The 56,027-nt window shown below is 60.4% G+C and carries 53 protein-coding genes, 3 tRNA genes and 1 riboswitch (1 of these 57 cut by a window edge); of the genes, 27 read left to right on the forward strand and 29 right to left on the reverse strand.

Features of this window, described 5'->3' with window-relative positions:
- Positions 1-2,958, reverse strand: the 5' portion of a protein-coding gene (hrpA, locus tag LHAB_RS13100; protein WP_228763474.1) for an ATP-dependent RNA helicase HrpA. The gene continues 939 nt to the left of window position 1, outside the view; 2,958 of the gene's 3,897 nt are visible here — the first part of the coding sequence; its start codon is at positions 2,956-2,958; its stop codon lies off the left edge, out of view.
- A 153-nt stretch (positions 2,959-3,111) separates the two neighbouring features.
- On the opposite strand from hrpA, the gene LHAB_RS13105 reads away from it, so the two are divergent.
- From LHAB_RS13105 to argA, 3 genes are read left to right on the forward strand one after another with little or no spacing between them, the layout of a single operon-like run.
- On the forward strand, positions 3,112-3,372 hold the full coding sequence (locus LHAB_RS13105; protein WP_090047019.1) for a DUF6364 family protein: 261 nt from the start codon (positions 3,112-3,114) through the stop codon (positions 3,370-3,372).
- Positions 3,369-3,812: a TA system VapC family ribonuclease toxin gene (locus LHAB_RS13110; protein ID WP_090047022.1), complete on the forward strand. Its 444-nt coding sequence runs from the start codon at positions 3,369-3,371 to the stop codon at positions 3,810-3,812. Before LHAB_RS13105 ends, LHAB_RS13110 begins: the two co-directional genes overlap by 4 nt.
- Positions 3,813-3,814: 2 nt before the next feature.
- On the forward strand, positions 3,815-5,161 hold the full coding sequence (gene argA, locus LHAB_RS13115; RefSeq protein WP_090047025.1) for an amino-acid N-acetyltransferase: 1,347 nt from the start codon (positions 3,815-3,817) through the stop codon (positions 5,159-5,161).
- A gap of 1 nt (position 5,162) precedes the next feature.
- On the opposite strand, the gene LHAB_RS13120 is transcribed toward argA, so the two are convergent.
- Both LHAB_RS13120 and LHAB_RS13125 read right to left on the reverse strand, forming a co-directional pair.
- Positions 5,163-5,669, reverse strand: a complete 507-nt coding sequence (locus LHAB_RS13120; RefSeq protein WP_090047027.1) for a disulfide bond formation protein B — start codon at positions 5,667-5,669, stop codon at positions 5,163-5,165.
- 2 nt (positions 5,670-5,671) lie between these two features.
- Positions 5,672-6,448 (reverse strand): ferredoxin--NADP reductase, encoded by a 777-nt coding sequence (locus LHAB_RS13125; RefSeq protein ID WP_090047030.1) that lies wholly within the window; start codon positions 6,446-6,448, stop codon positions 5,672-5,674.
- A 199-nt stretch (positions 6,449-6,647) separates the two neighbouring features.
- On the opposite strand from LHAB_RS13125, the gene LHAB_RS13130 reads away from it, so the two are divergent.
- The 3 genes from LHAB_RS13130 to LHAB_RS13140 all read left to right on the forward strand — a co-directional run bounded on the left by LHAB_RS13130 (position 6,648) and on the right by LHAB_RS13140 (position 9,818).
- Positions 6,648-6,923 (forward strand): oxidative damage protection protein, encoded by a 276-nt coding sequence (locus tag LHAB_RS13130; protein WP_090047033.1) that lies wholly within the window; start codon positions 6,648-6,650, stop codon positions 6,921-6,923.
- Positions 6,924-6,959: 36 nt separating this feature from the next.
- Positions 6,960-8,108, forward strand: coding sequence for an FAD-dependent 5-carboxymethylaminomethyl-2-thiouridine(34) oxidoreductase MnmC1 (gene mnmC / locus LHAB_RS13135; protein WP_090047036.1), 1,149 nt, complete (start codon positions 6,960-6,962; stop codon positions 8,106-8,108).
- A 93-nt stretch (positions 8,109-8,201) separates the two neighbouring features.
- Positions 8,202-9,818: an FMN-binding glutamate synthase family protein gene (locus LHAB_RS13140; RefSeq protein ID WP_090047039.1), complete on the forward strand. Its 1,617-nt coding sequence runs from the start codon at positions 8,202-8,204 to the stop codon at positions 9,816-9,818.
- Here the strand turns inward: LHAB_RS13140 and LHAB_RS13145 are convergent.
- Positions 9,797-10,771 (reverse strand): HD-GYP domain-containing protein, encoded by a 975-nt coding sequence (locus LHAB_RS13145; RefSeq protein ID WP_090047042.1) that lies wholly within the window; start codon positions 10,769-10,771, stop codon positions 9,797-9,799. The genes LHAB_RS13140 and LHAB_RS13145 overlap by 22 nt on opposite strands.
- 72 nt (positions 10,772-10,843) lie before the next feature.
- Positions 10,844-12,043, reverse strand: coding sequence for an ABC transporter substrate-binding protein (locus LHAB_RS13150; protein WP_090047045.1), 1,200 nt, complete (start codon positions 12,041-12,043; stop codon positions 10,844-10,846).
- Positions 12,044-12,293: 250 nt separating this feature from the next.
- Here LHAB_RS13150 and LHAB_RS13155 point away from each other — a divergent pair, with 250 nt between their 5' ends.
- The 13 genes from LHAB_RS13155 (at position 12,294) to LHAB_RS13215 (ending at position 24,389) form a co-directional block, all read left to right on the forward strand.
- Positions 12,294-13,085 carry a sulfite exporter TauE/SafE family protein gene (locus LHAB_RS13155; RefSeq protein ID WP_090047048.1) on the forward strand — a complete coding sequence of 264 codons (792 nt, stop codon included), beginning with the start codon at positions 12,294-12,296 and terminating at the stop codon, positions 13,083-13,085.
- A gap of 12 nt (positions 13,086-13,097) precedes the next feature.
- Positions 13,098-14,903: a nitrite/sulfite reductase gene (locus tag LHAB_RS13160; RefSeq protein ID WP_090047051.1), complete on the forward strand. Its 1,806-nt coding sequence runs from the start codon at positions 13,098-13,100 to the stop codon at positions 14,901-14,903.
- A gap of 91 nt (positions 14,904-14,994) precedes the next feature.
- On the forward strand, positions 14,995-15,372 hold the full coding sequence (locus LHAB_RS13165; RefSeq protein WP_090047053.1) for a DUF934 domain-containing protein: 378 nt from the start codon (positions 14,995-14,997) through the stop codon (positions 15,370-15,372).
- A 132-nt stretch (positions 15,373-15,504) separates the two neighbouring features.
- Positions 15,505-16,260, forward strand: coding sequence for a phosphoadenylyl-sulfate reductase (locus tag LHAB_RS13170; protein WP_090047056.1), 756 nt, complete (start codon positions 15,505-15,507; stop codon positions 16,258-16,260).
- Between the two features lie 45 nt (positions 16,261-16,305).
- Complete coding sequence (gene cysD, locus LHAB_RS13175; RefSeq protein ID WP_090047059.1) at positions 16,306-17,256, forward strand: sulfate adenylyltransferase subunit CysD; 951 nt, start codon at positions 16,306-16,308, stop codon at positions 17,254-17,256.
- 92 nt (positions 17,257-17,348) lie between these two features.
- Entirely contained in the window at positions 17,349-18,629 is a 1,281-nt protein-coding gene (locus LHAB_RS13180) for a sulfate adenylyltransferase subunit 1 (protein ID WP_090047062.1), read from the forward strand.
- A 165-nt stretch (positions 18,630-18,794) separates the two neighbouring features.
- Positions 18,795-19,124 (forward strand): ferredoxin FdxA, encoded by a 330-nt coding sequence (fdxA, locus tag LHAB_RS13185; protein WP_090047065.1) that lies wholly within the window; start codon positions 18,795-18,797, stop codon positions 19,122-19,124.
- 64 nt (positions 19,125-19,188) lie between these two features.
- Positions 19,189-20,226 (forward strand): NAD(P)/FAD-dependent oxidoreductase, encoded by a 1,038-nt coding sequence (locus LHAB_RS13190; RefSeq protein ID WP_090047068.1) that lies wholly within the window; start codon positions 19,189-19,191, stop codon positions 20,224-20,226.
- A gap of 26 nt (positions 20,227-20,252) precedes the next feature.
- Positions 20,253-20,355: riboswitch (TPP riboswitch) on the forward strand.
- Positions 20,356-20,417: 62 nt separating this feature from the next.
- Positions 20,418-21,257, forward strand: a complete 840-nt coding sequence (gene thiM / locus LHAB_RS13195; protein ID WP_090047071.1) for a hydroxyethylthiazole kinase — start codon at positions 20,418-20,420, stop codon at positions 21,255-21,257.
- A 7-nt stretch (positions 21,258-21,264) separates the two neighbouring features.
- Positions 21,265-21,918 carry a thiamine phosphate synthase gene (gene thiE, locus LHAB_RS13200; protein ID WP_090047073.1) on the forward strand — a complete coding sequence of 218 codons (654 nt, stop codon included), beginning with the start codon at positions 21,265-21,267 and terminating at the stop codon, positions 21,916-21,918.
- 10 nt (positions 21,919-21,928) lie between these two features.
- The gene (gene thiD, locus LHAB_RS13205) at positions 21,929-22,768 is read left to right on the forward strand and encodes a bifunctional hydroxymethylpyrimidine kinase/phosphomethylpyrimidine kinase (protein ID WP_090047076.1); all 840 of its coding nucleotides are present in this window, start codon (positions 21,929-21,931) and stop codon (positions 22,766-22,768) included.
- A 38-nt stretch (positions 22,769-22,806) separates the two neighbouring features.
- Positions 22,807-24,198: an SLC5/6 family protein gene (locus tag LHAB_RS13210; RefSeq protein ID WP_090047079.1), complete on the forward strand. Its 1,392-nt coding sequence runs from the start codon at positions 22,807-22,809 to the stop codon at positions 24,196-24,198.
- Between the two features lie 115 nt (positions 24,199-24,313).
- Positions 24,314-24,389: transfer RNA gene (locus tag LHAB_RS13215), tRNA-Asn, on the forward strand.
- A 97-nt stretch (positions 24,390-24,486) separates the two neighbouring features.
- Here the strand turns inward: LHAB_RS13215 and LHAB_RS13220 are convergent.
- The 14 genes from LHAB_RS13220 to uvrB all read right to left on the reverse strand — a co-directional run bounded on the left by LHAB_RS13220 (position 24,487) and on the right by uvrB (position 34,797).
- A complete protein-coding gene (locus LHAB_RS13220) occupies positions 24,487-24,735 on the reverse strand; it encodes a hypothetical protein (RefSeq protein WP_090047081.1) in 249 nt (82 codons plus the stop codon).
- Positions 24,732-25,361 carry a response regulator transcription factor gene (locus LHAB_RS13225; RefSeq protein WP_090047084.1) on the reverse strand — a complete coding sequence of 210 codons (630 nt, stop codon included), beginning with the start codon at positions 25,359-25,361 and terminating at the stop codon, positions 24,732-24,734. Before LHAB_RS13225 ends, LHAB_RS13220 begins: the two co-directional genes overlap by 4 nt.
- 261 nt (positions 25,362-25,622) lie before the next feature.
- Positions 25,623-25,699: transfer RNA gene (locus LHAB_RS13230), tRNA-Pro, on the reverse strand.
- 27 nt (positions 25,700-25,726) lie between these two features.
- The gene (locus LHAB_RS13235) at positions 25,727-26,182 is read right to left on the reverse strand and encodes a MerR family transcriptional regulator (RefSeq protein WP_090047087.1); all 456 of its coding nucleotides are present in this window, start codon (positions 26,180-26,182) and stop codon (positions 25,727-25,729) included.
- Between the two features lie 146 nt (positions 26,183-26,328).
- Positions 26,329-26,403 (reverse strand) — tRNA-Val (locus LHAB_RS13240).
- 87 nt (positions 26,404-26,490) lie between these two features.
- A complete protein-coding gene (dnaQ, locus tag LHAB_RS13245) occupies positions 26,491-27,201 on the reverse strand; it encodes a DNA polymerase III subunit epsilon (RefSeq protein WP_090047090.1) in 711 nt (236 codons plus the stop codon).
- Between the two features lie 17 nt (positions 27,202-27,218).
- Complete coding sequence (gene fdx / locus LHAB_RS13250; RefSeq protein ID WP_090047093.1) at positions 27,219-27,557, reverse strand: ISC system 2Fe-2S type ferredoxin; 339 nt, start codon at positions 27,555-27,557, stop codon at positions 27,219-27,221.
- Positions 27,558-27,587: 30 nt separating this feature from the next.
- Entirely contained in the window at positions 27,588-29,453 is a 1,866-nt protein-coding gene (gene hscA / locus LHAB_RS13255) for a Fe-S protein assembly chaperone HscA (protein WP_090047974.1), read from the reverse strand.
- 58 nt (positions 29,454-29,511) lie between these two features.
- Positions 29,512-30,027, reverse strand: a complete 516-nt coding sequence (gene hscB / locus LHAB_RS13260) for a Fe-S protein assembly co-chaperone HscB (RefSeq protein ID WP_194943223.1) — start codon at positions 30,025-30,027, stop codon at positions 29,512-29,514.
- A complete protein-coding gene (gene iscA, locus LHAB_RS13265) occupies positions 30,027-30,350 on the reverse strand; it encodes an iron-sulfur cluster assembly protein IscA (protein ID WP_019425275.1) in 324 nt (107 codons plus the stop codon). Before iscA ends, hscB begins: the two co-directional genes overlap by 1 nt.
- 1 nt (position 30,351) lies before the next feature.
- The gene (iscU, locus tag LHAB_RS13270; protein WP_019429402.1) at positions 30,352-30,738 is read right to left on the reverse strand and encodes a Fe-S cluster assembly scaffold IscU; all 387 of its coding nucleotides are present in this window, start codon (positions 30,736-30,738) and stop codon (positions 30,352-30,354) included.
- A 44-nt stretch (positions 30,739-30,782) separates the two neighbouring features.
- A complete protein-coding gene (locus tag LHAB_RS13275) occupies positions 30,783-32,000 on the reverse strand; it encodes an IscS subfamily cysteine desulfurase (protein ID WP_090047099.1) in 1,218 nt (405 codons plus the stop codon).
- Positions 32,001-32,019: 19 nt separating this feature from the next.
- Positions 32,020-32,556: a Fe-S cluster assembly transcriptional regulator IscR gene (gene iscR / locus LHAB_RS13280; protein WP_090047102.1), complete on the reverse strand. Its 537-nt coding sequence runs from the start codon at positions 32,554-32,556 to the stop codon at positions 32,020-32,022.
- Positions 32,557-32,670: 114 nt separating this feature from the next.
- Positions 32,671-34,797 (reverse strand): excinuclease ABC subunit UvrB, encoded by a 2,127-nt coding sequence (gene uvrB, locus LHAB_RS13285; protein WP_090047104.1) that lies wholly within the window; start codon positions 34,795-34,797, stop codon positions 32,671-32,673.
- Positions 34,798-34,920: 123 nt separating this feature from the next.
- Between uvrB and LHAB_RS13290 the strand changes: the two genes are divergently transcribed.
- The 3 genes from LHAB_RS13290 (at position 34,921) to rsxB (ending at position 38,512) form a co-directional block, all read left to right on the forward strand.
- Positions 34,921-36,117, forward strand: a complete 1,197-nt coding sequence (locus tag LHAB_RS13290) for an amino acid aminotransferase (RefSeq protein ID WP_090047106.1) — start codon at positions 34,921-34,923, stop codon at positions 36,115-36,117.
- A gap of 158 nt (positions 36,118-36,275) precedes the next feature.
- Positions 36,276-37,817, forward strand: a complete 1,542-nt coding sequence (locus LHAB_RS13295) for a polyhydroxyalkanoate depolymerase (RefSeq protein WP_090047109.1) — start codon at positions 36,276-36,278, stop codon at positions 37,815-37,817.
- Positions 37,818-37,822: 5 nt separating this feature from the next.
- A complete protein-coding gene (gene rsxB / locus LHAB_RS13300; protein WP_090047112.1) occupies positions 37,823-38,512 on the forward strand; it encodes an electron transport complex subunit RsxB in 690 nt (229 codons plus the stop codon).
- 164 nt (positions 38,513-38,676) lie between these two features.
- On the opposite strand, the gene LHAB_RS13305 is transcribed toward rsxB, so the two are convergent.
- The 5 genes from LHAB_RS13305 to scpA form a co-directional block, all read right to left on the reverse strand.
- Entirely contained in the window at positions 38,677-39,159 is a 483-nt protein-coding gene (locus LHAB_RS13305) for a VOC family protein (RefSeq protein WP_090047115.1), read from the reverse strand.
- Complete coding sequence (locus LHAB_RS13310) at positions 39,160-41,208, reverse strand: acetyl-CoA carboxylase biotin carboxylase subunit (protein WP_090047118.1); 2,049 nt, start codon at positions 41,206-41,208, stop codon at positions 39,160-39,162.
- Between the two features lie 123 nt (positions 41,209-41,331).
- On the reverse strand, positions 41,332-42,864 hold the full coding sequence (locus LHAB_RS13315; protein WP_090047121.1) for an acyl-CoA carboxylase subunit beta: 1,533 nt from the start codon (positions 42,862-42,864) through the stop codon (positions 41,332-41,334).
- An 18-nt stretch (positions 42,865-42,882) separates the two neighbouring features.
- A complete protein-coding gene (meaB, locus tag LHAB_RS13320) occupies positions 42,883-43,911 on the reverse strand; it encodes a methylmalonyl Co-A mutase-associated GTPase MeaB (protein WP_090047124.1) in 1,029 nt (342 codons plus the stop codon).
- The gene (gene scpA / locus LHAB_RS13325; RefSeq protein WP_090047127.1) at positions 43,908-46,085 is read right to left on the reverse strand and encodes a methylmalonyl-CoA mutase; all 2,178 of its coding nucleotides are present in this window, start codon (positions 46,083-46,085) and stop codon (positions 43,908-43,910) included. Before scpA ends, meaB begins: the two co-directional genes overlap by 4 nt.
- 187 nt (positions 46,086-46,272) lie before the next feature.
- Between scpA and LHAB_RS13330 the strand changes: the two genes are divergently transcribed.
- Positions 46,273-46,908: a GntR family transcriptional regulator gene (locus LHAB_RS13330; protein WP_090047975.1), complete on the forward strand. Its 636-nt coding sequence runs from the start codon at positions 46,273-46,275 to the stop codon at positions 46,906-46,908.
- A 12-nt stretch (positions 46,909-46,920) separates the two neighbouring features.
- Here LHAB_RS13330 and dusA read toward each other — a convergent pair whose 3' ends face one another.
- Positions 46,921-47,922: a tRNA dihydrouridine(20/20a) synthase DusA gene (dusA, locus tag LHAB_RS13335; RefSeq protein ID WP_090047130.1), complete on the reverse strand. Its 1,002-nt coding sequence runs from the start codon at positions 47,920-47,922 to the stop codon at positions 46,921-46,923.
- Positions 47,923-48,034: 112 nt separating this feature from the next.
- Here dusA and LHAB_RS13340 point away from each other — a divergent pair, with 112 nt between their 5' ends.
- The gene (locus tag LHAB_RS13340) at positions 48,035-48,454 is read left to right on the forward strand and encodes an NfeD family protein (RefSeq protein WP_090047977.1); all 420 of its coding nucleotides are present in this window, start codon (positions 48,035-48,037) and stop codon (positions 48,452-48,454) included.
- Between the two features lie 36 nt (positions 48,455-48,490).
- A complete protein-coding gene (locus LHAB_RS13345) occupies positions 48,491-49,408 on the forward strand; it encodes an SPFH domain-containing protein (RefSeq protein WP_090047133.1) in 918 nt (305 codons plus the stop codon).
- 63 nt (positions 49,409-49,471) lie between these two features.
- On the opposite strand, the gene phbB is transcribed toward LHAB_RS13345, so the two are convergent.
- The 4 genes from phbB to pgeF all read right to left on the reverse strand — a co-directional run bounded on the left by phbB (position 49,472) and on the right by pgeF (position 54,354).
- Complete coding sequence (gene phbB, locus LHAB_RS13350) at positions 49,472-50,209, reverse strand: acetoacetyl-CoA reductase (protein WP_090047135.1); 738 nt, start codon at positions 50,207-50,209, stop codon at positions 49,472-49,474.
- Between the two features lie 120 nt (positions 50,210-50,329).
- A complete protein-coding gene (locus tag LHAB_RS13355; RefSeq protein ID WP_090047138.1) occupies positions 50,330-51,511 on the reverse strand; it encodes an acetyl-CoA C-acetyltransferase in 1,182 nt (393 codons plus the stop codon).
- Positions 51,512-51,534: 23 nt separating this feature from the next.
- Complete coding sequence (locus LHAB_RS13360) at positions 51,535-53,253, reverse strand: PHA/PHB synthase family protein (RefSeq protein WP_090047141.1); 1,719 nt, start codon at positions 53,251-53,253, stop codon at positions 51,535-51,537.
- Positions 53,254-53,565: 312 nt separating this feature from the next.
- On the reverse strand, positions 53,566-54,354 hold the full coding sequence (gene pgeF / locus LHAB_RS13370; RefSeq protein WP_090047978.1) for a peptidoglycan editing factor PgeF: 789 nt from the start codon (positions 54,352-54,354) through the stop codon (positions 53,566-53,568).
- Positions 54,355-54,496: 142 nt separating this feature from the next.
- Here pgeF and aat point away from each other — a divergent pair, with 142 nt between their 5' ends.
- Positions 54,497-55,246, forward strand: a complete 750-nt coding sequence (gene aat / locus LHAB_RS13375) for a leucyl/phenylalanyl-tRNA--protein transferase (RefSeq protein WP_228763430.1) — start codon at positions 54,497-54,499, stop codon at positions 55,244-55,246.
- Positions 55,243-55,980, forward strand: coding sequence for an arginyltransferase (locus LHAB_RS13380; RefSeq protein ID WP_090047149.1), 738 nt, complete (start codon positions 55,243-55,245; stop codon positions 55,978-55,980). The genes aat and LHAB_RS13380 overlap by 4 nt, the downstream gene beginning before the upstream one ends.
- The last annotated feature ends 47 nt before the right edge of the window (positions 55,981-56,027 follow it).

The raw sequence follows: 56,027 nt of genomic DNA on the forward strand, positions 1-56,027 counted from the left end.
GCTGGATTGCTGCCCCCCTCGCTGGCTCGCGGTCGCAATGACGGGAGAGTCGCTCACGTTGTTGGGAGGGGTGTTGGCAGGTGACGGACTGGCGGCGACTTTGAGTTGCGCCAGCGCCTGGAAAGCGCCACGCGCTTTGGCCCCCAGCTCGCCTTTGAGTGCGCCCAGGTTGCGGCCCATGCCCAGCTGGCGACCATGCTCGTCCACCACCAGCAGGTTCATGAACAGGTGCGGGCTGAGCATCTCGTGCTTGAAGTCACCTCGCTTGACGTCCAGACTGGTTTCGTCACGCACTTTTTTGAGCAGCACGTCGGTGAGCGAGCCAGCGCCAAACAACTCGGGCGCTGACAACTCGGCCGCCAGACGTGTGGCCGATTCGGGCAAGGGCACAAAGCGGCTGCGCGGACGCTGCGGCAGGCTTTTGAGCAGGGCCTGAATCTTGTCTTTTAGCAGGCCGGGCACCAGCCATTCACAGCGGTCTTCGCTCACCTGATTGAGCACAAACAAGGGCACGGTGACCGTGACCCCGTCGCGGGCGTCGCCCGGCTCGTGCAGGTAAGTGGCCTGGCAGTCGGTGCCGCCCAAGCGGATCTGTTTGGGAAACGCCTGCGTGGTGATGCCGGCGGCTTCGTGGCGCATCAGCTCTTCGCGGGTCAACATCAACAGGCGCGGTTGCTTGGCGCTTTCGGCGCGATACCAGTTCTCCAGCAAGCGGCCGCTGCACACCTCAGGGGGAATTTGCTGGTCGTAAAAAGCGTAAATCAGCTCTTCATGAACCAGCACGTCTTGGCGGCGCGATTTGTGCTCCAACTCTTCGACCTTGGCGATCATCTTGTGGTTGGCGGCCAAGAACGGCAGCTGGGTTTCCCACTGGTCGCCCACCAGTGCTTCGCGGATGAAAATCTCGCGGGCGCCGTGCAAGTCCACCCGGCTGTAGGCGGTGCGCCGCCCACTGTAGACCACCAGCCCATAGAGGGTGGCCCGCTCCAGCGCCACCACTTCGGCCGATTTCTTTTCCCAATGCGGGTCGAGCACTTGTTTGCGCAGCAGGTGCGCGCCGACTTGTTCCAGCCACTGCGGCTCAATCGCCGCAATGCCCCGGCCAAACAGGCGCGTGGTCTCCACCAGTTCGGCCACCACGATCCAGCGACCCGGTTTTTTGGAGAGGTGCGCCCCGGGGTGTTTGTGGAACTTGATGCCGCGTGCGCCCAGGTATTCGCCCGAAGCCTGTCCCGCGCCAGACGCGGGATCTTCGAGCTTGTAGCCCACGTTGCCCAGCAGGCCCGCCAGCATGGACATGTGCAGCTGCTCATACGTGGCAGGCTGCGTGTTGATGCGCCACTTGTGCTCGGCCACCACGGTGAGCAGCTGGGTGTGCGTGTCGCGCCACTCCCGCACGCGGCGGATATTGATGAAGTTCTGGCGCAGCAGCTGCTCGTATTGGCGGTTGCTGAGCTTGTGCTCGGTACCTTGCCCGCCTCGGGCGGCGTGGACCCACTTCCACAGCTTCAGGTAACCCGTGAACTCGCTTTTGTCGTCGTCGAACTTGGCGTGAGCTTGGTCGGCCTGGGGTTGCGCGTCCATGGGGCGGTCGCGCACATCCTGCACGCTCATGGCGCTGGCGATCACCAGCACCTCGTCCAGCGCTTCGCGGCCACGGGCCTCCAAAATCATGCGGCCCACACGCGGGTCCAGCGGCAGGCGGGCCAGCTCTTTGCCAATGGGCGTGAGTTCGTTGTCGTCATCCACCGCGCCCAACTCGGCCAGCAGTTGGTAGCCATCGGTGATGGCGCGCTTGGACGGCGCTTCGATGAAGGGGAAGTCTTCCACCACACCCAAGTGCAGCGACTTCATGCGCAAGATCACACCCGCCAAAGAGGAGCGCAAAATTTCCGGGTCGGTGAAGCGCGGGCGGCCCGCAAAGTCTTTGTCGTCGTACAGGCGGATGCAGATGCCGTTGGCCACGCGGCCGCAGCGGCCAGCGCGTTGGTTGGCCGCGGCCTGGCTGATGGGCTCGACCATCAGCTGCTCGACCTTGCTGCGCAGGCTGTAGCGCTTGACCCGCGCCGTGCCCGCGTCGATCACGTAGCGGATGCCGGGCACGGTGAGCGAGGTTTCGGCCACGTTGGTGGCCAGCACAATGCGTCGGCCGTTGGACGCCTCAAAGATCCGGTCTTGCTCGGCCTGCGACAGGCGGGCAAACAGCGGCAGCACCTCGGCGTTGCGGGTCAGGGGCTGGTGCGCCAGGTGCTTGCGCAGGTGGTCGGCAGCCTCGCGGATCTCGCGCTCACCGGGCAAGAAAATCAGGATGTCGCCCCCTGCCCCGCCCTGCCAAAGTTCGTCCACACCGTCGGCGATCGCGTCGTTCAAGCCGTAGTCGCGCGTCTCTTCAAACGGCCGCCAGCGTTGCTCCACCGGAAAGGTGCGGCCCGAGACCATGATGACGGGGGCTGGGCCTTGGCGTGAGGCAAAGTGTTTGGCAAAGCGGTCGGCATCGATGGTGGCCGAAGTGACCACGATCTTGAGGTCCGGGCGGCGCGGCAGAATCTGGCGCAGGTAACCGAGCAGAAAGTCGATGTTCAGGCTGCGCTCGTGCGCCTCGTCGATGATGATGGTGTCGTAGGCCTGCAGCAGCGGGTCGGTCTGCGTTTCGGCCAGCAAAATGCCGTCGGTCATGAGCTTGACCGAGGCGTTTTTGGAGAGTCGGTCTTGAAACCGCACCTTGAAACCCACCACCTCGCCCAGCGGGGTCTTGAGCTCTTCGGCAATGCGCTTGGCCACCGAACTGGCGGCAATGCGCCTTGGCTGGGTGTGGCCGATCATGCGGGCGCGCTCGCCCGGCTTGGCATTGAGCTTGCCGCGCCCCAGCGCCAGCGCAATTTTGGGCAGCTGCGTGGTTTTGCCCGAGCCGGTTTCACCGCACACGATGATGACCTGGTGCTGGTCCATGGCGGCCATGATTTCGTCGCGGCGGGCCGAGACGGGCAGGCCTTCGGGGAACTCGATGCGCAGGGGGATGGGGGGGGCTGACTCGGTCACGGACTGAATTATCCCACGACACATATTCGCGTGCTACACTTGTTTACGTGAACTTTCCAGGCAAAGGTTTTCATGACCAATCTCACCATTTCCCTTGACGAAAACCTCGTCAAACAAGCGCGCATCAAGGCGATCCAAGAGGGCACTTCCTTGAGCGCCAAAGTTCGCGAACTACTGTCCATTTATGTGCGGCAAGACATGCAAAGTGCCCCGCTGGTCATCCCCAAGCTGCCCACCGGTGGAAGCGGCGGTTTGCTTCCAGGAATCGACCCATGCAGCAATCGGTCCATGTTTGATGCCATGGACGCCGCCGAGTACAAATTTCCAATATGACCCCAGATGTCAATCTGCTGGTAGCGGCCATGCGGCTGGATCACCCGCACCATGCTCTGGCGTTTGCTCATTTACAAGGACAACTGGAACAGGCGACCAAACGTCCAATTCATCCAAATGTCGTCTTGTTGAGCACAGTGGTCTCAGGCTTCATCAGAATAGTGACCAACGCACAAATCTTTTTGAAACCCAGCTCTTTGCAGCAAGCCATGGACTTTGTGGATGCGCTCCTGATTTCACCCGGTGTGGTGTTCCAATCCGCTGGTAGCCAATGGCCAGGCTTCAGAAACTTATGCCTACAAGCAAATGTGACCCCCAACTTGGTTTCCGATGCGTGGATTGCAGCATCTGCTTTGCAGCTCGGAGAAGTTGTTCACACGTTTGATCGCGATTTCAAAAAACTACTTCCTGCTGAGAACCTTTATTTGTTGAGTCGCTAGCCATGTCCACAGTATTCAATTTCACCTTCGTGCCCTGGTTCCGGTCGGTGGCGCCCTACATCCACATGCACCGGGGCAAGACCTTTGTGGTCGGCATCGCGGGCGAGGCGATTGCAGCGGGCAAGTTGCAAAACCTGGCGCAAGACCTGGCACTGATCCAAAGCATGGGCGTCAAGATCGTGCTGGTTCACGGCTTTCGGCCCCAAGTGAACGAGCAACTGGCCGCCAAGGGCCACACCCCCAAATACGCACAAGGCATTCGCATCACCGACAGCGTGGCACTCGACTGCGCCCAAGAGGCTGCGGGCCAGCTGCGTTACGAGATCGAAGCGGCTTTCAGCCAAGGCCTGCCCAACACGCCCATGGCGGGCTCCACGGTGCGGGTGATTTCGGGCAACTTCATCACCGCACGGCCGGTGGGCATTGTGGACGGCGTGGATTTCCAGCACTCGGGCTTGGTGCGCAAGGTCGATGTCGACGGGATCATGCGCACACTCGACATGGGCGCGATGGTGCTGCTCTCGCCCTTTGGCTTCTCGCCCACGGGCGAGGCCTTCAACCTGGCCATGGAAGAAGTGGCCACCAGCGTGGCCGCCGAATTGCAAGCCGACAAGCTGATTTTTGTGACCGAAATTGCGGGCATCCGCATGCAGCCGGCTGAGCCCGCCAGCGACGACAACCCGATTGACACCGAGCTGCCGCTGGCCGCGGCCAAGCAGTTGCTGGCCTCGCTGCCCCGGCCGACCGAGCCGACCGACATTGGCTTTTACCTGCAGCATTGCGTGAAGGCCTGCGAAGAAGGCGTGGAGCGCTCGCACATCCTGCCCTTTGCGGTGGACGGCTCGCTGCTGCTGGAGGTGTATGTGCACGACGGCATCGGCACCATGGTGGTCGATGAAAAACTCGAAGAGCTGCGCGAGGCCACAGCCGACGATGTGGGCGGCATCTTGCAGCTGATCGAGCCCTTCGAGAAAGACGGCACCCTGGTCAAGCGTGACCGCAACGAGATCGAGCGCGATGTGGACCACTACACCATCATCGACCATGATGGTGTGATCTTTGCCTGCGCGGCGCTCTACCCCTACCCCGAGGCCAAAACGGCCGAGATGGCGGCGCTGACCGTGTCACCCCAGTCGCAAGGACAAGGCGACGGTGAAAAAGTGCTCAAGCGCGTGGAGCAACGGGCCCGTGCCATGGGCCTCAAAAGCATCTTCGTGCTGACCACCCGGACCATGCACTGGTTCATCAAACGCGGCTTTGTTCAGCAAGACCCCGATTGGTTGCCCGAAGCGCGCAAGCGCAAGTACAACTGGGACCGCAAGAGCCAGGTTTTGGTGAAAAAGCTCTGAGTCAGCGGCTGCGAACCGCTTTGAAGGCGACCAGCAAGCCCACCAAGCCAAAGACGACAAACGCCACAAACGACCAGTTGGCGATCGAGCCGCCTAAAAAAGTCCAGTCGATCTTGCTGCAGTCGCCGCTGCCTTTGAAGATCATGGGGATGGCGCGGTTGAGGGGGAAATTTTCGACCATGCCGTAAAAGTCACGCCCGCAAGTGACGACCTCGGGCGGGTACCACTGCAGCCAGCTTTGGCGGGCGGCGGTGAATGCACCAAAACCTGCCACCAGCACCAGAAGCGCAGCAGACCCGGCCAGCCCCCGGCCAGTCAAGCGCCAACCGATGGCCCCACAAAGCACAACCCCAATGAGGGCATAGCGCTGCACGATGCACATCGGGCACGGGTTGAGCCCCACCACGTGCTGCAAATACAGGCCAAAAATCAGCATGCCGATTCCCGATGAAGCAATCAGGGCCATCCAGCGTGAGGGCGTGGCCGAGGCCACCAAGGAGAGGTTCATGGTCAAGCTTCGGCAAATGCGCGTTCGATGACGAAGGCGCCGGGGGTGCTGGTGTTGCCTTCTACCAGGCCACGTTCTTCGCAGATGCGCTTGAGGTCTTTGAGCATCCCGGGGCTGCCGCAGATCATGACGCGGTCGGTTTCCGGGTTGAGCTTGGACAGGCCCAGATCTGCAAACAGCTGGCCGTTTTCGATCAGATCGGTCAGGCGCCCCTGGTTTTTGTAGGGCTCGCGCGTCACCGTGGGGTAGTACAGGAGCTGCTGGCTCACCATCTCGCCCAAGAACTCGTTGGCGGGCAGCTCTTGGGTGATGTAGTCGTGGTAGGCCAGCTCGTTGACCTGGCGCACGCCGTGCACCAGGATCACTTTCTCAAAGCGCTCGTAGGTTTCGGGGTCGCGGATGATGCTCATGAACGGGGCCAAGCCTGTGCCGGTGGCCATGAGGTACAGGTTTTTGCCAGGCAACAAATAGTCAATGAGCAAAGTGCCTGTGGGCTTGCGGCCCACCACGATGGTGTCGCCCACCTGAATGTGCTGCAGCTTGGAGGTCAGCGGGCCATCGGGCACCTTGATGCTCAAAAACTCCAAGTGCTCTTCGTAATTGGCGCTGGCGATCGAATAGGCACGCAACAGCGGTTTGCCGTTGTCGCCGCGCAGCCCGATCATGGTGAAGTGGCCATTCGAAAAGCGCAGGGCCTGGTCTCGTGTGGTGGTGAAGCTGAACAGGCGATCGGTCCAGTGGTGAACGCTCAAAACGCGTTCTTCAAGAAATGCACTCATTTGGTATTGCTATTTGTTGGGAGACAAGAGACCCAAAGCCCTGGGGGGATGCTGAAAGCTTGCTACAGTTACGGCCTGCAAGACCACACGAAAACGGGTCAACCCGCATTGTCGTGTGAACCGCTCCCAACTGGAAATACGGAAATTCTATATCCGTATAACCAGCGCTTCTTAAGATACATCAAGGCAAGACACCACCATGGCACGCACCGTTCAATGCATCAAACTCGGCAAAGAAGCAGAGGGTCTGGATTTTCCGCCCTACCCCGGCGAGCTGGGCAAGCGCATCTGGGAGAGCGTGAGCAAGCAGGCTTGGGCCGACTGGCTCAAGCACCAAACCATGCTGGTCAATGAAAACCGCCTGAACCTGGCCGACCTGCGCGCCCGCCAGTACCTGGCCCGTCAGATGGAAAACCACTTCTTCGGCGATGGCGCCGATGCCGCACAAGGCTATGTGCCGCCTGCAGCGGGTTGAAGCCCGGCTGCAACGGTCCCGCTGCCGATTGACCCCTTGAGCCCGCCACCCGACACGCGCCAGGCGCTGGTGATCGGTGCCGGCCTGTCAGGCTCGGCCGTGGCGCACAGCTTGGCCGTGCGGGGTTGGACGGTCACGGTTTTGGACCGCGCCCCCGGGGTGGGGGCTGGCGCATCCGGCTTGCCTGCAGGTTTGGCCGCACCCCACGTTTCACCCGACGACAACGTGCTCTCGCGCATCACGCGGGCCGGCGTGCAAGCCACGCTGCAACGCGCCCAAGCACTCCTGCACAGAGGCACCGATTGGGCGCTGACCGGTGTTCTGGAACACAACCTAGCGGGCAAACGCAAACTGCCAGCGGACACCACCGACCACCACAGCACCCCGGCCAGTGCGGCGCAGGTGGCCGCTGCAGGGCTGCCGCCCGGCACGCCCGCGCTTTGGCACGCACAGGCGGGATGGATTCGGCCGCGGCAACTGGTGGCCGCACAGCTGCAAACACCGGGCGTTCAAGTGCGCTGGGGCCAGCAGGTGCAAGGCATCGAGCGGCGCGGCGATGCCTGGGCCGTGACCGATGCCCAAGGCCAAACGCTGGGCCAGGCCCCTTGGCTGGTGCTGGCCAGCGCCTTTGACAGCCTGGCTTTGCTGCGGCCTCTGCCTGGCTTGTCCGTGCCGCTGAACCCTTTGCGTGGGCAAGTCAGTTTTGGCCACATGGCCGACTTGAAAGACGCCCAGCGCCAGCTGCTGCCGCCTTTCCCGGTCAACGGCCACGGCAGCTTCATCAGCGGCGTGCCCACGTCCGAGGGCCCCCTCGGCTGGTTCATCGGCGCCACCTTCGAGCGCAACTGCGAGCAGGCACCCGTGCGCACGCAAGACCATGCGGCCAACCAAGAGCGCCTGGCCACGCTGCTTCCCGCTTTGGGCCAGGCCATGGCCGGGGAATTCGAGCCGCAGCACGTCCACGGCTGGGCCGGTTTGCGCTGCACCTTGCCCAACCGCCTGCCTGCGGTCGGCCCCCTCGACCCCCTACGCTGGCCAGGCCTGTGCCTGAGCACAGGCATGGGCGCGCGCGGCATCAGCCTGGCCGTTTTGTGCGGTGAACTCACCGGCGCTTGGCTGAGCCAGGAGACCTTGCCCTTGCCTCCTGCATTGGCCAAACACCTGGCGGCCGATCGCTTCGTTTAATAACAAATTTACAAAAAATAGCAAAATCATCTAGGATGGGAGCCACCCCTGCGCGTGTCGGCCCTTGTCGCCGGGTCTTTTGGAGAGCAGACCATGGCCCGTCAATCTTTCTCGCGTTACCTCCCCTGGCTGGTCACTGCCCCGGCCGCCCTCCTCGCCTGGCCCGTCTCGGCTTGGGCCAGTGCCGGCTTTGCTGGGCTGTTTGTATTGGGCTGGATGGACTTCAAGCAAACCAAACAAGCGGTGCGGCGCAACTACCCGCTGACGGGTCGATTGCGTTACGGGCTGGAATACATCCGGCCTGAAATCCGGCAATACTTTCTGGAAGACGACGAGGAAAAACTGCCTTTTTCGCGCAACCAACGTGCCATGGTCTACGCCCGCTCCAAAGTGCAAAACGACAAACGCGGCTTTGGCAGCATCAAGGACATGTACCACGCGCAATCCGAGTGGGTGACGCATTCCCTGCAGCCCACCGATCTGGACCCGGCCAACTTCAGGATCACGGTGGGCGAAGGCCAGTGTCAGCAGCCCTATGCCTTGTCGCTGCTCAATATTTCCGGCATGAGCTTCGGGGCTTTGTCGCCCAACGCCATCAAGGCTCTGAACAAGGGGGCCGCGATGGGGCAGTTTGCGCACGACACCGGAGAGGGCAGCATCTCCCGGCATCACCGCGAACCGGGCGGCGATTTGATCTGGCAAATCGCCTCGGGCTATTTTGGTTGCCGCACTCCCGAAGGCCGGTTTGACCCCGTGCGGTTTGCCGAGCAGGCCCGCTCACCCCAAGTCAAAATGATCGAGCTGAAACTGTCTCAAGGGGCCAAACCTGGCCACGGCGGGGTTTTGCCCAAAGCCAAAGTCAGCCCCGAGATTGCCGAAGCACGGGGCGTGCCCATGGGGCAGGACTGTGTGTCCCCGGCCCGGCATTCGGCCTTCAGCACCCCGCTGGAGCTGTTGGGGTTTTTGGGGCAGCTGCGCCAACTCTCGGGCGGCAAGCCCGTGGGCATCAAGCTGTGCGTGGGGCATCCGGCCGAATGGTTCTCGCTGGTCAAGGCCATGCTCGAGACCGGTCAAACGCCCGATTTCATCGTGGTGGATGGCTCCGAGGGTGGCACAGGTGCCGCGCCCATCGAGTTTGCCGACCATGTGGGCATGCCTTTGCGTGACGGGCTGCGCTTGGTGCACAACAGCCTGGTGGGGGCGGGTCTGCGCGATCGCATCAAGATCGGCGCCTCCGGCAAGGTGATTTCGGCCTTCGACATGGCCCGCTGTCTGGCCTTGGGGGCCGACTGGTGCAACGCGGCGCGGGGCTTCATGTTCGCGCTGGGCTGCATCCAGTCGCGCAGCTGCCACACCGACCACTGCCCCACGGGCGTGGCCACGCAAGACCCGGTGCGCCAACGCGCCATTGTGGTGACCGACAAGGCCGAACGGGTGTTTTACTTTCACGCCAACACCTTGCACGCCTTGGCCGACCTGGTGGGCGCGGCGGGGCTGCAAAAACCCGGCGACATCACACCGCACCACCTGATGGTGCGAAATGGCGACGGACAAGCCCGCACATTGGCTTCCAACATCGACACCCTGGTGTCAGGCCAGCTTGTGAGCGCTGCGCAAGCCACCACGCTGCCCAGCCCCTTTGCAGAATTTTGGAGCGCCAGCGATGCCGGTCACTGGGGCGTGCCGGATCAGACACCGGGAAAGCGGTAACCCTCTTGCACGAACAAAGCCACACAGGCTTGCACCAGATCGGCATCAAACTGGATGCCCGATGAGACCAACAAAACCTGCAAAGCCTGGTCCATGGTTTGAGCGCTCTGGTAAGGACGGTCTCGCGTCATGGCGTCCAGCATGTCCGACATGCCAATGACCTGGGAACCCCGCAAGACATCTGCGCCTTTGAGCCCCAAGGGATAGCCGCTGCCGTCGATGCGTTCGTGGTGCTGGGCGATGTAGGCCTTGACCGGGCCTGCGAATTCAATGTGGTTGAGCATGTCCAGCGCGGTCATCACATGCTTTTGGATTTGCTTGACCTCCGCCTGGGACAACATCTCAGTTTTGCCCAAAATCCGCGATGGCACCGTGACCATGCCCAGGTCATGAATCAAGGCGGCCAAGATCACCGCCTCCACCTCGTCGGGGCGCCACTGAAGCTTTCGGGCCAGGGTCCCGGCCAGATCAGCCACGCGCCGTTGGTGACCGATCGAGTCCGGGTCGTGCACCTCGAGCACGGTGATCAGCGCCTGCACCACGCCCATGAGGGCCGTTTCGGCCACAGAAGAGGACATCGCCAGCGCTTGCGCCGAACTGCTGCGCACCAAGGTGCACAGCACCAGCCGTTGGCCGGACAGGTTCACTGATCGGGCGCTGATCACCAGCGACAAACTTTCCCGGTCCTCGTTCAAGGCCGTCACGGCCATGGGTGGCATGGCCAAAGGCAAACTGGTCAAGGACACCAGCGAGCGAACCACCTCGGGCTGACGCCAGCCCCCTTCATCCCAAAAAACAGTGCCCTGCAACGACGCTGTGGCGCGCCCCAGCCATTGGGGCCAAGCCGGGTTGAGGCCTTCAATGCGACCGCTGACCGGATCCACCAGAACCAAACCCGCATCGGCCTGGGCCAGCATGAGTTGGTCTGGATCGTCGAACTTGTCTTCCTTCATGGGCACGGTCTAAAGAGGGTTGAGGAGAGACCCACAGCATAGGGCATCCCATCTGGCCAAGGCAAACCGGACTCACTTCATCGCTTCTGCCGGGCGGCGCGCTCTGACATAGGCATCGCTGGGCTGGTAACTCTTGCCATCGGCATAGCGCCACTGCACCATGGTGCCCTTGCCGCCACGCTGGTCGAGCTTGCCCACATAAGCGCCCATGGTGGACTGCTGGTCAATCGCGCGGAACTCGGCCGGACCAAAGGGCGTGCTGAATTTGAGGCCACGCATGGCGGTCACCAGCTTCTCGTTGTCGGTGGAGTTGGCTTTTTTGATGGCCGCAAAGATCGCCTGCATGGTGGCGTAGCCCACCACCGAGCCGACCTTGGGGTTTTCGTTGAACTTCTTGTAGTAGTTGGCGGCAAAGCTGGCGTGGTCTTTGTTGTCGAGCTGGTCCCAGGGGTAGCCGGTCACGATCCAGCCCTTGGGGGTTTCGTCTTTCAACACCTCCAGGTACTCGGGCTCGCCCGAGAGCAGCGACACCACAGGCGTCTTGGGGAAAATGTTGCGCTGGTTGCCTTCGCGCACCAGCCGGGCCAGGTCGGCGCCAAAGGTCACGTTGAAAATCGCATCGGGCTTGCTGGCCATGGTGGCCGTGAGGGTGCTGCCCGCGTCGATCTTGCCCTGGGCGGGCCACTGCTCGCTCACAAACTCCACATCGGGACGCTTGGCTTTGAGCAGCTCCTTGAAGCTGGTCACGGCGCTTTGCCCATATTCGTAGTTGGGCGCAATCGTGGCCCAGCGCTTGGCGGGCAGCTTGGCCGCTTCTTCGACCAGCATGGCCGACTGCATGTAGGTGCTGGGCCGCAGACGGAAGGTGTAGCGGTTGCCCTTGTCCCAAACGATGGCGTCGGTCAAAGGCTCACTGGCCACAAACAGGCGTTTGCTTTTGGCGGCGTGGTCGGCCAAGGCCAGACCCACATTGGACAAAAAGCCTCCGGCCAGCACATCCACTTTTTCTTTGGACGTCAACTCGATCGCGTGGCGCAGCGCCTCGTCGGGCTTGCCTGCGTCGTCTCGGGCAATCACCTCGACCTTGCGACCCAGCAGGCCGCCTTGCGCGTTGATCTCTTCGACCGCCAGCTGCCAGCCTTGTTTGTAGGGCTGGGTGAATTGGGGGATGGCGGAGTAGCTGTTGATCTCACCGATTTTGATCGGGGCCTGGGCAAAAACAGGGGACAGGGCGACCGCAGTCAACAGGCCCGTGGCAATAAGGCGGTTCATAACAATGGTCCTAGGCATAAGGTGGGAAGGCGTCACTGTACCAGCCGACTTTCGCCCTGTCGCCAAGAGGTCACCAAACAGCGGGGCATCACCGACTCGACCACGACCGGAGCCTCTCGTCAGTCGGACCCGCGCAGTCGGGCATCCCTGCACAGACCCATGCATCAACGGGCCTCTTATAAGCATTCAACATATATACCCAACTAAAAAATCGTTTGTTTTGGCATAAAGCCCCATTACAGTCGCCGCCATGGTTGATTTCGCTTATGTCTTTGCAGGTTTTTTCGTCGGCTTTGTGGTGGGCCTGACGGGTGTGGGCGGCGGGTCCTTGATGACGCCGATCCTGATCTTTTTCTTTGGCGTCAAGCCGTACATGGCCGTGGGCACCGACTTGCTGTTTGCGGCCTTCACCAAGATGGGCGGCACTGTGAGTTTTGACCGCCAACGTATCGTGCCTTGGCGCGTGGTGGGTTTACTCAGTGCGGGCAGCATCCCAGCGTGTCTGGTGACTTTGGAATTTTTGCGCTGGGTTGGCCCGGCCTCTGCCCAAGTGCAGTCGCTGATGACCACAACGCTGGGCGTGGCTTTGCTGCTCACCGCTGCGGCCATGCTTTACAAAGCGGTGCGTGGCCAACAAGTGCCTCGCCACTTGGCCGCCGCCGACGAAGCCCGCGCCAGCACCCCTCGCCACTGGAGCCTGCCGGTGCTCTTTGGTGCGTTGATCGGCACTTTTGTCACCCTCACCTCGGTCGGTGCGGGTGCCATTGGCGTGACCGTGCTGCTTTTGCTCTACCCGCTTTTGCCCCTGCCGCGCGTCGTTGCGGCAGATGTTGCCTATGCCGTGCCTCTGACCCTGGTGGCAGGCCTGGGTCATGCGTCCTTGGGCTCGGTCGATTGGCCATTGCTGGCCAAACTGCTGGTCGGTTCTTTACCGGGCATCTGGCTGGGCTCGCACCTGACCCACCACACGCCTGACCGCGTGATCCGCTCCTTGCTGTCCGTCTTGCTGGCCTGGGCTGGCACCAAACTGGTTTTGATCTGAAGAAGAACCCTCATGTACCAATACACCGAATTTGACCAACAGTTCGTGCGCGCCCGCGCCGCACAGCACCGCGACCAACTCGAGCGCTTTGAGGCCGGCCAGCTGAGCGCCGACGAGTTCAAGCCCCTGCGTCTGCAAAACGGCTGGTACGTGCAACGCTACGCGCCCATGCTGCGTGTGGCTGTGCCGTATGGCGAAATTTCGGCCCCTCAGCTCCAAGTGCTGGCCCAAATTGCCCGTGAGTACGACACGCCCGAGCCCGCCCTGTTGGCCAACGCACAAGCCACCCAGAACAAGATTGCGGGCCTGGCCCCCAAGCTGAACACGAACTGTGGCCACTTCACCACCCGCCAGAACGTGCAGTTCAACTGGATTCCCTTGTCCAAATCGGCCGACGTGATGGACCTTTTGGCCAGCGTGAACCTGCACGGCATCCAGACCAGTGGCAACTGCATCCGCAACACCACCACCGACGAGCTGGCCGGGGTGGCGGTGGACGAAGTGGTCGATCCCCGGCCCTACGCCGAGCTGATCCGTCAGTGGAGCACGCTGCACCCCGAGTTTGCGTTTTTGCCGCGCAAATTCAAGATCGCCATCACGGGCGCTGATGAAGACCGCGCCGCCATTGGCTGGCACGACGTGGGCCTGCAGATGGTCAAAAATGCAGCGGGCGAGGTGGGCTTCAAGGTGCTGGTGGGCGGCGGCATGGGCCGCACGCCTTCGGTGGGCTCGGTGATCCGCGAGTTCCTGCCTTGGCACCAGATCATCAATTACCTCGAGGCCGTGATCCGCGTCTACAACCGCTGGGGACGCCGCGACAACATCTACAAAGCCCGCATCAAAATCTTGGTCAGGGCCGAAGGCCAGCGCTACTTTGACGAGGTCGAAGCCGAGTACCAAGACATCTTGGTCCAAGACGGCGGCCTGCACACCATCCCCCAAACCGAGTTCGACCGCGTGGCCGCCTGCTTTGCTGCACCAGCCTTGAACTTGCCAGCCGCCACCGCCGATTGGGTCGCTCAGGCCGAAGCCGATGTCGGCATCGAAGCGGCCAAAACACCCGCCTTTGCCCGCTGGCTGGCGCAAAACGTCAAGCCCCACCAGAACCCGGCCCTGCGTGCCGTGAACCTGTCCTTCAAGCGCCCGGGCCAAGCGCCGGGCGACGCCACCGCCGATCAGCTCGATGCTGCTGCTGCACTGGTGTCCCAGTTCTCCGCAGGCGAAGCCCGCGTGACCCACACCCAAAACCTGTTGCTGCCTTGGGTGCGCCTGGACCAGCTGCACGCCCTGTGGCTCGAGGCCAAGGCACTGGGCCTGGCCCAACCCAACATAGGCCTCTTGACCGACATGATCGCCTGCCCCGGCGGTGACTACTGCGCCCTGGCCAATGCCCGCTCCCTGCCGTTGGCGGCGGCGATCACCGAGCGCTATCAAGACCTGGACGAGTTGAACGACCTGGGCCGCATCGACTTCCACATCAGCGGCTGCATCAACTCGTGTGGTCACCACCACTCGGGCCACATCGGCATTTTGGGCGTGGACAAAGACGGCAAGGAGTGGTACCAGGTCACGCTGGGCGGCTCGGACGGTAAAACGCTGTCTGGCCCCTCCGGCCCCGGCAAAGTGGTTGGCCCCGCCTTCTCCTCGTTCGAAGTGCCCGACGTGGTCGAAGCGGTTTTGGACACCTACAAAGCGCTGCGCCTGCCCGCCCAAGGCCGCCACGAATACTTCATTGAAACCCTGCGCCGCGTAGGCCAGGACCCGTTCAAGGCAGCGGCCAATGCAGCACGCCACCCCGCCGAGGAAACCACCGCCTGAACATCCCTGCAGGAGGCCACCCCTGCGGCCAAACTGTCCATTCGCGCGCAGGGACGCGCCCCCACAAGCCCACACAGCCAAGCCAGCACCCATGAAAATCATCACCGCCCCAGAACACCACAGCACTGAATCGCCAACGGTCATCACACTGGCCAACGACGCCGACCCCCGCACGCTCGACCTGAGCGGCGTGACACGCATCGACCTGCAATTTCCCAAATTCACCGACGGCCGCGCTTACAGCCAGGCCTTTTTGCTGCGTCGCCGTTTGGGCTTTGAGGGCGAGTTGCGCGCCACCGGGGATGTGCTGATCGACCAATTGGTGCAGATGCAGCGCACCGGTTTTGACGTGGCCGTGTTGCGAGAAGGCGTGGACGCCTCGGCAGCGCAACGGCAGTTCGACCGCTTTGCCGGGTTTTACCAAGGCTCGGCTGTCGGCACAGAACCCCCATTTGCGAAAGCCGCCTGAAAAGAGCCTGTATTCCCGCCTGTGCGCTAGCCACTTTGCGGGCGCGAACCCCTGCTCGTGAATGCCATCAGGCATCACTGCACGCATTCGGCCTCAAGGGCGAACTTCCACAGAAAAAACACAACCCACTGCATGACTTCCAGCCTGATTTCTGCCCGCAACGCCCCGGCCAAAGCCACGGCGCACAACGCCAAAGCCAGCACTGAATTTGGGGCCAAGTTGGCCGAAACCGAGGCCCTGCTGCGGCGCGCGGCGGCCGAGTTCCAACCCGTGTCCCAAGCCTCCAGCCTGGGCGCCGAGGACGTGGTGATCACCCACCTCATCAACCGCCTGCAACTGGCCATCCCGGTGTTTGTGCTCGAAACCGGCGCGCTGCACACCGAGACGCTGGCCTTGCTGGAGCGCACCCAGGCGCATTCGCGCTCGCCTGTCCAAGTGTTCCGTCCGGTGCAGGCATCGGTGATCCAGTTCGTGCGCGAGCGAGGCCAGGACGCGATCTACCAAAGCATCGCGCTGCGCAAGGCTTGCTGCAGCATCCGAAAAATGGAACCGCTGGCCCGTGCCCTGAAGGGCCACAAAGCCTGGATCACGGGGCTGCGCCAGGAGCAATCCAACGCCCGGGCCGAGGTTCCCCTGTTCGACACCAGCGAAGAAGCCGCCAAAAACCTGGCCAAGTTCAACCCCCTTGCCAAGTGGACCTGGGGCGATGTGTGGCACTACATCGCGACCAACCAGGTGGACTACAACCCTTTACACGACCAGTTTTTCCCGAGCATTGGCTGCGCGCCTTGCACCCGGGCCATCAGCTTGGGCGAAGCGTTCCGCGCCGGGCGCTGGTGGTGGGAGGACGAGGCGGCCAAGGAATGCGGACTGCACGTCAAGAAATGATTTCTGTGGGCACTTTCCCACACCTAAACCAACAACGAGAACCTCATGACCGCCACCACACCCACCGAGCTGCACACCCTGAGCAATGCCCACCTGGACGCGCTTGAAGAAGAAACCATCTTCATCCTGCGCGAAGTCGCCGCCGCCTTCGAGCGCCCCACCCTGCTGTTTTCGGGGGGCAAGGATTCGTTGGTCATGCTCAAGTGCGCCGAAAAGGCTTTTGGAGGCCAAACAAGCCCCTCCGGTAGCGGCCGCATTCCCTACCCGCTGCTGATGATCGACACCGGCCACAACTTCACCGAAGTGACCGATTTCCGCGACCTGCGGGCCAAGGAGCTGGGTGCTGAACTCATCGTGCGCAGCGTCGAAGACTCCATGAAACGCGGCACCGTGCGCCTGGCCCACCCCGGGGAGAGCCGCAATGTGCACCAGTCGGTGACGCTGCTCGAAGCGATCGAAGAATTCCGCTTTGATGCCCTGATTGGCGGCGCCCGCCGTGACGAAGAAAAGGCCCGCGCCAAAGAGCGCATCTTTTCGCACCGAGACAGCTTTGGCCAGTGGCAGCCCAAGGCCCAGCGCCCCGAGCTGTGGACGCTGTTCAACCACAAGCTGCAGCCCGGCGAGCACTTTCGCGTGTTCCCGATCAGCAACTGGACCGAGCTGGACGTGTGGCAGTACATCGTCCGCGAAAAGATTGCACTGCCGTCGATTTATTACACCCACAAACGTGAAGTGGTGGACCGCAGGGGACTGCTGGTCCCCGTGACCGAACTCACGCCCCCCAAAGACGGTGAAGAAGTGGTGGTGCGTGACGTGCGTTTTCGCACCGTGGGGGACATCACCTGCACCTGCCCGGTGGAAAGCACGGCATCGACACCTGAACAAATCGTGATCGAGACGCTGGCCGCCGACGTGAGCGAGCGCGGCGCGACCCGCATGGACGACAAGACCTCCGAGGCGTCCATGGAAAAACGCAAAAAAGACGGTTATTTCTGACAAGCGCCCTTCGTCATGGCGAGCCAAGCGTGGCCATCCATGGATGGCTTCGTGCCTCGCAATGACACCCCTGCCTAAAAAGTACTCACACCATGCACAATGACAAACACTTTTCTGCCCTCAAGTTCATCACCTGTGGCTCGGTCGACGACGGCAAGAGCACCTTGATTGGCCGCCTGCTGGTGGACACCAAAGCCGTGCTGCAAGACCACTTGGCGGGCGTTCAGCGCTCGGGTGAGACCGATTTGGCCCTGCTGACCGACGGCCTGAGTGCGGAGCGCGAGCAAGGCATCACCATCGACGTGGCCTACCGTTACTTCAACACGGAGGCACGCAAGTTCATCATCGGTGACGCGCCCGGCCACGAGCAGTACACCCGCAACATGGTCACCGCCGCCTCGAGCGCCGACGCTGCGGTGGTGCTGGTCGACGCCATCAAACTCGACTGGGCCAAGCCCGAGCTGCAGCTGCTGCCGCAAACCCGCCGCCACGCCTTGCTGGTCAACCTGCTGCGCGTGCCGTCCATCGTGTTTGCCATCAACAAGCTCGACGCCGTGGCCGATGCCGCTGTGGCTTACCAGAACATCGCAGGCGCCTTGAACCAGTTTGCCAAGGAAGCGGGCATCACGGTCAAAGCCATGGTCCCCGTGTCGGCCCTCAAGGGTTGGAACATTGTCGATTCGCAACCAGATTGGTGCGGCTACAGCGGCCCGAGCCTGCTGAGCATTCTTGAAGACCTGCCGGTCACGCCCGCCGAAACCGATGCCGCCTTCAGCTTCCCGGTGCAGTGGGTCGAAAAATGCCATGACTCCGGTGTCACCAACCAAGGCCGCCGCGTGTTTTGGGGCCGCGTGGCAACCGGCAGCGTTGAGCCAGGCCAAACGGTCAACGTCTTTCCGAGCGGTCAGACCGCCGTGGTGTCCCAAGTGCTGTCCGCCACCCGCCAGCCGCAGGGCCAAACCGCCGGTCACAGTGCCGGCCTCGTGCTGGATCGCGAGGTGGATGTGTCGCGTGGCGACTGGCTGCTGGCCGAAAAATCGGAAACTTTGGGCGCCCCCGAAGGCCAACGTCAGCTGAGCACCACCATCGCCTGGATGGACGACGAACCGCTGGTGGTCGGCCGCCAGTACTGGGCGCTGCACGGCCACCGCTGGGTCAAGGTCAAAGTGCAGCGCGTGGTTCACCGACTGAATGTGAACACCCTGGCCGAAGAAGAGGCGACCGAGCTGCCCCCCAACGCCATCGGCCACGTGACGCTGGCGCTGCAGGAGCCGCTGGCGACCCTGCCCTTTGCCCAATCGCGCACCTTGGGTGCGCTGGTGCTGGTGGACACGGCCAGCCACAGGACCGCAGGGGCGGTGCTGGTGAACTGATCACGTACCCCTGCCGGTGGTCGTTTGCCTCTGCGCAAGAATGCGGTAAGTGGCTGCAACCCCTTTCGCGAGCAGGGACACGCTTGCGCGGGGGGCAAACGATCTCCCTTAAAATCTACAAATCTGCTCATATCTGATCGAGCAGACCCATTTTCAGAGCCCATCATGACCCACGTTGTTTCCGAATCCTGTATCCAGTGCAAGTACACCGACTGTGTGGACGTTTGCCCGGTGGATTGCTTTCGCGAAGGCCCCAACTTCCTGACCATCGACCCCGATGAGTGCATCGACTGCGCTGTGTGCATCCCCGAGTGCCCGGTCAATGCCATCTTTGCCGAGGAAGACCTGCCGGCTGACCAGCAGCACATGACGCAGCTCAACGCCGAGCTGGCCGTGTTGCCCGGCTGGAAAAGCATCACCAAGCGCAAAACCCCGTTGGCCACCGCTGACGAATGGAAAGACAAGACCGGCAAGCTGTCCGAGTTGATCCGCTGAACTCTTTGAAGGGCCGAACCATTCAGCCCAAAATTTCGGCCCTTTTTTCTCGCAAGCCGCCCCCATGACCACCCCCATCGACACCGAAGCGCTGGTCATTGGCGCAGGCCCCGTGGGCCTGTTTCAGGTGTTCCAGCTGGGCCTGCAAGGTGTGCATTGCCATGTGGTTGACGCCCTGCCCCATGTGGGCGGCCAATGCGCCGAGCTGTATGGCCCCAAACCCATCTACGACATCCCGGGCATCCCCTTGTGCACCGGTCAAGAGCTGATTGATCGCTTGCAGCAGCAAATGGCGCCCTTCAAGCCCAGCCTTCACTTGGGCCAGCAAGTGGACAGCCTAGAGCGCCTGCCCGATCAGCGCCTGCAAGTGCGCACCAGCACAGGCCAGACGTTTTGCACCCGAACCCTGTTCATCGCCGCTGGCGTGGGCGCTTTTGTGCCGCGCCGCCTGGTGCTCGATGGCCTTGCGGCTTTTGAGGGCACGCAAGTCTTTGCCGAGCACCTGGAGACCGAGCGCTGGACAGGCCAACACCTGGTGGTGGCGGGCGACGGCGACGCCGCCTTGCAAACCTGCTTGGATGCCTGTCAGGGCCCGCAAGCCGCTGCCAGCGTCACCTTGCTGCACCGCCGAGACCAATTCAGCGCCGACCCGGCCTTGACCGCGCAAATGCGCCAAGCCTGTGCCGATGGCCGCATGCGTTTTGTGGCCGGTCAGCCCACGGGCCTGCGTACCGATGGCAGCCGCCTGCAAGCCCTGGAACTGCTCAACCCGCAAGGCGAGACAGAGTGGCTGAGCCTCGATGTGCTGCAAACCTGTCTGGGCCTCTCGCCCAAATTGGGACCTGTGGCGCAATGGGGTCTGGCCATGGCGCGCAAACAACTGGTGGTCAACACCGAAAACTTCGGCACCTCCGAGTCGGGCATTTTCGCGGTGGGCGACATCAACACCTACCCGGGCAAGAAAAAGCTGATCCTCTGCGGTTTCCACGAAGCCACCTTGGCTGCGTTCGGGGCGCTGGCGTTGCTGCGGCCCGAAGAAAAGACCCTGCTGCAGTACACGACAACGTCCACCTTGCTGCACCAGCGACTGGGCATCGCATAAAATCCAACAGCGCCGCCAAGTTGCGGCGCATTCGCTAGGGGTGTTGAAGGCCAAACAACCTTCGACTGAGAAAGTCCCTTTGAACCTGATTGAGGTAATCCTCGCGCAGGGAAGCTTGTCAAAAGAACGGCGTCCGGTTTCGGCCGCATGACGTTCCCAGCCAGCCGACCTGCCATTACGAAAGAAACGTCATGGCACTCTCTAATCAATCTCTTCTTGCCGCGGACGACTTGTGGTCCGACATACTTGCTGTTCGCAACGGCAGCCCCCTCGTGCACAGCATCACCAACTGGGTGGTCATGAACTTGAACGCCAATGTGCTGCTCGCGGCAGGCGCATCGCCCGTCATGGCTCATGCCCACGAGGAGGTCCAGGACATGGTCAGGATCGCTCAAGCCCTGGTGCTCAATATTGGCACGCTTGAGCCCTACTGGGTACAAAGCATGACACTGGCTATGGTGGCCGCGAAAGCACGTGGCATTCCTGTCGTGCTCGACCCCGTGGGCGCTGGCGCCACCCCATATCGCAACCAAACCCTGGAAACATTGCTAGAGGCTGGTCACCCCACAGTGATACGCGGCAATGGCTCAGAAATCATGAGCACCGCAAATGCGGCCATCAAAACCCGAGGTGTCGACAGCAGCGCCAGTGCCAACGACGCATTGGATGCGGCCCAAGCTCTGGCCAACCGTACTCAAGGCGTTGTGAGCGTCAGTGGTGAAACTGACCATATTTTGGACGCGCATGGGCGTATGGCACGACTGAACAATGGCCATGTCTGGATGACCCGAATTACCGGTGTGGGTTGTTCTCTGACCGCCCTCATTGGCGCCTTTTGCGCTGTCCAGCCAGACGCTTGGCGTGCCACCACAGCCGCCATGGCCCTGATGAGCATCGCTGGCGAGCGGGCCGCTGAACAAGCGCAGAGCCAAGGCCTTGGGGTGGGCACCATGGCAGCGCTGTTGCTCGATAACCTACAAGGTCTGACCCAGTCAGAATTCCTTGCGCGACTCAAACTTGACTTGGGTTGACAACCCGATGAACAAACTGGTGCGCATAGCGCGCGAACAATTGCGTCTTTACTTGGTGACCGATTCGGAGCTTTGCCGAGGTCGCACTCTGAGTGATGTCGTCGCCGCTGCGGTGCGTGGCGGTGTTACTTGCGTGCAATTGAGGGAAAAAGATCTCAACACACGAGAGTTTGTAGCCCGGTCACAGGCCCTCAAATCCTTGTTAGCCCCCTTGCACATTCCTCTGGTGATCAACGACCGCGTTGACGTGGCCCTTGCCTGCCAAGCCGATGGCGTTCACTTGGGTCAAAGCGACATGCCTGTCGATTTGGTGCGCACAATATTACCGCCACACGTCTTCATTGGCCTGTCGGTAGAGAATGATCGCGACATTGCTCAGGCGATTGACTTGCCAGTGGACTACCTGGGCATCAGCCCGGTGTTCGCGACGCCCACCAAAACGGACACCCAAACCCCTTGGGGTCTGATGGGGCTCCAACGTGCTCGCGCCATGACCAGCTTGCCACTGGTGGCTATCGGCGGCATCCACGTCGGCAACGCTGTTCAGGTGATCCATTGCGGTGCCGACGGCTTGGCCGTTGTCAGCGCAATATGTGCTGCCGAGGACCCCGCAGCAGCTGCAACCGAATTGCGCTCCATCATGCAACCCCACTTCCACTAGGAGTCTGCCCATGAGTCAAACGACCTCACGCTACCCGCGTCTGCTGACCATTGCAGGCTCCGACAGCGGCGGCGGCGCCGGCATTCAGGCCGACATCAAGACTTTCAGTGCCCTTGGTTGCTATGGTATGAGCGCCATCACGGCCTTGACCGCACAAAACACCATCGGCGTGCGCGCAATCCATGCAATCCCCCCGCAAATGTTGCGCGAGCAAATCGACGCGGTCGTCGAAGACATAGGCGTTGATGCTGTCAAAATTGGGATGCTGCATGCCCCTGACATCGTTCAAGTGGTTGCCGAAGCTATCGATAAGCATCAACTGGCTCAAGTGGTCCTGGATCCCGTCATGATCGCAACCAGTGGCGCGATGCTGATCGAAAATGAAGCCGTGCAGGCCTTGGTTCAGCATCTCTTTCATCGCGTCCAGCTCATCACACCCAATCTGGACGAAGCAGGCTTCCTTGTCGGACACACCCTCAAAAATGAAGCCGACATGGAAGCCGCCGCAGACCAACTGTTGCACTTGGGCGCTCGCGCAGTGCTCATCAAAGGTGGACACCTCAGTGGTGACACCGTGGCCGACCTGTTTGTAAGCAGCAACGCCCAAAAATGGTGGCTGCGCTCAGCACGCATCCACAGCCCAAACACACACGGCACGGGATGCACTCTGTCCTCAGCAATCGCTGCGCACCTCGCTTTGGGTGTGCCTCTTCAACCGGCTATTGAAAAAAGTCATGCCTTCATTCGCCAAGCCTTGCAGGCAGGCGCCAATGTGCGCACAGGGTCTGGCAGTGGCCCCCTCAACCACCTTTCGGCGCCCGTTCCCATGCACATCATGAACGCCCGATAAGGGCTGTTTCACCTTCAAAATAACGAAAGAACTTCAAAATGGACTTGGCACTCGCGGCCTTACTGATTGGTACGCTCATGAGCTTTGTCTGGATCGGACTTCGAGCCGCTGCAGACAAAGGCACCCTTGACGACTACATCACCGCACGGAATTCTCAATCAGCGCTGACACTGACCTTGTCGTTTGTAGCATCCGGTCTGGGTGCATGGATCTTGTTTGTGCCACCAGAAATTGGTGCGTTTGTGGGACCAGTTGGATTGGCAGGATACGCCTTTGCAGCCGCACTTCCTTTTTTGGTCCTGTTCTGGTTTGGGCCTGCCATCCGCCAGCGCATGCCAGAAGGCCGCAGTCTGGCAGAGTATGCCGAACAACGATTTGGGCCCCTCATGCGCTATTGGCTCACCGGGTTGTCGCTGCTTTACATGCTGTGTTTCATCACCGCAGAACTCACGGCTCTCTCCGCTATTGCGGGCTTGACGGGAAAGCTCCCGGGGCACTGGGTCATGGGCGGTGTTATGGTGACCACCCTCTTCTACACGAGTTGGGGAGGGCTGAGAGCCAGCATGGCCACAGACCGACTTCAGGGTTGGTTGATCTTGGGCCTCATCTTGGCCGTTTGCATCAGCATCGCTTGGACCACACAAGAACTGCATACGCCACTGTCCGCACCGCCCTCCATCCCGCTCCTGTCTGGCATAGGTGTAGCACTTACATTGGTCATCGCCGTGACAGCGGCCAACCTGTTTCATCAGGGCTACTGGCAACGCATCTGGTCGGCAAAAGACAACCGTGCATTGAAAACCGGTTCCCTGTGGGCCGCCATCATCACCATGATCATCATTGCCGTGGTAGGCAGCTTGGGCATGCTCACTGTGATGCTCGGTAAAAATCCCGGTCAACCACCCGCGCCATTTTTTGTATTGATCGGCAACACAAGCCCTTGGTTGGCCGCGATTGTGATGGTCTTGGCCACCGCATTAGTCGCTTCATCCGTGGACTCCCTACAAAATGCACTCGCATCGCTCTTGGTCACTTTCCAGCATCAAGTCGGTGGCACCTCCATCCGCCAAGCCCGATGGCTTACCGTCCTGCTGATGATCCCCGTCTTCTTCATTGCGCTTGAAGGCTTCTCCGTCCTGCGCATTTTTTTAGTGGCTGATTTGCTGTGTGCCACGGCTTTCATCCCGGTTCTTTTTGGCTTATGGAAAAAAATGACGCCATTGAGTGCCATTGCAGGATCTATTGCAGGACTCCTTGGCGCAGTGGTTCCAGGCTGGATCGAGACCGGTGATTGGACAGCAGGACTGCTGCTCGCCAGTTTCCCCAACAGCACCCCAACCCTTGGCCCATTTGCTGGTGCTATTTTGGCTTCTGCTGTGACCACCTTTGTGCTCGCATATGGCTCTACTTCATCTGAGCGAGGGCAATAACCTTCGCACAACCACAACTCGTGCTTCACACCACCGTAACCGCCCACAAGAATTTTCAAAAAACTTGCCGCCCCTCTGAAAACCGCCTAAAAACCGCCCTATAATTGAAAGCTATTCCTCAATAGCTCAGTCGGTAGAGCGCCGGACTGTTAATCCGTAGGTCCCTGGTTCGAGCCCAGGTTGAGGAGCCAAAAAAGACAAGCCCCTGCATGGATTTGCAGGGGCTTTTTCTTGTGCGCTAAACGGACAAAACGCCAGGCTCGGTCAAGCCCAATTCAGACCGTTCGCTCAAAAACGGTGCTGAGTATCGGACGCACCGGCCCGTGTCTGTAACTTCTTGATCAGTTTTCTGCCAAGATGCGCCTTGATGGCCGGCGAATAAAACAAGGCATCCCCCCCGTTTTCCAGCTGCATCAATTGCGCGTGGGAAATCGCGTTCTCCATGGCGAAGCGGGCGCTGTCCATGCGCGCGTCCAGCCGGAGCTTTTGCAGCGCAGCGGCTTCTTCTTCTGACCAAGGCTCCCATGAGGCGATCATGACCCCATCGCTTTCAGGTCCAGCCCTTTACACAAAGCCATCAAATCAGACAAATGTGGTGTTTCCATCTTTTGCAGGACATTGGCACGGTGTTTTTTGGCCGTGTCGGGCAAGATATCAAGCCGCTCGGCGATCCCTTTGTTGGTGTGCCCCTCCAGCATCAAAGGAAACACTTCGCGTTCACGAGAACTCAGTGAGACCCACTTCCGCCGTATCTCGTTTTTTTGAATGAAGGATTGCCGGTTCAAGGAGTCAACCGCCAAGCCCCGCTCAATGGCATCGATCAAGTCTTGTATCTGAAAAGGTTTCCACAAAAATTCGATCGGTTGGCCTTTCATGGCCCGGATGATTTCTTCGGATTGGCTCTCGCCGCTGATGAAGACGATGGGTGTGTAGCGCCCCAGCGTTTTCATCTTGTCTTGCAACTCAACGCCCGACATGTTGGGCATGCGCACATCCAGCACCAACACCGCGGGGAAAATGTCAAACGAATTTTGAAGGAAGGCCTGCGCACTGTCATAGCCCTCAATGCTGTAGCCCATCTGCCTCAGCAAGTCAGTCAAATAAAAACGGATGTCAGGGTTGTCATCGACAACATAGACATGTCCGCAATGGGAGGGATTCATTTCAAATTGAAAAAATGATCAGAGATGTCAATATTAGGTATCAAGACTCGCCCTGCATATCCCCTTTTGGGGAAGTTCTCCATCATTGTCCACCATCTGTCTGAGGTCCAGACAAGTTCAAAAAGAGCCAGGCACAACGCTTAAAAATTCGGGAGCTCACGCGCTGGATGAGCAAGTGCCTATGGCCAGAGACATTCAATCGATCGAAGCCACAAAGAAGAAAGGACCTAGCCCCTTTCGAAGCTAAGTCCTTGATTCATATGGTCGGCGTGGCGGGATTCGAACTCGCGACCCCTTGCACCCCATGCAAGTGCGCTACCAGGCTGCGCTACACGCCGACAAGCGTCAGATTATAACCGGATAAATCAGGCCTGAAAGGTGAGCAGCGCCCTAATTTCAAGCAGTTCCTTGTGAAGCGGCGAAGAAGCCAACTCGGCAGGTGAAAAATCAAACCCTGTGGCGATCAGTCGATCCGATGGCAGCTGCGACCCGGCCTCTGACGGTGAAGGCGTGTCGCTGGGCTCTGTCACTTCTGAGCCATCACGGCGCAGCTGACGGTCGGTCTGGACCCATTCCTGCAACCTGTTGCGTGCACCGCTGATGGTGAAGCCCTGGTCATAAAGAAGATCCCGGATACGCCGGATCATCAAGACTTCATGGTGCTGGTAATAACGTCGATTGCCTCTGCGCTTGACAGGCCGCAACTGGGTGAACTCCTGCTCCCAATAGCGCAAGACGTGTGGCTTGACGCCGCACAACTCGCCCACCTCACCGATGGTGAAATAGCGTTTGGCTGGGATGGAGGGAAGCGGACTGTCCATGAACGACAACAAGTTACGTGGAAAACCTTGTAGCTTACTGCAACTGCGGCACTGGCGTCCAGACCCTTCAAGCCGACTTGAAAGACCACAGAACAAACAAAAAAGCACTTGGGATTTCTCTCAAGTGCTTTTTGATCGGGAATTTTTGGTGGGCAGTACAAGTTTCGAACTTGTGACCCCTGCAGTGTGAATGCAGTGCTCTACCCCTGAGCTAACCGCCCTACGCTTCTCAGCGAAGACCGCCATTATGGCATAAAAAAATCGTGGCTTCGATCGTTGTCTTCAAAAAATGGCTCTTGCGCGCGCCATCAGGCGGCTTGTATTTGACGCCAAACGGTTTTGCCACCGCTGGATTTATCGAGTTGCGACAACACCTCTTCGTGTGCAGCCTCTTCTTGTGCGTTGGCCGACAAAACAGGCAAGGCGTACTGGCGCAAGTCCACTTGGACCACCACACTTTGCGAGTGGCTGGGCGCATCGCCCGCGTCGATCAGCAAGGCCTCTTGCCCACGGGTCATGTTGATGTAGACATCGGCCAACAACTCGGCATCGAGCAAAGCACCGTGCAGGGTGCGTCCCGAGTTGTCGACTTCGAGGCGGTCACACAGAGAGTCGAGGCTGTTGCGCTTGCCAGGGAACATTTCTTTGGCCATGGCCAAGGTGTCGATGACACCGCTGACATAGGCCTTCAAAGGCTTTTTGCCAACGCGTTCGAGCTCTTTGTTCAAAAAGCCGATGTCAAACGCCGCGTTGTGGATGATCAGTTCCGCATCGGCCAAGTAATCCAGTATTTCGTCCGTCAGCTGAGCGAACTTGGGCTTGTCGCGCAAAAACTCGTTGCTGATGCCGTGGACCTTGAGCGCGTCCTCGTGGCTGTCGCGCTCGGGGTTGAAATAAAAATGCAGGTTGTTGCCCGTGAGCTTGCGGGCAAACAGCTCCACGCAGCCCAGCTCGATGATGCGGTCGCCACCTTCGGCCGACAGGCCAGTGGTTTCGGTGTCCAGAACAATTTGACGCATGGCTCTTTGGCTTTCGCTCAGTGCAGCTCTTTGGCGTGGTTGATGGTGTAGCGCGGGATCTCGATGACCAGATCGCTCTTGGCCACAAAGGCCTGGCAACTCAGGCGCGAATTGGGCTCCAGGCCCCAAGCGCGGTCGAGCAGGTCTTCCTCGGTTTCTTCCATCTCATTGAGGGTCTTGAAGCCTTCGCGCACCACCACATGGCAGGTGGTGCAGGCCGCGCTCATGTCGCAGGCGTGCTCGATGTTGATGTGGTTGTCGAGCAACGCCTCGCAGATGCTGGTGCCTGCGGGCGCGGTGATCTCGGCGCCTTGGGGGCAGTACTCGGGGTGGGGCAGGATTTTGATGACGGGCATAGGTGTCTTCTTTGAGGGCCAATCGGGCTTTTATAAGGCTTGGATGTTTTGACCGGCCAGGGCTTTCTGGATGCTGTGGTTCATGCGCTCAGCGGCAAAGGCTTCGGTGCCTTTGGCCAAGGCCTGGGTGCAGTCTTCCAGGGCTTTGGCATCTTGCTCGGTCAAGATGGCGGCTTGCAAAGTGGCCATCAGGGCGTCGATGACCACGCGTTCGGCATCGCTGAGCAATTGGCCGTCAGCCGCCAAAGCGCTGCGCGTGGCCAGCAGCATGCGGTCGGCGTCCACACGGGCTTCCACCAGCGCGCGCGCTTTCATGTCGGCTTGCGCGGTGGTGAAGCTTTCTTGCAGCATGGTGGCGATCTGGTCGTCGCTCAAGCCATACGAAGGCTTGACGTCGATGCGCGCTTCCACGCCGCTGATCTGTTCTTTGGCGCCCACGCTGAGCAAGCCATCGGCGTCCACCGTGAAGGTGACACGGATGCGGGCAGCCCCGGCGGCCATGGGCGGGATGCCGCGCAGCTCGAAGCGGGCCAGACTGCGACAGTCCTGCACCAAATCGCGTTCGCCCTGCACCACATGCAGCGCCAGCGCGGTCTGGCCGTCTTGGTAGGTGGTGAAGTCCTGCGCCATGGCGGTGGGGATGGTCTGGTTGCGCGGGATGATGCGCTCGACCAGGCCCCCCATGGTTTCGATGCCCAGCGACAGGGGGATCACATCGAGCAGCAGCAACTCGCCAGCGGCGTTGTTGCCGGCCAGTTGGTTGGCTTGGATGGCCGCCCCCAAAGCCACGACTTCGTCGGGGTTGAGGTTGTTGAGCGGGGCTTGGCCAAAAAAATCGGCCACGGCCTGCTGGATTTGCGGCATGCGGGTGGAGCCACCCACCATGACCACGCCTTGCACATCGTCTTTGGCCAGCTGCGCATCGCGCAGCGCTTTGCGCACGGCAGTGATGCAGCGGGCCGTGAGGGCCAAGGTGGCTTGTTCGAAATCGGCGCGGCTGAGCGACAAGGACAAGGCGCCTGTGGACATAGCCACATTCAGGCTGGTGGTGTCAGCGCTCGTCAAAGCCTCTTTGGCCGCACGCGCTGCGGCCTTGAGAACGGTTTTGTCTTCGGCAGTCACCGCATGCAAGGCGGGTTGACGGGCCAAGGCGACATCGGCCAGGGCCTGGTCGTAGTCATCGCCCCCCAAGGCCGAATCACCGCCTGTGGACAACACCTCAAAAACGCCTTGTGTGAGGCGAAGGATGGAGATGTCAAAGGTGCCACCGCCCAAGTCAAACACCGCGTAAATGCCTTCGCTGGCGTTGTCCAGTCCGTAGGCGATCGCCGCGGCTGTGGGTTCGTTGATCAGGCGCAGCACATTCAGGCCCGCCAGTTGGGCGGCGTCTTTGGTGGCCTGGCGCTGTGCGTCGTCAAAGTAGGCGGGCACGGTGATGACCGCGCCGTACAAATCGTCATTGAAGGTGTCTTCGGCGCGGTAACGCAGCGTGGCCAAAATTTCGGCACTGACTTCCACCGGCGACTTGGGGCCTTGCACCGTCTGAATAGACAGCATGCCCTGCTCGCTGGCGGTGAACTCGTAAGGCAGCTTGCTGCGGTCGGCGATGTCGTGCAGGCCTCGGCCCATGAAGCGCTTGACCGAGGCGATGGTGTTGACCGGGTCGGCGGCGGCCGATTGCACGGCCTCAAACCCGATCTGTCGGCCTTGGCCCGGCATGAAACGCACCACCGAGGGCAGGATCACCCGGCCGTCGTCGTCCGGCAAGCACTCGGCCACCCCGCTGCGCACCGAGGCCACCAGCGAATGGGTGGTGCCCAAGTCAATGCCCACGGCAATGCGGCGCTGGTGGGGGTCGGGCGACTGGCCCGGTTCAGATATCTGCAGTAACGCCATGGTCAAAGAGGGGTGGTTTTCAGGTCGCTGGCCTGTGAGCGGCATGGCGACCCGAGGGTCAGGTCAATCGGTCGAGTTTAGCGTTCACTTCTTGTGTGAAGCGCTCAATGAACATCAGCGCCCTCACCTGCCCCACGGCTTGCGCCGGGTCTTTCACTTCGTCCAAGAGGTGGGCCAGCGCTTGCTGGACGCGGCGCTGCTCGGCAGACACTTCATCGGCGAGGGCCTCCAGGCCCTGTGCGCTGTCGGTGTCGTCCAGACTTTCACGCCACGCCATCTGCTGCATGAGGAAGGCCGGGGGCATGGCGGTGTTGTTTTCGGCCTGCACGGGCGCGCCTTGCAGTTCGCACAAATAGCCAGCGCGTTTGAGCGGGTCTTTCAATCGCTGATACGCCTCGTTGATGCGCACCGACCACTGCATGGCCATGCGCTGGGCAGCGGCCCCTTCGGCCGCAAAGCGGTCCGGGTGGGCTTCGCGTTGCAGGGCTTTCCAACGGGCGTCGAGTTGAGCACGGTCCTGCGCGTACTGCACGGGCACATCGAACAGCTCGAAGTCGTTGGCTTGCAGGGAAATCACACGCGGAACGACTCACCGCAACCGCAGCGGTCGCGTTCGTTGGGGTTGTTGAAGCGGAAACCCTCGTTCAGGCCCTCGCGCACGAAGTCCAGTTCGGTACCATCGATGTAGGCCAGACTTTTGGGGTCCACCAGCACCTTGACGCCGTGGCCTTCAAAGACCACGTCTTCCGGGGCGATCTCGTCCACGTATTCAAGCTTGTAGGCCAAACCCGAGCAACCCGTGGTCTTGACGCCCAGGCGCACGCCGACGCCAGAGCCACGCTTGGCCAAGTAGCGGGTCACATGCCGAGCTGCGGCAGCAGACAGTGAGATGGCCATGTCAGTTCAGGTGTTTCTTTTTGTAGTCGTCCACAGCCGCCTTGATGGCGTCTTCGGCCAAGATGGAGCAGTGGATTTTGACGGGGGGCAGCGCCAGCTCTTCGGCGATCTGGCTGTTTTTCAAGGCCGCCGCTTCGTCGAGCGTCTTGCCCTTGACCCACTCGGTCACGAGCGAGCTGGACGCAATGGCCGAGCCGCAGCCGTAGGTCTTGAAGCGTGCGTCTTCGATCACACCGGTTTGCGGGTTGACCTTGATTTGCAGCTTCATGACGTCGCCACAAGCGGGCGCACCGACCATGCCGGTGCCCACGCTGTCGTCGCCCTTGTCGAACGAGCCCACGTTGCGGGGGTTTTCGTAGTGGTCAACCACTTTTTCAGAATAAGCCATGGTGTTTTCTCCGTATTCAGTTCAAAGGCGAAGCTGGGTGCGGCTCAATGCGCTGCCCACTGGATGGTGCTCAGATCAATGCCGTCTTTGTGCATTTCCCACAGGGGGCTCAAGTCGCGCAGCTTGGCCACGTTCTCACGGATCGTCTGGATCGCGTAGTCGATGTCCGCTTCGGTGGTCCAGCGGCCAATCGTCATGCGCAGGCTGCTGTGGGCCAACTCGTCGCTGCGGCCCAAGGCACGCAGCACATAGCTGGGCTCCAAGCTGGCAGAAGTACAGGCCGAGCCCGACGAGACCGCCAAGCCCTTGATGCCCATGATCAGCGATTCGCCTTCCACGAAGTTGAAGCTCATGTTGATGTTGTGTGGCACACGTTGGGTCGCGTGGCCGTTCAAAAATACCTGTTCCATGTCGCTCAGGCCGTTGATCAGGCGGTCGTGCAAGGCACGCGCCTTGGCATTGTCCTGGGCCATCTCGAGCTTGGCGATGCGGAAGGCCTCGCCCATGCCCACGCACTGGTGGGTGGGCAATGTGCCAGAACGCATGCCGCGCTCATGGCCTCCGCCGTGCATTTGCGCTTCCAGACGGATGCGGGGTTTGCGGCGCACATACAGAGCGCCAATGCCTTTGGGGCCATAGGTTTTGTGCGAAGCCAGGCTCATCAGGTCGATGGGCAACTGAGTCATGTCGATCTCGACCTTGCCGGTGGCTTGCGCGGCATCGACGTGGAAGACAATGCCTTTTTCGCGGCACAAATTGCCAATCGCGGTCACGTCTTGGATCACGCCGATTTCGTTGTTCACGAACATCACGCTGATCAGGATGGTGTCGGGGCGAATAGCGGCCTTGAGGGCGTCCATGCTCAGCAAGCCATCGGCTTGCACGTCGAGGTAGGTGACTTCAAATCCCTGGCGCTCGAGCTCACGCATGGTGTCCAGCACGGCCTTGTGTTCGGTCTTGACCGTGATCAGGTGCTTGCCGCGCGATTTGTAAAAGTGCGCTGCGCCCTTGATGGCCAGATTGTTGGATTCGGTGGCACCGCTGGTCCAGACGATTTCGCGGGGGTCGGCACCGATCAGGTCGGCCACTTGCTCACGTGCGGTTTCAACGGCGGCTTCGGCTTCCCAGCCCCAGGCGTGGCTGCGGGATGCGGGGTTGCCAAAGTGCTCACGCAACCAAGGGATGATGGCGTCCACCACGCGGGGATCGCAAGGATTGGTCGCGCCGTAGTCGAGGTAAATGGGGAAATGGGGCGTGGTCATGGCTGGTACTTCTTTTCAATCAGGATTTGGCAAACACGTTGCCCAAGTCGAACACGGAGTTGGGTCCGGTCAGGCGAATCGGCTTGCTGACGGGCATCGGGGAAATGGCCCGCTTGAGGGTGGGCTTGATTTCCACCACCAGGCCCTTGGCCAACTGGTCGTCCACCAGCTTTTGCAGGGACACCGAATCCAGAAATTCGACCATTTTGGAGTTCAGTGAAGCCCACAGGTCGTGCGTCATGCAGCGGCCATCACCGCCGTTGCAGTTTTCCTTGCCGCCGCAGTGGGTGGCATCGATGGGTTCGTCCACCGACAAAATGATGTCGGCCACGGTGATCTCGGTGGATTTGCGGCCCAAGGTATAGCCGCCGCCGGGTCCACGTGTGGACTCCACCAGGTTGTGGCGGCGAAGCTTGCCAAACAGCTGCTCCAGATAAGACAGTGAAATCTGTTGGCGCTGGCTGATGGCGGCCAAAGTCACGGGACCAGCGTCCTGGCGCAAGGCCAGATCGATCATGGCGGTGACGGCGAAACGGCCTTTGGTGGTTAAACGCATGGCAGACTCCTGAAGTGGGTGGGGGCTTGGTCTTGGCCCCGACAAAGCGGGTTCCCGACTAAACGAGTCAAGTATAAACCAATCCCGATCAAATCACTCGGGTTATGGGGTTATTCAGGCCCGAATCAAAGGCACGATGTTGTCGCCGCCTGTCGCCCCAAAAGCCTGCTCTTTCAGGATGGTCAGCTGGTCCCGCACCTGGGCGGCTTTTTCGAACTCCAGATTGCGGGCGTGTTCCATCATTTGCTTTTCCAGCTGCTTGATGGCCCGGGCGATGTCTTTCTCGCTCATGTCCTCGACCTTGGCTTTTTGCATGGCCGCTTGCTCGAGGCGCTCAGCTTCCTTGCCCGATTTTTCGCTGTAGACACCGTCGATCAGGTCTTTGACCCTTTTGACGATGCTCTTGGGCGTGATGCCCATGGCCTCGTTGTGCGCCAATTGTTTGATGCGACGACGCTCGGTCTCGCCCATGGCCTTTTTCATGGACTCGGTGATGCGATCGGCGTACAAAATCGCCCGGCCGTTCAGATTGCGGGCTGCACGGCCAATGGTCTGGATCAGGCTGCGCTCGGCGCGCAAAAAACCCTCTTTGTCGGCGTCCAAAATCGCCACCAGCGAGACCTCGGGAATGTCCAAGCCTTCACGCAGCAAGTTGATGCCCACCAGCACATCGAAAGCGCCCAGACGCAGGTCGCGCAAAATCTCTACCCGCTCCACCGTGTCCACATCGCTGTGCAAATAACGCACCTTGACGCCGTTGTCAGACAGGTAATCGGTCAGCTGCTCGGCCATGCGCTTGGTCAGCGTGGTGATGAGCACGCGCTCGTGCTTCTCGACCCGGATTCGGATTTCCTGCAGCACATCGTCCACCTGTTGCGTAGCGGGGCGCACTTCGACTTGCGGGTCCACCAAACCGGTGGGGCGCACCACCTGTTCAACCACCTTGCCCGAATGTGTCTTTTCATAGTCGGCGGGGGTGGCCGACACGAAGATGCACTGGCGCATGCGCTTTTCGAACTCTTCAAACTTGAGCGGGCGGTTGTCCAGTGCACTGGGCAGGCGAAAGCCGTATTCCACCAGCGTGGTTTTGCGGGCCTTGTCGCCGTTGTACATGGCGTTGAGCTGGCCAATCATCTGGTGGCTCTCGTCCAAAAACATGATGGCGTCGGCCGGCATGTAATCGGTCAGGGTGCTGGGCGGGTCGCCGGGGGCCGCACCCGACAAATGCCGGGTGTAGTTCTCGATGCCCTTGCAGTGGCCCACTTCGGACAACATTTCGAGGTCAAAGCGGGTGCGCTGCTCCAGCCGCTGGGCTTCCACCAGCTTGCCCATGCCCACCAGTTCTTTGAGGCGCTGGGCCAACTCCACCTTGATGGTTTCCACCGCCGCCAAAACTTTGTCTCGCGGCGTGACGTAATGGCTGGACGGGTACACCGTGAAACGCGGGATCTTCTGGCGGATACGGCCCGTGAGCGGATCAAACAATTGCAGGCTCTCGATCTCGTCGTCAAACAACTCGATGCGGATGGCCAGCTCGGAGTGTTCGGCCGGGAACACGTCGATGGTGTCGCCGCGCACCCGGAACTTGCCACGCGAGAACTCCATGTCGTTGCGCTGGTACTGCATGCGGATCAGCTGGGCGATCACGTCGCGCTGGCCGAGTTTGTCGCCGGTGCGCAGCGTCATGATCATGCGGTGGTAGCTCTCGGGCTCACCAATGCCATAGATGGCCGAGACGGTGGCCACGATCACCACATCGCGTCGCTCCATGATGCTTTTGGTGCAAGACAGGCGCATCTGTTCGATGTGTTCGTTGATCGCGCTGTCCTTTTCAATGAACAGGTCGCGCTGCGGCACATAGGCCTCGGGCTGGTAATAGTCGTAATAGCTGACGAAGTACTCCACCGCATTCTTGGGGAAAAACTCGCGAAACTCGCTGTACAGCTGGGCCGCCAGGGTCTTGTTGGGCGCAAACACGATGGCGGGCCGGCCCAGTTGCGCGATCACATTGGCCATGGTGAAAGTCTTGCCCGACCCGGTCACGCCCAACAGGGTCTGGAACACCTCGCCGTCGTGCACGCCTTCAACCAGCTGCTCAATGGCCACCGGCTGGTCGCCTGCCGGTGGGTAAGGCTGGTACAGCTCAAAGGGCGAGCCGGGATAGCTGACGAACGTGCCTTCAGCGTACTTGTCTGCATCGGACACAACTTCAACAACGGGGGCTTCGGACACGTTAGACATCTTTATGGGCGAGGACCTCCCGGCCAAATCAGGCGTCGGAGACCGTTAAAATCAGGGACAACCCGAAAGCCTAACCGAGGAACGGGTTTCCTGCCACCACTGAACACAATCCAAGGACTTTCCATGTCTCTGTTTTCCGCCGTCGAAATGGCCCCCCGCGACCCGATCTTGGGTCTGAACGAGCAATACAACGCCGACACCAACCCCAACAAAGTGAACTTGGGCGTGGGCGTGTACTTCGACGACAACGGCAAACTGCCCCTGCTGCAATGCGTTCAAGCCGCCGAGAAAACCATGATGGCCACCCCCACCGCCCGCGGCTACCTGCCCATCGACGGCATCGTGGCCTATGACAACGCCGTCAAAGCGCTGGTGTTTGGCGCTGACTCCGATGTGGTCAAGTCTGGCCGCGTGTCCACCGTGCAGGCCATCGGTGGCACGGGCGGTCTGAAAATCGGCGCCGACTTCCTGAAAAAAGTCAGCCCCAAGGCCAAAGTGCTGATCTCCGACCCCAGTTGGGAAAACCACCGCGCCATCTTCATCAACGCTGGTTTTGAAGTCGACAGCTACACCTATTACGACGCGGCCAAGCGCGGCGTGAACTTTGACGGCATGCTGGCCAGCCTGAACGCGGCCGCCCCCGGCACCATCGTGGTCCTGCACGCTTGCTGCCACAACCCCACCGGCTACGACATCACCGATGCCCAGTGGGACCAGGTCATCGCCATGGTCAAGGCCAAGGGCCTCACCGCTTTCTTGGACATGGCCTACCAGGGCTTTGGCCATGGCATTGCCGAAGACGGCGCCGTGATCGGCAAGTTTGTGGCCGCTGGCCTGAACATCTTTGTCTCGACCTCTTTCTCCAAGAGCTTCAGCCTGTACGGTGAGCGCGTGGGTGCCCTCTCGGTGGTGGCTTCTGACAAAGAAGAAGCTTCCCGCGTGTTGTCTCAACTGAAAATCGCGATCCGCACCAACTACTCCAACCCGCCCATCCACGGCGGTGCGGTGGTGGCGGCGGTGCTGAACAACCCGGAACTGCGTGCGCAATGGGAAAGCGAACTGGCCGAAATGCGTGTGCGCATCAAGGCCATGCGCCAGAAACTGGTCGACGGCCTCAAAGCCGCAGGCGTGCAGCAAGACATGGGCTTCATCACCCAGCAAATTGGCATGTTCAGCTACTCGGGCCTCACCAAAGACCAGATGGTGCGTCTGCGCAGCGAGTTTGGCGTGTACGGCACCGACACCGGCCGCATGTGCGTGGCAGCGCTGAACAGCCAAAACATCGATTACGTGTGCGCCTCGATCGCCAAAGTCGTCTGAATTGACTGACATCAAGCTTGCAACCGCCCCCGACGGGGCGGTTTCTTTTTGGGCCGTCCGGAAAGTGACTGTCAATTAGGGGCCAAACTCAAAAAATACCGGCTGGTCTCCTGTAGTATTGCTGCAGCGCACCATTTTGTTGCAAGGGAAACTGTCACATGCTCTATCAGATTTTTGAAACCCAACGCTCCATCATGGAGCCATTTTCCGATCTGGCCCAAGCAGCAGCCAAGCTCTACAGCAACCCCCTGAACCCCATGGCCCAAACGCCTTTGGCCCAACGTGTGTCAGCAGGCTACGCCCTGATGCACCGCCTGGGCAAGGACTATGTCAAGCCCGAATTCGGCATCCGCACCGTCAAGGTCAACAAAACCGATGTGGCCATCCACGAGCGCATCGAGATCGACAAGCCTTTTTGCGAGCTGCGCCGCTTCAAGCGCTTCTCGGACGACGCCGCCACGCTGACCCAGCTCAAAGCCCAGCCCGTTGTGCTGATCGTCGCCCCCTTGTCCGGCCACTACGCCACCTTGCTGCGCGACACCGTCAAAACCATGCTGCAAGACCACAAGGTCTACATCACCGACTGGAAGAATGCCCGCTTGGTGCCATTGTCGGACGGCGAGTTCCACCTGGACGACTACATCAACTACGTGCAGGAGTTCATTCGCCACATCCAGTCCATCTATGGCCACTGCCATGTGGTGAGCGTATGCCAGCCGACCGTGCCGGTTCTGGCTGCGGTGTCCCTCATGGCCAGCCGTGGCGAAAAAACCCCGCTGACCATGACCATGATGGGCGGCCCCATCGATGCCCGCAAGTCGCCCACCTCGGTGAACAACCTGGCCACCAACAAGAGCTTCGAGTGGTTCGAGAACAACGTGATCTACCGCGTGCCCCCCTCCTTCCCAGGCGCGGGTCGTCGCGTGTACCCAGGCTTCTTGCAGTACACCGGCTTTGTGGCCATGAACCCCGATCGCCACGCCACCAGCCATTACGACTTTTTCAAAGACCTGATCAAAGGTGACGACGCCAGCGCAGAAGCGCACCGCAAGTTCTACGACGAGTACAACGCCGTGCTCGACATGGACGCCGATTACTACCTGGAAACCATCGCCACCGTGTTCCAGGACTTCAAGCTGGTCAACGGCACTTGGGACGTCAAGGGTGTGGACGGCAAGATCGAGCGCGTGCGCCCGCAAGACATCAAGGGCACCGCGCTGATGACCGTGGAAGGCGAGCTGGACGACATCTCCGGCTCCGGCCAGACCCGTGCGGCGCAAGACCTGTGCAGCGGCGTGCCTGCCAGCGAGCGCCAGCACCTGGAAGTCGAAGGCGCAGGCCATTACGGCATCTTCAGTGGCCGCCGCTGGCGCGACATCGTCTACCCGCAATTGGTCAAGTTCATCCTGAACCATGCCCCCAAAGCCAAGGCCCCAACGGCCGCGGCCAAGTCGGCAGCTGTGGCTGCACCTGTGGCCGTCAGCCCTGCAGCAAAGCCTGCAACCAAAGCACCTGTGAAAACGGCTGCCAAAGCACCTGTGAAAACAGCCGCCAAAGCCAGTGCCCAGCCTGCAGTGAAAGCCACTGTGGCCAAACCCGTTGCCAAAGCTCCAAGCAAAGCGGTGGCCAAGAGCGCGGCCAAAGCCGTGCCCAACACGGCCGTCAAAACCACTTGGGTGGATGCGAAGAAAAAGGCCTGAGGTCCATGCCCGCCTTGAGCAACCAAGCGCCTGAGACCCAGGCGCTTTTTCTTGCCCTGAACAACGCCCTGCCCCAAACGCAGTGCACGCGTTGCGGCTATCCAGACTGCGCCAGCTACGCCCAGGCCATGGCCGAGGGGCAAGCGCCTATCAACCAATGCCCACCGGGCGGGCAAGCGGGCATTGAACGACTGGCTGCCATCTCCGGCCGGCCCGTTTTGCCCCTCAACCCGGAACACGGCACAGAAGGCCCACGCCATGTGGCCATCATCGACGAAGCCTGGTGCATTGGCTGCACGTTGTGCATCAAAGCCTGCCCGACCGATGCGATTTTGGGCGCCAACAAAGTCATGCACACCGTGATCGAGCCCTGGTGTACGGGCTGCGAGCTGTGCATTCCGGTTTGCCCGGTCGATTGCATTGCGCTGGAGAACGTGACGGACAAGCGCACAGGCTGGGCCGCCTGGTCCGCGCAAGACGCTCAGACGACCCTCACAAGGTACAAGTCACGTCAAAAACGTCTGGCGCATGAGGCGGCCGCCCACCAAGCCCGGCTGATCAACGAGGCTGAGCACACCTTGGCCGACTTGCCTGCCCACACCAAGGGCACAGACAAGGCCTCCGAAGTGGACCGCAAACGCGCCATCATCGAAGCGGCACTGGCCAAAGCAAAAGCCCGACAGACCGGGGTCTGACGGGCCTCAGGTTCAGAAGGGTCTCAGCCCCCCTGTTTCAGACTTTGTCACCCCCGACTTGATCGGGGGTCCATGCCTTCGTTCGACATGGATACCCGCATGCGCGGGTATGACACATCATTGCGACACCTTCTTGCTGATCGGACCTTCAGGTCCGACACAACTCAATGCGCGTTGGCCGCCAAAGCCGCAAAAGCCTTGACCACTTCCGGTGGTGCCTGCACCAACTCGATCAACACGCCCTCCCCACCAATCGGGAACTCGTCGTTCGCCTTGGGGTGCAAAAACGTGATGTCAAAACCGGCCGCGCCCTTGCGGATGCCGCCCGGCGCAAAGCGCACGCCCTGGGCTGTGAGCCACTCCACCGCTACCGGAAGGTCGTCGATCCACAGGCCGATGTGGTTCAGCGGCGTGGTGTGCACGGCAGGCTTTTTCTCAGGGTCCAGCGGCTGCATCAGATCGACCTCGACCTTGAAAGGGCCGGAGCCAATGGCGCAGATGTCTTCGTCCACGTTCTCACGTTCGCTTTTGAAGGTGCCTGTGACTTCAAGACCGAACATGTCGACCCAGAGCTTTTGCAGGCGCGACTTGTCTGGCCCACCGATGGCAATTTGCTGGACGCCCAGCACTTTGAATGGTCGAGTCATTTATTCGAACTCCACAATCATCTGGTCCACCGTGAGCGATTCGCCCTTGGCGGCCACCACTTTTTTCACCACACCATCGGCAGCGGCAAACAGCACGTTTTCCATCTTCATGGCTTCGATCACGGCCACGCGCTCACCGGCTTGCACCTTCTGGCCTGGCTGGACCGCCACATCGACCAAGAGACCTGGCATGGGTGAGAGCACAAAACGGCTCAGGTCGGGTGGCGCCTTGTAAGGCATGAGCTTGTGCAGCTCGGCCATGCGCGGTGACATCACCAAAGCTTCGATGCGGGTGCCGTTGTGCTGCACTTGCAAAGCCAAGGGGTTCTTCAAAGTCCCGCGCTCGACTTGCGCTGTGAACGGCTTACCGTTGCACGTGCCTTCGATGCGGATGTCGTTCAGGCGCGAATTGCTCTCGATGGCGTAAGTTTTGCCGTCGACCGTGATCTGCGCCACACCGGGCTTGCCAGCAAACTCGTCCACATGCACCGACACATAGCGGTTGCGGCCGCCCTGCCCCAATTCGACCACGGCATAGTCCTGACCGATCTTGACGTCATAGCCGGGCAACTGGCCACTGAGGTTGGCAGCGCGTTCGCGGGACTTGCGTCGCACGAAAGCGGCCAATGCGGCCAAAAAGTCGTGGTCGTCGTGCGGCACGTCTTCCGCGCGGAAGCCCTTGCTGTACTGCTCGGCGATGAAACCGGTATTGAAGTCACCCGACACAAAGCGGGGGTGCGCCAGCAAAGCGGACTGGAAGGGGATGTTGGAGCTGATGCCGCGGATCACAAAACCGTTCAGGGCTTCGCGCATTTTGGCAATCGCGTCGTTGCGGTCTTTGCCGTGCACGATCAGCTTGGCGATCATCGAGTCGTAGAACATCGGAATCTCGCCGCCGTCTTGCACGCCTGTGTCCACGCGCACGCCATACAGCTGGGTGGTGTTGGCTTGGAACATGGTTTGTTTGGGCGTCTGGAAGCGCACCAAACGGCCTGTGGAGGGCAGGAAGTTGCGAAACGGGTCTTCGGCATTGATCCGGCACTCGATGGCCCAGCCATTGCGCTGCACGTCTTTTTGCGCGATGGGCAATTTCTCGCCAGCGGCCACGCGGATCATCATCTCGACCAGGTCAAGGCCAGTGATGGCTTCGGTCACAGGGTGCTCCACCTGCAAACGGGTGTTCATCTCCAAGAAATAAAAGCTCTGGTCTTTGCCGACCACGAACTCCACCGTGCCCGCCGACTGGTATTTCACCGCCTTGGCCAGTTGCACGGCCTGCTCGCCCATGGCTTGGCGTGTGGCTTCACTGATGAACGGCGATGGTGCCTCTTCAATCACTTTTTGGTGACGCCGCTGAATAGAGCACTCGCGCTCGTTCAAATAAATCACGTTGCCGTGGCTGTCGCCCAGCACCTGGATCTCGATGTGGCGGGGCTCTTCGACAAACTTCTCAATGAACACACGGTCATCGCCAAAACTGTTGCGCGCTTCGTTGCGGCACGAGGTGAAGCCTTCAAAAGCCTCTTTGTCGTTGAAGGCCACGCGCAGGCCTTTGCCGCCACCGCCCGCAGAAGCCTTGATCATCACGGGGTAACCAATGCCCTTGGCGATTTCAACGGCTTTTTCAGCAGTTTCAATCGCGTCGTTCACGCCGGGAATGCAGTTCACGCCGGCAGCGCCTGCCAATTTTTTGGATTCGATCTTGTCGCCCATGGCGGCAATCGAAAAGTGGCGCGGACCGATGAAGGCAATGCCCTCGTCTTCGCAGCGTTTGGAAAACTCGGCGTTTTCGCTCAGAAAACCATAGCCCGGATGAATGGCTTGAGCGCCGGTGGCTTTGGCGGCAGCGATGATTTTGTCAGCGACCAAGTAAGACTCGCGCGAAGCAGCCGGGCCAATCAAAACGGCCTCGTCGGCCAGCTGCACATGGCGAGCTTCCTTGTCGGCTTCAGAGTAAACCGCAACGGTTTGGATGCCCATTTTTTGAGCGGTGGCGATGACGCGGCAGGCGATTTCGCCACGGTTGGCAATCAGGATTTTGGTAAACATTTCAATTTCTCCAGCTGGTGCTGATACTGAACAAGCGTCATCGCGAGGAGCGCAGCGACTTGGCGATCCAGACATGGATTGCATCGCTTGGCTCGCAATGACGTGATAGCGACATGGGTGTGTTCAAAGTGGGATGTTCCCGTGCTTGCGCCAAGGGTTCTCGAGCTTCTTGTCTTTGAGCATGACCAGCGAGCGGCAAATGCGCTTGCGGGTCTCGTGCGGCTGGATCACGTCGTCGATGAAGCCGCGAGCACCAGCCACAAAGGGGTTGGCAAAACGGGCTTTGTATTCGGCTTCTTTGGCGGCCAGTTTCTCGGGATCGCCCTTGTCTTCACGGAAGATGATTTCTACCGCACCCTTGGCCCCCATCACCGCGATTTCGGCATTGGGCCAGGCAAAGTTCACATCGCCGCGCAGGTGTTTGGAAGCCATCACGTCGTACGCACCGCCGTAGGCTTTGCGGGTGATGACCGTGATTTTCGGTACCGTGCACTCGGCGTACGCGTAGAGCAACTTGGCCCCGTGCTTGATGATGCCGCCGAACTCTTGCGAAGTGCCGGGCATGAAACCGGGCACGTCCACGAAGGTTATGACGGGAATGTTGAAAGCGTCACAGAAACGCACAAAACGTGCGGCCTTGATGGAGCTCTTGATGTCGAGACATCCGGCCAACACCAAGGGCTGATTGGCCACGATGCCCACCGTCTGGCCTTCCATGCGGGCAAAGCCGATCAGGATGTTTTTGGCGTAATCGGGTTGCAGCTCAAAGAAGTCGCCATCGTCCACGGTTTTGACGATGAGTTCCTTCATGTCATAGGCTTTGTTCGGGTTCTCAGGCACCAAGGTGTCCAGGCTCATGTCCAGACGACCCGAGGGATCACCGCTGGGGCGCACAGGTGCTTTTTCGCGGTTGTTGAGCGGCAGGTAGTTGTACAAGCGGCGCAGCATCAGCAAGGCTTCGACGTCGTTTTCAAAGGCCATGTCGGCCACGCCGCTCTTAGTGGTGTGGGTCAAAGCACCGCCCAACTCTTCGGCGGTGACTTCTTCGTGGGTCACGGTCTTGACCACTTCTGGCCCCGTCACAAACATGTAAGACGTGTCCTTGACCATGAAAATGAAGTCGGTCAAAGCCGGCGAATACACCGCACCACCGGCCGATGGGCCCATGATCATGCTGATCTGCGGCACCACACCGCTGGCCATCACATTGCGCTGGAACACGTCGGCATAACCGCCAAGCGAAGCCACGCCTTCCTGGATGCGGGCGCCGCCAGAATCGTTCAGGCCAATCACGGGCGCGCCGACCTTCATGGCCTGGTCCATGATTTTGCAAATCTTCTCGGCATGCGTTTCAGACAATGCACCGCCATACACGGTGAAGTCCTGGCTGAACACGAACACCAAGCGGCCGTTGATCATGCCGTAGCCCGTGACCACACCGTCGCCGGGAATCTTGTTGTCCTGCATGCCGAAATCGGTGCAGCGGTGCTCCACGAACATGTCCCACTCTTCAAAGGTGCCTTCGTCCAGCAGCACTTCCAGGCGTTCACGGGCGGTGAGCTTGCCTTTGGCGTGCTGCGCATCGATGCGCTTTTGTCCGCCGCCCAAGCGAGCCGCAGCGCGCTTTTTTTCCAGTTGTTCAATGATGTCTTGCATGGTGGCTCTCTCTTTTCTTCAGGAAGATGGGGGGGCACTCTGCGCTTGGTAGGCGCTGAGCAGTTGACGGGCAGCCGTGGACGCGGCCAATCGGCCCGTGCCGACTTGTTGGCTGAGTTGGGGCAGCAGAGTTTGAACACTCGGCTGAGCCCGGAAATTTTGCTTGAGCCCGGCGTCGATGCGCTCCCACATCCACGACAGGGCCTGGTGTTGGCGGCGCAGCCCCAAGCGGCCATTGGCTGTTTGCAAGCGACGGAACTCGCTGACCGCCGACCAAAAGCTGTCCACGCCCTGGCCCAGCAAAGCGCTCAGCTGCACCACCTTGGGGTGCCATTGGGTGCTATCGGCGTGTGCATGGCCCGAGCCGCCGTGCATGCCCAACAATTGCAAGGCACTGGTGATCTGCAGCTCGGCGCGGGTGGCCGCGATGGCATCGAGGTCGGCCTTGTTGATGACCACCAAATCGGCGATCTCCATCACGCCTTTTTTGATGGCCTGCAAATCGTCGCCCGCATTGGGCAACTGCATCAACACAAACATGTCGGTCATGTTGGCCACCGCCGTCTCGGACTGGCCCACGCCCACCGTCTCGACGATGACCACGTCGTAGCCCGCGGCTTCACAAACCAGCATGGACTCGCGGGTTTTTTCGGCCACGCCACCCAAGGTGCCGCTGCTGGGGCTGGGGCGGATGTAAGCGCGTTCGTGCACGCTGAGCAACTCCATGCGGGTCTTGTCGCCCAAAATCGAGCCCCCCGACACCGTGCTGGACGGGTCCACCGCCAGCACCGCCACGCGGTGGCCTTGGCCAATCAAATACAGGCCCAGCGCCTCGATGAAGGTGGACTTGCCCACACCCGGCACGCCGCTTATCCCTAAGCGAAACGACTGTCCGGTGTGGGGCAGCATGGCCGTGAGCAACTCGTCGGCCATCGCCCGGTGGTCCGCACGCGTCGATTCAAGCAGCGTGATGGCTTTGGCCATGGCACGGCGCTGCCCGGCAGCGTTGCCGTGCAACAAGCCGTCGAGCAGCTGCGCAGGGTTCACCCGATCGCCTTTTTGATCTGTTCCAGCACGTCCTTGGCGCTGACTGGGATCGGGGTGCCGGGGCCATAGATGCCCTTGACGCCGGCTTCGTACAGCATGTCGTAGTCCTGGCGCGGAATCACACCGCCCACGAACACGATGATGTCGTCTGCGCCCTGCTTTTTGAGCTCGGCAATGATGGCGGGCACCAAGGTTTTGTGGCCTGCAGCGAGTGTGGATACGCCCACCGCGTGCACGTCGTTTTCAATCGCTTGGCGGGCGCACTCTTCGGGCGTCTGGAACAGCGGGCCCATGTCCACGTCAAAGCCCAAGTCGGCGAAGGCGGTGGCGACCACTTTGGCGCCCCGGTCGTGGCCGTCCTGGCCGAGTTTGGAGATCATCACGCGGGGACGGCGGCCTTGCGCGTCGGCAAAGGCGGCGATGTCGGCTTTGAGTTGGTTCCAGTATTCCATGGTGTCTCCCACGTTCTCGCCGTCGTCGTAAGCCGCGGCGTAAACGCCCGTGACCTTTTGGGTGTCGGCGCGGTGGCGGCCAAAGGCTTTTTCCAGCGCGTCGGAAATTTCACCCACGGTGGCCCGCAGGCGCACGGCCTGGATGGACAAATCAAGCAGGTTGCCCTGGCCCGATTCAGCAGCTGCGCTCAGCGCGTCCAAGGCGGCCTGCACTTTGGCGCTGTCGCGGGTGGCGCGGATTTTGGCCAAGCGCTCGATCTGGCCATCGCGTACGCGCACGTTGTCGATCGACAGCGTCTCGATCGGGTCTTCCTTGGCCAGCTTGTATTTGTTCACGCCCACGATGACGTCTTTGCCCGAGTCAATGCGGGCTTGCTTTTCTGCGGCAGCCGCCTCGATCTTGAGCTTGGCCCAGCCGCTGCCCACGGCCTTGGTCATGCCGCCCATGGCTTCGACTTCTTCGATGATCGCCCAAGCCTTGTCGGCCATTTCTTGCGTCAGGCTCTCCATCATGAAGGAACCGGCCCAAGGGTCGATCACGTTGGTGATGTGGGTCTCTTCTTGGATGATCAGCTGCGTGTTGCGGGCAATGCGCGAGCTGAACTCGGTGGGCAGGGCAATCGCTTCGTCAAACGAGTTGGTGTGCAGCGACTGGGTGCCGCCGAACACGGCCGCCATGGCTTCGATGGTGGTGCGCACCACGTTGTTGTAGGGGTCTTGCTCGGTGAGCGACCAGCCCGAAGTCTGGCTGTGGGTGCGCAACATGAGGCTCTTGGGGTTCTTGGCGTCAAAGCCCTTCATGATGCGGCACCACAGCAAGCGGGCGGCGCGCATCTTGGCAATCTCCAAATAGAAGTTCATGCCCACCGCCCAGAAGAAGGACAGGCGGCCCGCGAAGTCGTCCACGTCCATGCCCTTGGCGATGGCGGTCTTCACGTATTCCTTGCCATCGGCCAAGGTGAAGGCCATCTCGAGCGCCTGGTTGGCCCCGGCTTCTTGCATGTGGTAGCCCGAGATCGAGATCGAGTTGAACTTCGGCATGTTTTTGGCCGTGTACTCGATGATGTCGCCAATGATCTTCATCGACGGCTCGGGTGGGTAAATGTAGGTGTTGCGCACCATGAACTCTTTCAGAATGTCGTTCTGAATCGTTCCACTCAGTTTGTCTTGGCTCACGCCCTGCTCTTCAGCGGCGACCACATAGCCCGCCAACACGGGCAGCACCGCGCCGTTCATGGTCATCGACACGCTGACCTTGTCCAGCGGAATCTGGTCAAACAGGATCTTCATGTCCTCGACCGAGTCAATCGCCACACCGGCCTTGCCCACGTCGCCCGTCACACGCGGATGGTCGGAGTCATAGCCCCGGTGCGTGGCCAGGTCAAACGCGACCGACACACCCTGCCCGCCTGCAGCCAGCGCCTTGCGGTAGAACGCGTTGGATTCTTCGGCCGTTGAAAAACCAGCGTACTGGCGGATCGTCCAGGGGCGCACGGCGTACATGGTGGCCTGCGGGCCGCGCAAAAACGGCTCAAAACCCGGCAGCGTGTTGGCGTAGGGCAAATTGGCCGTGTCTTCGGCGGTGTAAAGGGGCTTGACGACGATGCCGTCGGGCGTCTTCCAGTTCAGGGCGCTCACATCGCCCCCGGGGGCGGATTTGACCGCTGCTTTTTGCCAGGCTTCCAAGTTGGAAGCGTTGAATTCAAAGGATTTGGACGTCATGGCGCTGTGCTTTCGGGACAAAAATGGCTGAGCCGGATTTTGGCAGCTTGGGGCTGCATACCGGCTTACAGGTACCGTGATTCATAATTATTGATGCAGAATATTTTAACCGGCTTACAATTCAACATCTGAAACGCCCTTCATGCCGTTTGGCCAAGCCCAAACAGCTTCCCCCCTGAATCTGCTCATGTCCGCCCTGTCCCTCGCCCCCCGCGCCCTGTACGAAGAAGTTGCCGAATTGCTGCGGCAGCGGATTTTTGCGCGCGAGCTGGAGCCCGGCAGTTGGATCGACGAGTTGCGCATCGCCGAGGCCCTGGGCATCAGCCGCACCCCTCTGCGCGAAGCCCTGAAGGTACTGGCCGCCGAAGGCCTGGTGACCATGAAGGTCCGCCGGGGCGCTTACGTGACCGAGGTCAGCGAGAAAGACCTGCGCGACGTCTACCACCTGCTGGCCTTGCTCGAATCCGACGCGGCCCGCGTGGTGGCGCACAACGCGAACGCTGAGCAGATGGCGCAGATCAGCGCCTTGCACCAGGATCTGGAAAAAGCCACCCACGACCGGGACCGTTTTTTCGAGATCAACGAAGCTTTTCACATGCTGCTGATGGAATTGGCCGACAACCGCTGGCGCGACCAGATGGTGGCCGACCTGCGCAAGGTGATGAAGCTCAACCGCCACAGCTCACTGTTCAAAGAAGGCCGCATCGAGCAATCCCTGGCCGAGCACCGCGCCATTGTGCAGGCACTGGTAGCGCGTCAGCCCGAGCAAGCGGCCAAGCGCATGTCGGCGCACTTCATGAACGGCTTGCAGGCGGCGCAATGAGGCAGGCCTTGATCAGTCGGTGACGACCGCGCCTCGCGCCAGCGCAGCTCGGGCCAAAGCCCAGACCTCACGCGGCGGCAAGGGCTTGAGTTTGTGGTCACTCCAGACCTGACGCCACAAACGCCCGCCCCGCTGGCCGTGGTACAGGCCCAGCATGTGACGGGCAATCGCATACCAAGGGCAGCCATCTTCGGCAAAAGCGCGTTCCATATAGGCCACCATGGCCTCTTCCACTGCTTCGCGGCTAGGCACCTCGTGGGTATCGCCATAAAACGCAGCGTCCCAAGTGCCCAACAGCCAAGGGTTGTAATAGGCTTCACGTCCAACCATCACGCCGTCGGCCTGCTGCAAATGCAGAGCGATTTCCTCGTTGGTCTTGATGCCGCCGTTCACGGCGATCAGCAGCGATGGAAAATCTTTTTTGAGCCGATAGGCCAATTCATAGCGCAGCGGCGGGATTTCGCGGTTCTCCTTCGGGGAAAGGCCGTCGAGCCAGGCATTGCGGGCGTGCACGATGAAGACTTTGCAACCGGCATCGCTGACCGTACCCACAAAGTCGCGCACAAAGTCGTAGCTCTCGATGCGGTCAATGCCGATTCGGTGCTTCACCGTCACCGGCACATCGACCACGTCCAGCATGGCTTTCACGCCATCGGCCACGGTGGTCGGCTCGTTCATCAAGCAGGCGCCAAATGCGCCACGCTGCACACGGTCTGAAGGGCAGCCGCAGTTGAGGTTGATCTCGTCGTAACCCCACTCTTGCCCCAGCTTGGCGGCGTGGGCCAGGTCGGCGGCGTCACTGCCGCCCAATTGCAGGGCCACCGGGTGCTCTTCGGCGTTGAAACGCAGGTGCCGCTGCACACTGCCGTGGCGCAGCGCACCAGTGGTCACCATCTCGGTGTACAGCAAGGTGTGGCGAGTCAGCAGGCGGTGGAAAAATCGGCAGTGCCGGTCGGTCCAATCCATCATGGGCGCCACAGAAAGACGCCAGCGTTGGGGTTCAGGGAAATGCATGGGGGCTGATTATCCTTGGCTTGCGCGGGACTTGACCCCGGCGCTGGGTGGTCAGCGTATAAAGACAGAAGTTCAAGCCCGACAATATGCGGGCCAAGCTGAAGGAGGCGAGATGGGCAATGCAACGATGTGGTGGGTGCTGACCGGCGTGCTGGTGGCACTGGAGTTGGTGACTGGCACTTTTTACCTGCTGATGCTGGGCTTGGGGTCTGGGGCCGCAGCCTTGGCCGCGATGGCCGGCTATGGCCTGAGCACCCAACTGGTGGCGGCGGCCGTCGTGGGTGGCCTGGGGGCTGTGCTGCTGGGCCAATGGCGCAAACGCCAAACCCCCACGCCCCAAGAAGCCCAAGACCAGCACCTGGACCTGGGTGCCACCGTGCAAGTTGAGGCCTGGGACGCGCAAAGCACAGCTCAAGTCAAACACCGAGGTGCCGCTTGGACCGCCGTGCTGGCCCCCGGCCAATCCGCAGCGCCTGGCGCACACCGTATTCAGGCCATGTCAGGCAACCGCCTGGTTCTTGAAAAAATCTGAGCACGCCGATCGAAACACTGAAAAGGGAGAAAAACCATGGAAGTCGCTGCCGTCCTTGTGATCATCGCGATCCTGTTCGTCGTCAAGACCGTCAAGGTCGTGCCGCAGCAAGAGGCCTGGGTGGTCGAAAGGCTGGGCAAATTCCACGCCAGCCTGGCCCCGGGCCTGAACTTTGTAGTGCCCTTTGTGGACAACGTGATCCAGAAACACAGCCTGAAAGAAATTCCGCTGGATGTGCCCAGCCAGATCTGCATCACGCGCGACAACACGCAGCTGCAGGTCGACGGCATTTTGTACTTCCAGGTGACCGACCCCAAGCTGGCCAGTTACGGCTCGTCCAATTACATCGTGGCGGTGACCCAGCTGGCGCAAACCAGCCTGCGCAGCGTGATCGGCAAGCTGGAGCTGGACAAGACTTTTGAAGAGCGCGACATCATCAACGCACAGGTGGTGGCCGCCATCGACGAAGCGGCGCTCAACTGGGGCGTGAAGGTGTTGCGTTACGAGATCAAGGATCTGACGCCACCCAAAGAAATCTTGCTGGCCATGCAATCGCAAATCACGGCCGAGCGCGAAAAGCGCGCCCTGATCGCGGCCTCCGAAGGCCGGCGCCAAGAACAGATCAACATCGCCACCGGTGAGCGCGAGGCCTTCATTGCCCGCTCAGAAGGCGAAAAGCAAGCGGCCATCAACAAGGCCCAAGGCGATGCCGCCGCCATCACCGAAATGGCCAATGCCACGGCCCAAGCGATTGAGCGGATTGCCACCGCCATCCGCCAGCCCGGGGGCGAGCAGGCCGTGCAGCTCAAGGTGGCCGAGCAGGCGGTGCAGGCCTACGCCAAAGTGGCGCAAGACGCCAAGACCACCCTGATCGTACCGGGCAACATGACCGAGGTCTCGGGATTGATCGCTTCGGCCATGCAGATGGTGAGCACCGGCAAACAAGCGGGTTAAAGCGAGCCTGCAGACGCAAAAAAACCCGCCGAGGCGGGTTTTTTGGTGGGTACTGCTTGCGCATCAACCCATGTGCAAACCGCCGTTGACAGCGAAGTCAGCACCGGTCGTGTAGCCACCGTCTTCGCTGGCCATCCAAGCGATGATGGAAGCGATTTCGCTGGGCTTGCCCAAGCGCTTGACGGGCACAGTGGCCACGATTTTCTCGAGCACGTCCGGGCGAATGGCGTTGACCATGTCGGTGCCAATATAGCCAGGCGAGACGGTATTGACCGTGACGCCTTTGGTGGCCAGCTCTTGGGCCAAGGCCATCGAGAAACCGTGCATGCCAGCTTTGGCGGCCGAGTAGTTGGTCTGACCGGCCTGGCCTTTTTCGCCGTTGACCGAGCTGATGTTGATGATGCGGCCCCAGCCTTTTTCGACCATGTCGGCGACCACTTGTTTGGTCACGTTGAACATGGAGTCGAGGTTGGTGTTCATCACAGCCTGCCAGTCTTCACGGGTCATCTTCAGGAACATGCGGTCCTTGGTGATGCCGGCATTGTTGACCAAGACATCGATCGGGCCATGCTCGGCTTTGGCCTTGGTGAAGGCTTCCACGGTGGAGTCCCAGTCGCCAACATTGCCGACCGAGGCGAAGAAGGTGAAGCCCAGGGCTTTTTGCTCGTCCAGCCATTTGGTGAAGTCACGGGTGGGGCCGCAACCGGCGATGACCTTGAAGCCCTCTTGATGCAGGCGCTGGCAGATCGCGGTACCGATGCCGCCCATGCCACCTGTGACGTACGCTACTTTTTGACTCATGATTGTCTCCTGGTTATGAGTGTGCTGAGATCGTGAAAAACCACCCCAACCCGCTTGATCGGCTGCCCTTATACAACTGGACAGTGCGCCGACCCGCGCTGCTTGAGCGGCGGGATTGGGTTAAACGCGCTCGATGGCCAGGGACACGCCCATGCCGCCGCCAATGCACAAAGCGGCCACGCCCTTGCGGGCCTGGGTGCGCTGCATTTCGTGCAACAAAGTCACCAGAATGCGGCAACCGGACGCGCCGATGGGGTGGCCGATCGCGATCGCACCGCCATTGACGTTGACCTTGGCCGGATCGATGTCCAGCGCCTGGTTCACAGCGCAGGCTTGCGCGGCAAAGGCTTCGTTAAGCTCAAACAGGTCCACGTCTTGGGCTTTCCAGCCGGCACGGGCCAGCGCTTTTTGCGAAGCGGGCACTGGGCCCATGCCCATGGTGGCCGGGTCCAAGCCGCTGGTGCCAAAAGCAGCAATGCGGGCCAGGGGCTTGAGGCCCAAAGCGGCGGCCTTCTTGGCGCTCATGACCATCACGGCGGCTGCGCCGTCGTTGATGCCCGAGGCGTTGCCTGCGGTCACGCTGCCCGCCTTGTCAAACGCCGGGCGCAAACCCGCCAACACTTCCACCGTGGTTTTCTTGTTGATGAACTCGTCGGTGTTGAACACCAGCGCATCGCCCTTGCGCTGGGGAATCAGCACATCGACGATTTCGTCCTTGAACTTGCCTGCGTCTTGCGCGGCAGCGGCTTTGCGCTGGCTGCCAGCAGCCAAAGCATCCTGCATGTCACGGGTGATGCCGTGGGCCTTGGCCACGTTTTCGGCGGTGATGCCCATGTGGTACTGGTTGTACACGTCCCAAAGGCCGTCAACGATCATGGTGTCGGTCATCTTCCAGTCGCCCATGCGCTGACCGTCACGGCTACCGTTCAAAACGTGCGGGCTGGCGCTCATGTTTTCCTGACCACCGGCGATCACGATCTCGCTGTCGCCCCAAGCCACGGCTTGCGCGGCCAGCATCACGGCCTTGAGGCCCGAGCCGCACACGGCATTGATGGTGAGCGCTGGTGTTTCCTTGGCCACACCGGCTTTCATCATGGCCTGGCGCGCAGGGTTCTGGCCAACGCCAGCGGCCAGCACTTGGCCCATGATGACTTCGCCAATGGCATCCACCGGCAAACCGCTGCGCTCGAGCAAACCCTTGATGACGATGCTGCCCAACTCGGTGGCCGGGGTTTTGGCGAGCGAGCCACCAAACTTGCCCACGGCGGTGCGAGCGGCTGCAACGATGACGATGTCTTCCATTTTTGTCTCCAGTAAAAAATTGATCAGGCTTTGGCTTTGACGTAACGGCCAGGGGCGGCTTCGATGGCCTTGTATTTGGCAGCTTTGCCATAGGTTTTGGGCGCAGCAATTTGTTTGCCCGCATGGCCCTTGAGCCAGTTCGACCAATCGGTCCACCAGCTGCCGGGCACCTCTTTGGCGCTGGCAATCCAGTCGTTCACATCGGCTGGGAATTTCGAGCCCTCGCTGAGCCAATGGCTGCGCTTTTTGGCCGCTGGCGGGTTGATCACGCCAGCAATATGACCAGAGGCCCCCATCACGAAACGCTTTTTGCCCGGCAGCACTTGGGTGCTGGCATAAGCCCCGCCGATGGGCACGATGTGGTCTTCGCGCGAGCCGTAGATGTAAACCGGCATGTCGACCTTGCCCAAATCGATCGCCTCGCCACAGACCTTGACCTTGCCAGGTTGAACCAGGTTGTTTTCCAGGTAGGTGTTGCGCAGGTACCAGGCGTAGAAGGGCCCCGGCAGGTTGGTCGAATCGCTGTTCCAGTAGAGCAAGTCAAACGGCGGAGGGGTCTCGCCTTTGAGGTAGTTGCCCACCACGTAGTTCCAGACCAAGTCGTTGGGGCGCAAAAAGCTGAAAGTGGACGCCAAATCCTGGCCTTTGAGCAAGCCGCCTTGGCCCATTTGCTGTTCACGGAATTTGACGAAGTTCTCGTCAATGAAGACATCCAGGATGCCGGTGTCGGTGAAGTTGATCAGGGTGGTGAGGAAGGTGGCACTGGCCACCGGCTTGTCGCCGCGTGCGGCCAGCACGGCCAGGGCGGTCGACAAAATGGTGCCGCCCACGCAAAAGCCCAAGGCGTTGATTTTGGGTGCGCCGGTGATGGCCTGCACGGTGTGGATGGCCTCGATGGCGGCGTGCTCGATGTAGTCGTCCCAGCTCTTTTGCGCCATCGACTCGTCGGGGTTGCGCCAGCTCACCACAAAGGTGCGGTGGCCCTGGCTCACCGCGTAGCGAATGAGCGAATTTTCGGGTTGCAGGTCCAGGATGTAGAACTTGTTGATGCAGGGAGGCACCAACAAAAACGGCCTTTCATAGACCTTGGCGGTCAGTGGCTTGTATTCGATGAGTTGGAAAAATTCGTTCTCAAAAACGACCGCACCCTCGGTGGTGGCGACGTTCTTGCCGACTTCAAACAGGCTCTCGTCGGTCATGGAGACATGGCCTTGCTGCATGTCGTGCATCAGGTTTTTCATGCCTTTGGCGATGCTCTCGCCTTGGGTTTCAATGGCTTTCTTTTGCGCTTCGGCATTGAAGGCCAAAAAATTGCTGGGCGCGGCAGCCGCCACCCATTGCTCCACGGCAAAGCGGATGCGGCTGCGCGTTTTTTCATCCGATTCCACCGCATCGGCCAGACCCATCAGAATCCGGGCATTGAGCAAGTAAGTGGCGGCATTGAAGGCCGCCATCGGGTTGGAGGCCCACGCATCCCCCGAAAAACGACGGTCCTTGACCTGCAAACTGTTGTTCAGGCTCTGATTCCACAAATCAGAGGCGTCTTTGAAATACTGCCCTTGCAGAGCCTGGAGCTTTTCAGGCGAGAATTTGACTTGCGGCACGTTCGCATCGGCACCAGCTTTCAGCCCACCGAGGTCGATGGTTTGGAAATGCTGCATCGCCTGCCCCCAGCTTTTGGTCAGGTTTTGCTGAAAACCCTCACTCATGCTGGACCAGTAATCTGGCATCGATGTGCTCATGCTTGCCTCCAATAAATGGTTTTTTTGGTATCTGCTACCTTCAGTATCTGTCAATTTGTTGTCACCTAAATTACAAAGCGCAAAAAAATGTATTTGATCGTTATCGCCTGGCTCTACGTGACCTTGCTGATGGGCTTGGCTGAAGCATTTAGTACCCAGGGCACCGTGTTGGGTGCCATCATCACTTTCCTTCTGTACGGGGTTTTACCCATGTCATTGCTCGTCTACCTGATGGGCACGCCTTTGCGCCGAAAGGCCCGGCAACAGACCGAGCAAAAGCAAAGGGCACAGCTTGAGACCCCACCCTCCAATTCATCGGGTGAGCCAGATGCAGGCCGCCATGCGGCCAGTCTGCCCGAGGACTCGGCTGTCTCGCCGGTGAGAAAAGAACCTTGACTCCTGCGTGACGGTGCACCAGGAGGGTTGGCTGTCGTTGCCAAAAACCCGGTCCAGGCCACGTTGGCGCAATCGCCACCGAGCAAGGCCTGCCAAATCGGCCAACCATTTACCAGCCAGCCCAGGTGTGAAATACCCGGCCGCCTCGGGGTCGTGCATGCAAAAAGCTGCCCGAACCTCTGCCCCGACTTCAAAGGCCTGAGGACCAATACAAGGGCCCAGCCACACCAGAATGCGGTCTGGTGGCGTGTCCCGCAAAGCGGGTTGATCGAGCAAGGACTCCAAGACACCCCTACCGCCCTCACCCGCCAGGCCGCGCCAGCCTGCATGGGCAGCAGCCACCCATTGGCCTGACGTGTCACACAACAAGACGGGCAAACAATCGGCCACCATGATGGTGCATGCCACCCCAGAATTCACCGCGACACTCGCATCCGCCTCGGTGCCGTCCACACTGTGGGCATGAAGCACCACAGAGCGATGGCCATGCACCTGTTTGAGGAAAACGGGACGATGGCCGATGGCCTCTTGGAGGCGCTGGCGATTGAGTTCAATGTCCTGCGACTCGTCCCCCACATGGTCCCCCAGATTCATGCTGTCCCAGGGGGCTCGGGATACGCCTCCGCGCCGATCGGTCATCAAAGCCTGAACGTGGGCTGGCGCAGGCCACTCGGGTCGCAACCAATGGGCGGGTAGTGGTGTCATCACACTGAAAAAAAATAAAAAATGCGACTTGGGCATCGCTGTGCTGTGGAGGATAAACCCAAAAAAATGGCGATCCCATGCAAAAGCGACAAGAAATGCGTACCCGTTCAGGTGTAATGCACCCATGCCGAGCACCACACCCATGCCTGAATTGAGCTGGATTGAAGCGGACCAGGCCCTTCCACCCGTTCACCTGGCTTGGGGCCCACAGTCGTCCGCCCCGGGCTTGCTGGCAGCCGGTCAAGACCTGTCGGCCGCACGTTTGCTGGAGTCCTACAGCCATGGGGTCTTTCCCTGGTTCAGCGATGGCCAGCCCGTTCTGTGGTGGAGCCCCGACCCCCGAATGGTCTTGCGTCCGCTCGATTTCCGCTTTCAACGTTCACTGCGCCAATCCCTCAAGCGCTGGCTGCGCCAACCGGGTTTTTCGCTGACATTTGACCGCGATTTTGGCCAGGTCATTCGCCGTTGCAGCGCCTCCCCCAGACCCGGTCAAAACGGGACATGGATCGTTCCGACCATGGTGCAGGCCTACGAAGACTTGCATCGCGCAGGCTACGCGCACAGTGCCGAAGTCTGGCTCGATGGCGAGCTGGTTGCCGGCTTGTATTTTGTGGCGCTGGGCCATGCCGTTTTTGGCGAGTCGATGTTCACGACCATCAGCGATGGCTCCAAGATGGCTTTGGCTTGTCTGGTCAGTGTGTGCTTGGCGCATGGCGTTGCCATCATCGACTGCCAACAAAACACCGCGCACCTGGCATTGCTGGGCGCCCAAGAAATCCCCCGCAACGATTTTGTGGCCAGTGTCCAACAAGAGCGTCTAAAGCCCCCCATAGACTGGGGACAGCAAACTTTATACTGGAACACGTTGACGGCTTTGGACATCCCGTTGTGACCCATCTCAAAGATCTCCCCATTCAGGCTTTGCAGTTTTACGCAACGGCGCCTTATGCGTGCAGCTATCTGCCTGAACGATTGGCGCGCTCTCAGGTTGCAACGCCCAGCCATCTGATCCAAAACGAGGTCTACTCTGACTTGGTGGAACAAGGCTTTCGCCGCAGCGGGATGTTCACCTACCGCCCCTATTGCGACGGCTGTCAGGCCTGCCAACCCTTGCGGGTCAAGGTCGACGCTTTCAAGCCGGACCGCAGCCAACGGCGCGCCTGGCGTCAACACCAGCAGATGCAGGTTCGGGTGCTCGATCTGCAATTCGATCCTGAGCATTACGCTTTGTATTTGCGCTACCAGACCCGCCGTCACCCGGGTGGGGGTATGGACCAGGACAGCGTGGACCAATACAACCAGTTTTTACTGCAAAGCCGGGTCAATTCGCGCATCGTGGAGTTCCGCGAGCCCACCAGTGAAGGCACCTTGGGCGCTCTGAAAATGGTCAGCATTGTGGATGTGTTGAACCATGGCCTGTCAGCGGTTTACACCTTCTACGAACCCGAAGAGCAAGCCAGCTATGGGACGTTCGGTGTGCTGTGGCAAATTCAGCAGGCGGCAAAACTGCAGCTGCCCTATGTGTATTTGGGTTATTGGATTGAAAGCAGTCCCAAAATGAACTACAAATCGCGCTTTGAACCCTGTGAAATACGTGTTCATGGTGAATGGCGAGCACCGATCTGACAGGCTAAATTTTCACAGTGTAAAATTTGGGCATCGCCAGACGACAC

Origin of the sequence: Limnohabitans sp. 2KL-27, from assembly GCF_001269345.1 — a bacterium.
In the GTDB taxonomy this organism is placed as follows: Bacteria; Pseudomonadota; Gammaproteobacteria; order Burkholderiales; family Burkholderiaceae_C; genus Limnohabitans_A.

Excerpts from the sequence above, each read along its gene's own strand:
- LHAB_RS13105 (WP_090047019.1), top strand. The coding sequence starts at position 3,112 with ATGACCAATCTCACCATTTCCCTTGACGAAAACCTCGTCAAACAAGCG.
- LHAB_RS13110 (WP_090047022.1), top strand. The coding sequence starts at position 3,369 with ATGACCCCAGATGTCAATCTGCTGGTAGCGGCCATGCGGCTGGATCAC.
- argA (WP_090047025.1), top strand. The coding sequence starts at position 3,815 with ATGTCCACAGTATTCAATTTCACCTTCGTGCCCTGGTTCCGGTCGGTG.
- LHAB_RS13120 (WP_090047027.1), bottom strand. The coding sequence starts at position 5,669 with ATGAACCTCTCCTTGGTGGCCTCGGCCACGCCCTCACGCTGGATGGCC.
- LHAB_RS13125 (WP_090047030.1), bottom strand. The coding sequence starts at position 6,448 with ATGAGTGCATTTCTTGAAGAACGCGTTTTGAGCGTTCACCACTGGACC.
- LHAB_RS13130 (WP_090047033.1), top strand. The coding sequence starts at position 6,648 with ATGGCACGCACCGTTCAATGCATCAAACTCGGCAAAGAAGCAGAGGGT.
- LHAB_RS13140 (WP_090047039.1), top strand. The coding sequence starts at position 8,202 with ATGGCCCGTCAATCTTTCTCGCGTTACCTCCCCTGGCTGGTCACTGCC.
- LHAB_RS13145 (WP_090047042.1), bottom strand. The coding sequence starts at position 10,771 with ATGAAGGAAGACAAGTTCGACGATCCAGACCAACTCATGCTGGCCCAG.
- LHAB_RS13150 (WP_090047045.1), bottom strand. The coding sequence starts at position 12,043 with ATGAACCGCCTTATTGCCACGGGCCTGTTGACTGCGGTCGCCCTGTCC.
- LHAB_RS13155 (WP_090047048.1), top strand. The coding sequence starts at position 12,294 with ATGGTTGATTTCGCTTATGTCTTTGCAGGTTTTTTCGTCGGCTTTGTG.
- LHAB_RS13160 (WP_090047051.1), top strand. The coding sequence starts at position 13,098 with ATGTACCAATACACCGAATTTGACCAACAGTTCGTGCGCGCCCGCGCC.
- LHAB_RS13165 (WP_090047053.1), top strand. The coding sequence starts at position 14,995 with ATGAAAATCATCACCGCCCCAGAACACCACAGCACTGAATCGCCAACG.
- LHAB_RS13170 (WP_090047056.1), top strand. The coding sequence starts at position 15,505 with ATGACTTCCAGCCTGATTTCTGCCCGCAACGCCCCGGCCAAAGCCACG.
- cysD (WP_090047059.1), top strand. The coding sequence starts at position 16,306 with ATGACCGCCACCACACCCACCGAGCTGCACACCCTGAGCAATGCCCAC.
- LHAB_RS13180 (WP_090047062.1), top strand. The coding sequence starts at position 17,349 with ATGCACAATGACAAACACTTTTCTGCCCTCAAGTTCATCACCTGTGGC.
- fdxA (WP_090047065.1), top strand. The coding sequence starts at position 18,795 with ATGACCCACGTTGTTTCCGAATCCTGTATCCAGTGCAAGTACACCGAC.
- LHAB_RS13190 (WP_090047068.1), top strand. The coding sequence starts at position 19,189 with ATGACCACCCCCATCGACACCGAAGCGCTGGTCATTGGCGCAGGCCCC.
- thiM (WP_090047071.1), top strand. The coding sequence starts at position 20,418 with ATGGCACTCTCTAATCAATCTCTTCTTGCCGCGGACGACTTGTGGTCC.
- thiE (WP_090047073.1), top strand. The coding sequence starts at position 21,265 with ATGAACAAACTGGTGCGCATAGCGCGCGAACAATTGCGTCTTTACTTG.
- thiD (WP_090047076.1), top strand. The coding sequence starts at position 21,929 with ATGAGTCAAACGACCTCACGCTACCCGCGTCTGCTGACCATTGCAGGC.
- LHAB_RS13210 (WP_090047079.1), top strand. The coding sequence starts at position 22,807 with ATGGACTTGGCACTCGCGGCCTTACTGATTGGTACGCTCATGAGCTTT.
- LHAB_RS13220 (WP_090047081.1), bottom strand. The coding sequence starts at position 24,735 with ATGATCGCCTCATGGGAGCCTTGGTCAGAAGAAGAAGCCGCTGCGCTG.
- LHAB_RS13225 (WP_090047084.1), bottom strand. The coding sequence starts at position 25,361 with ATGAATCCCTCCCATTGCGGACATGTCTATGTTGTCGATGACAACCCT.
- LHAB_RS13235 (WP_090047087.1), bottom strand. The coding sequence starts at position 26,182 with ATGGACAGTCCGCTTCCCTCCATCCCAGCCAAACGCTATTTCACCATC.
- dnaQ (WP_090047090.1), bottom strand. The coding sequence starts at position 27,201 with ATGCGTCAAATTGTTCTGGACACCGAAACCACTGGCCTGTCGGCCGAA.
- fdx (WP_090047093.1), bottom strand. The coding sequence starts at position 27,557 with ATGCCCGTCATCAAAATCCTGCCCCACCCCGAGTACTGCCCCCAAGGC.
- hscA (WP_090047974.1), bottom strand. The coding sequence starts at position 29,453 with ATGGCGTTACTGCAGATATCTGAACCGGGCCAGTCGCCCGACCCCCAC.
- iscA (WP_019425275.1), bottom strand. The coding sequence starts at position 30,350 with ATGGCCATCTCACTGTCTGCTGCCGCAGCTCGGCATGTGACCCGCTAC.
- iscU (WP_019429402.1), bottom strand. The coding sequence starts at position 30,738 with ATGGCTTATTCTGAAAAAGTGGTTGACCACTACGAAAACCCCCGCAAC.
- LHAB_RS13275 (WP_090047099.1), bottom strand. The coding sequence starts at position 32,000 with ATGACCACGCCCCATTTCCCCATTTACCTCGACTACGGCGCGACCAAT.
- iscR (WP_090047102.1), bottom strand. The coding sequence starts at position 32,556 with ATGCGTTTAACCACCAAAGGCCGTTTCGCCGTCACCGCCATGATCGAT.
- uvrB (WP_090047104.1), bottom strand. The coding sequence starts at position 34,797 with ATGTCTAACGTGTCCGAAGCCCCCGTTGTTGAAGTTGTGTCCGATGCA.
- LHAB_RS13290 (WP_090047106.1), top strand. The coding sequence starts at position 34,921 with ATGTCTCTGTTTTCCGCCGTCGAAATGGCCCCCCGCGACCCGATCTTG.
- LHAB_RS13295 (WP_090047109.1), top strand. The coding sequence starts at position 36,276 with ATGCTCTATCAGATTTTTGAAACCCAACGCTCCATCATGGAGCCATTT.
- rsxB (WP_090047112.1), top strand. The coding sequence starts at position 37,823 with ATGCCCGCCTTGAGCAACCAAGCGCCTGAGACCCAGGCGCTTTTTCTT.
- LHAB_RS13305 (WP_090047115.1), bottom strand. The coding sequence starts at position 39,159 with ATGACTCGACCATTCAAAGTGCTGGGCGTCCAGCAAATTGCCATCGGT.
- LHAB_RS13310 (WP_090047118.1), bottom strand. The coding sequence starts at position 41,208 with ATGTTTACCAAAATCCTGATTGCCAACCGTGGCGAAATCGCCTGCCGC.
- LHAB_RS13315 (WP_090047121.1), bottom strand. The coding sequence starts at position 42,864 with ATGCAAGACATCATTGAACAACTGGAAAAAAAGCGCGCTGCGGCTCGC.
- scpA (WP_090047127.1), bottom strand. The coding sequence starts at position 46,085 with ATGACGTCCAAATCCTTTGAATTCAACGCTTCCAACTTGGAAGCCTGG.
- LHAB_RS13330 (WP_090047975.1), top strand. The coding sequence starts at position 46,273 with ATGTCCGCCCTGTCCCTCGCCCCCCGCGCCCTGTACGAAGAAGTTGCC.
- dusA (WP_090047130.1), bottom strand. The coding sequence starts at position 47,922 with ATGCATTTCCCTGAACCCCAACGCTGGCGTCTTTCTGTGGCGCCCATG.
- LHAB_RS13340 (WP_090047977.1), top strand. The coding sequence starts at position 48,035 with ATGGGCAATGCAACGATGTGGTGGGTGCTGACCGGCGTGCTGGTGGCA.
- LHAB_RS13345 (WP_090047133.1), top strand. The coding sequence starts at position 48,491 with ATGGAAGTCGCTGCCGTCCTTGTGATCATCGCGATCCTGTTCGTCGTC.
- phbB (WP_090047135.1), bottom strand. The coding sequence starts at position 50,209 with ATGAGTCAAAAAGTAGCGTACGTCACAGGTGGCATGGGCGGCATCGGT.
- LHAB_RS13355 (WP_090047138.1), bottom strand. The coding sequence starts at position 51,511 with ATGGAAGACATCGTCATCGTTGCAGCCGCTCGCACCGCCGTGGGCAAG.
- LHAB_RS13360 (WP_090047141.1), bottom strand. The coding sequence starts at position 53,253 with ATGAGCACATCGATGCCAGATTACTGGTCCAGCATGAGTGAGGGTTTT.
- pgeF (WP_090047978.1), bottom strand. The coding sequence starts at position 54,354 with ATGACACCACTACCCGCCCATTGGTTGCGACCCGAGTGGCCTGCGCCA.
- aat (WP_228763430.1), top strand. The coding sequence starts at position 54,497 with ATGCCTGAATTGAGCTGGATTGAAGCGGACCAGGCCCTTCCACCCGTT.